This window comes from Streptomyces sp. NPDC006458 (assembly GCF_040612135.1).
Lineage (GTDB): Bacteria > Actinomycetota > Actinomycetes > Streptomycetales > Streptomycetaceae > Streptomyces.
On record NZ_JBEXPR010000011.1, the window covers coordinates 168141 to 225528 of the forward strand.

Consider the following 57388-nt stretch of genomic DNA (forward strand, 5'->3'; position numbering starts at 1 on the left):
TTGCGGTGGCCCTCGCCCTCCTCGAACAGGTCGTACATCCGTCGTCCGGCGAGGACGTGCTGGAACAGCGGGACGGGCCGGTGCTCGGAGACGATGACCTCGGTGTCGCCGCGGACGGTGTCCAGCCAGTCGCCGAACTCCTCGGCGTTGGACACGGTCGCCGACAGGGACACCAGCGTCACCGACTCGGGCAGGTGGATGATCACCTCTTCCCATACGGCGCCGCGGAAGCGGTCGGAGAGGTAGTGCACCTCGTCCATGACCACGTGGCCGAGGCCGAGCAGGGTCTGCGATCCGGCGTACAGCATGTTCCGCAGGACCTCGGTGGTCATCACGACCACCGGGGCGTCGGAGTTGACGCTGTTGTCGCCGGTGAGCAGGCCGACTCGGTCCGCGCCGTAGCGGCGGCACAGGTCGGAGTACTTCTGGTTGGACAGCGCCTTGATGGGTGTCGTGTAGAAGCACTTCTTGCCCTGCTGGAGGGCGAGGTGGACGGCGAACTCGCCCACGATCGTCTTGCCGGAGCCCGTGGGTGCGGCCACCAGGACGCCCTTGCCCGCTTCGAGCGCCTGACAGGCCTCTATCTGGAAGGGGTCGAGGCCGAAGTCGTACATCTCGCGGAACGAGGCGAGCGCGGTGGTCTGCTCGGCGGCACGCTTGCGGGCCGCCGCGTACCGCTGTGCCGGTGAGAGGTCCTCTGTCATCGTGCTTTCGAGCGTACCGGTCCGCACTGACAACAGGACGATCATTAACCGGATCCGATGACCGGCCTCCGGCGATCTTCGCAGCTCAGGGCCGTGTGACCGGCGACGGCGACCGAGGGGCGTGCCCGCTGCGGACCCGTGGCCCGGGATGTTCACCGGCCGGAAACGCGGAGCGCACCCGGAAACGCGCGACGGGCGGGAGCACGTACAGGGCCGGAAACGCGAGCGCGGCCGGCAGCGCCGCGCGGGCGCCCCGGCCGCCTGCCGCGGTGGGCCGATCCATGGGACCGCTGGGGCCGCGCTCGCGGCCCGCACGGGATCAGGTGACGTCGTCGTAGCCGTTGGCCCGTTCCGTGGTGGTCTGCTCGGGCAGTGTGCGGCTGGCGCCGACGGCCTCGATCTCGCCGATGTCCTCGGGGGTGAGGTCGAGCTCGGAGGCCTCGTCGTCGCCGGGGCCCATGGCCTCCCGCGCACGCTTGCGCCGGTCGTTGAGGAGCGAGATGACAGTGGCGGCGAAGTAGAGCACCCAGATCGGCCCGGCCAGCGCCATCATCGACAGGGGGTCGGTGCTCGGCGTGGCGATGGCCGCGAAGACCGTGATGCCGAGGATCATGCCGCGCCACCAGCCGAGCATGCGCTTGCCGGTGATGGCCCCGGTGAGGTTCAGCATCACCAGCAGCAGCGGCAGCTCGAAGGAGAGACCGAAGACGATCACCATGCGGGTGACGAGGTCCAGCAGGTCGTCCAGCGGCAGCAGGTTGTCCACGCCGAAGGGCGTGAACTCGATCAGCACGTTCGCGGTGGTGGGCAGCACCGAGTAGGCGAAGTAGGCGCCCGCGAAGAAGAGCGGGACACCGGTGCAGACGAACGCGTAGGCGTACTTCTTCTCGTGCCGGTGCAGTCCGGGGGCGACGAACGCCCACAGCTGATACAGCCACACCGGCGAGGCGAGCACGACACCGGCCATCAGGGACACCTTCAGCGCGAGGGTGAAGGGCGCCAGCAGACCGTTGATCGTGATCTGCGCGCAGGGGCTGTCCCCCTCCTTCTTCGCGAGCTCGGTGAACGAGTCGGGACACCCGACCGAGTCCAGGACCGGCTTGGTGAAGAAGTCGATGATGTCGTTGTAGAAGAAGGCGGCCACGACGGTGATGACGACGATGGCCAGCACAGCCTTCGCGAGCCGGTTGCGAAGCTCACGCAAGTGCTCCGCGAGGGGCATGCGCCCCTCGGGGTCCTTCTCCGATGTGCGGGCAGGCTTCAGCAACCCACGTTCCCATCTCGTACGGCGGGCCGGAGGTCACCGGCCCTGCGTCAGCGCTTGGTGGAGTCCGTCGGCTCGGTGACCGGGCGGGAGCTGGTCACATCGCCGGGGGCGGCCTGGATGACGCGCTGCGCGGGGGCCTGCTCGTCGGGGTGCGGCGGGTCGGCCGGGGCGCTGGCCTTGCCGTCCTCCTTCATCGCCTTCGCCTCGCTCTTGAGGATGCGGGCGGACTTGCCGAGCGAGCGAGCCATGTCCGGAAGCTTCTTGGCGCCGAACAGCAGCAGGATGATGACGAGAATCAGGGTGATCTCAAGGGGGCCGATCTTGCCGCCGAACATATCTTTACCTTCTCACCGAGGCGAATGGGTAGGCGCTTGTCCGAACGATCGGACAAGCATCCGAACGATCGGCTTGTCAGCGATCGTAACGCTCGGGGGTGAACCTCAGGCAATCCCCATGCGTACTCCCGGCACGCGGTCCGGGCCTCGTTCTTCGGGCCGCGACCAGCAGAGTACAGTCCGCGCCTCGCGGCTCGACAGGGCGATACCGCCCAAATCGTGTAGCACACGTCTCCTCACAGCCGCGCGGGGCATCTTTCACAGCGAGTCGACGGCGCGCGCGGTGCGCACCGCCACCTCCTCCAGGTCCTCCGCCGCCCTTCCGATACGCCGCGCGGACTCCGTAACCTGTCTGCCCAGACGCTGCGCCTCCAGGAACACCCGCACCGCGAGCACCCCCAGGACGGCGACACCGAGGAAACCCATCACAACCGCGAACATCGGCCAGAACATGACGTCGAGATTAGAGGGTCCGCGGGCCTGTTCGTCGGTCAGGCCTCTAGAGACTGTGCAGCCGCAGGGTTCGCACGCCCCCGCCGGTCAGCAGCTCCACGATCCGCTCGCCCGCGGGCTTGCGCACCGACGCCCCGCAGTCCGGGCAGGTGAAGGAGTAGAACGTGGTGCGGCTGGAGGCGCCGATGGCCAGGCGCAGGGCACCGGCGGCGAGCTCGAAGTGGCCCCGGCAGTCCGGACAGCCGGCCCGGAACACCACCGGCGCCACACTTCTCATCCCGGCGAACGCGGCGGCCACCGACATGCCCCTGACCCCGGAGGACATCGACTCGCTCAAAGCTCCTGCTCCTGCCTGTCGAAGGGCCCGCCGAGGCCACGCTCGTGGCCGCCGGAAGCCGGGTGCGTTCCGCCCGCCGTGTCCAGGCCGTCGCGCGCCCTCGCCTCCAGGCCGTCGTAGGCCGCGAGGGCCTCACCGGCCGCGCGGCGCGCGCTGTCGGCGAGGTCGGCCGGCGCGAGGATGCGGCCGTCGGCGCCCAGGCGCAGGGCCAGGCGCTTGAGGGAGGCCGGGTCGGGGGTGCGCAGGGTGATGCGCAGGCCGCCGTCGGGCAGTTCCTCGGCGCTGTCGTGCGGGTAGTACTCGGCGACCCAGCGCCCGCCGGGCCCGACCTCGACCACGACCTCCGGGTCCTCGGCGGCCGGCTGCACGAGCGCCTCGGACAGGTCGCGCAGCTCGATCTCCGGCGGCGCGGACGGCTCGTCGAGAATGCGGATCTCCGCGACCCGGTCCAGCCGGAAGGTGCGGCGGGCCTCCGAGCGGCGGCACCAGGCCTCCACATAGGTGTGGCCGACGCTGACAAGACGGATCGGGTCGATCTCGCGCTCGGTGACCTCGTCGCGGGCCGGGGAGTAGTACCGGATCCACAGTCGGCGCCGCTCGGAGATGGCCCGGTCGACGTCGGCGAAGACACCGCCCTCGGACTCGAAGGTCACCGACAGCCGGGAGCTGGCGCCGGCCGCCTCGCCGGCCGCGGTCTCCACCTTCGCGGTGGCCCGCAGCAGCGCCTGCCGGTCGCTCTCGCGCAGCCCCGGCAGGGTGGCCACGGCACGCGCGGCCACCAGCAGCGCGGTCGCCTCGTCGGCGGCCAGGCGCAGCGGCTCGGCCGCGTCCGCGCCGAGCGCGGCCGGGTTGTGCCACCAGATGCGCTCGCCGTCGGTGTCGATGTCGAGCAGATCGCCGCCGCGGAAACTCGTGCCGCACATCGGCAGCACGTCGAGGTCGGAGACCAGTTCGTCCTCGGTGATGCCGAAGGCGCGCGCGACGTCCTCCACGCGTGCGCCGGGGCGCTCGCGCAGATACGTCACCAGCGACAGCATCCGCCGCGTCTGGTCGATGGCGTTCGTGGGCCTGACCGGTTTGCCTGCCACGTTCTTGCCCGCTCCCCCTCAGCCCTTGGCCACGGCACGCAGCCGGTCCACGACATCGGCCCGCAGTTCGGCGGGCTCCAGCACCACCACGTCCGGACCGAACTCAACCAGCCAGGCGTCCAGCCCGTGCCCGTACGGAATCTCCAACTCGTCCCAGCCCTCGCCGAGTTCCCGCACGACGGTGGCCTTCGCCCGAAGGGGGTACCCGGCGTCCTGGCGCAGCCGGATCAACGCGCTGCGGTCGGCGGTCTCCCCCGCCCAGCTCGCGACGGTCTCACGGACGGTGACCACGTCCGGCACGGGCGCGGTGAAGCGGGCGCTGCGGCTGCGGACCTTGCCGGTGATCCGCGACAGCCTGAAGACACGCTCGGCGCCCCGGTCGCGGTCGAAGCCGGCCAGGTACCAGTGGCCGCGCCAGCACTCCAGCGCCCACGGCTCCACCTGACGGGTCTCGGGCTGGGCGGCATTGGCCTTGCGGTAGTCGAAGACGACCGGGCGGCGGTCGCGGCAGGCCAGCATCAGCGGTTCGAAGGCCGCCTCGTGCACGGGGATGCGCGGCTCCAGCGCACTGTGCGCCTCGTAGGGGTCGACGTCCTCGGGCAGGCCCGCCGCGCGCAGCTTCTGCAGGGCGCCGCTGGCCGCCCCGGCGAGGCGCGCCTGCTGCCACACCTTGGCCGCGAGGCCGAGCGCGGCGGCCTCCTCGGCGTCCAGGGTGATGGGCGGCAGCCGGTTGGAGTCGCGGCGGGCGAGATAGCCGACCTCGCCGTCGAGGTTCTCCACGGTCTCGATGACCAGGCCCAGCTCGCGCAGATCGTCCTTGTCCCGCTCGAACATGCGGTTGAAGGAGTCGTCGCTGCCCGCCGCGCCCGTCTCCGGCCTGAAGGCCTCGACATAGGCCTCGATGGAGTCCCGCAGCTCACGCTTGCTGAGCGGCCGCCGCGTCCCGAGCAGACACAGCGCCAGATTCATCAGCCGCTCGGCCTTGGCAATGGCCATCGACGCCCTTCGCCTTCTTTATGTTGCTTCCGACCGATGACCGTACCGCTCCGCGGTCCCCCGGCAAAAGCCGAGGGTCCATGCCCGGACAGGCATGGACCCCAGGTGATCGACTCCGGTCGGACCAGGCGCGCTCGCCGTACGACGAGCACACCGCGACCGGACTCATCAGAACTCCGGTACGACGATCAGACCGCGACCAGGTCGCAGACGAAGATCAGCGTCTCGCCCGGCGCGATCTTGTCACCGGCGCCGCGGTCGCCGTACGCCAGGTGCGGCGGGATGATCAGCTGACGGCGGCCGCCGACCTTCATGCCCTGCACACCGTTGTCCCAACCGGGGATGACCTGGCCGACACCGAGCTGGAAACGCAGCGGAGTGCCACGGTTCCAGGACGCGTCGAACTCCTCACCGGTGGAGAAGGCGACGCCCACGTAGTGCACGGCGACGGTGTCGCCCGCCTTCGCCTCCGGGCCTTCGCCCTCCCACAGGTCCTTGATCTCAAGGTCCTTCGGGGGCTCGCCGCCCGGGAAGTCGACCTCGGGCTTGTCGATGCTCACGTCAAAAGCTCCTGCTTGTCTACGAACACAGCAACATGCCCAGTCTTTCATCCCGCGAGGCGGGACGCCCGCGACGGGGGCGGCGACGTCACATCTTGGCGAGGATGTCGACCGAGAAGACCAGCGTCGCACCCTTCTCGATCCCACTGCCCTGCGGCGGGTTGTCGCCGTAGCCCAGGTCCGGCGGGATCACGATCAGCACCCGGCTGCCCACCTTCTTGCCCGTGAGCCCCTGCGACCAGCCCTTCACCACCTGCTGGAGCGAGAACGACGTCAGCGCCTGACGGCTGTACGTCGAGTCGAACTCCTCGCCGTTCGACCACTGCACGCCCTTGTACTGCACCAGCACCGCGTCCTCGGCACCGACCTCCGCGCCGTCGCCCTCGATGACGTAGTTCGCCACCAGCTTCTTCGGCGCGTCCGCCTTGGGCACCTCGATGGACGGCGCCTTGCCGTCCGTGTTCGTGCCGACCTTCGGCAACGCCGCGTCGTCCTGCGTCACATCCGTGCCCTTGGCGGAGCTCTTCGCGTTGAACGTGGCCTGGATGTCCACCACGAACACCAGCGTGTCCGTGCCCTTGATGCCCGCCTGGGCATTGCCCTGCGTGCCGTAACCCCAGGTCGGCGGCACCGCCATCTGCACCCGGCTGCCGGCCTTCTTGCCCGTCAGCGCATACCGCCAGCCGTCGATGATGCTGCCCTGCGCCAGCTGGATCACCAGCGGCGTCCCACGGTCGTAGGAGTTGTCGAAGACCTTGGCCGTGGCCCAGATCTGGCCGAGATAGTTCGCCTGGATGTAGTCGTTCTCCGCGACCGTCTGGCCACCGCCCGGGATCACCGTCTTCACCGCCAGCTGGGCCGACGGCTCCACGGTGCCCTTCGCCACCGTCGGCTTCTCGTCGAACTTCACACCCGCCGTGATCGCCGGCAGCGGACCGTCCACGATCTTCGGCGCCGGAGCCTGCGACGGACCCGACTCCGAGGGCGAGGGCGAGGGCGTCGCGCTGGCGCTTTCCTTGCTCGAATCGGACTTGTCGTCGCCGCATCCGGCGAGCGTGACCAGTCCGGCGGGAACGGTGGCAAGGAGGAGGGAGCGTCGGCGCACGGTGGGGGCCTCGTAATCGAATCGATCTTCCGGATGGGCGTGCGCGCAACTCTACGGCGTGAGAAGGGCGCCGTACGAGAAACGTACGGCGCCCGTGTGGCGTTCCGGCACGAACCGGAAAACGCCTGCTCACATTCCTGCGATCAGCTTCTCCACCCGATCGTCCACCGAACGGAACGGGTCCTTGCACAACACCGTGCGCTGCGCCTGGTCGTTCAGCTTCAGGTGCACCCAGTCCACCGTGAAATCACGGCGCTGCTCCTGCGCCCGGCGGATGAAGTCGCCCCGCAGCCGCGCCCGAGTCGTCTGCGGCGGAACCGACTTGCCCTCGAAGATCTTCAAGTCGTTGCAGATCCGAGCCGCTTGCCCCTTGCGCTCCAGCAGGTAGTACAGCCCACGACGACGGTGGATGTCGTGGTAGGCGAGGTCTATCTGCGCCACCCGCGGATGCGACATCGTCATGTTGTTCTTCGCCCGGTACCGCTCGATGAGCTTGTACTTCATCACCCAGTCGATCTCGGTGCCGATCCGGTCCAGATCCTCACTCTCGATCGCGTCCAGCGTGCGGCCCCACAGCTCCAGCACCTGCTCCACCGTGCCGGTGCGGATGCCACGCCGCTCGCAGAAGTCCACGGCCTTCTCGTAGTACTCGCGCTGCACCTCCAGCGCGGACGCCTCCCGGCCGCTCGCCAGGCGCACCTTGCGCCGGCCCGTGATGTCATGACTGACCTCACGGATCGCGCGGATCGGGTTCTCCAGCGTCAGATCCCGCATCACCGTGCCCGCCTCGATCATGCGCAGCACCAGATCGGTCGCACCGACCTTCAGCAGCATCGTCGTCTCGGACATGTTCGAGTCGCCCACGATGACATGCAGTCGGCGGTACCGCTCCGCGTCCGCGTGCGGCTCGTCACGGGTGTTGATGATCGGCCGGGAACGCGTCGTCGCCGACGAGACACCCTCCCAGATGTGCTCCGCCCGCTGGCTCACGCAGTACACCGCACCACGCGGCGTCTGGAGCACCTTGCCCGCGCCGCACAGCAACTGGCGCGTCACCAGGAACGGAATCAGAATGTCCGCCAGCCGGGAGAACTCCCCGTGCCGGGCCACCAGATAGTTCTCGTGGCACCCGTAGGAGTTACCCGCCGAGTCGGTGTTGTTCTTGAACAGGTAGACGTCGCCCGCGATTCCCTCCTCGTGCAGGCGTCGCTCCGCGTCCACCAGAAGTCCTTCGAGAATGCGCTCCCCGGCCTTGTCGTGAGTGACCAGTTCGGTCACATTGTCACACTCGGGTGTCGCGTATTCCGGGTGTGACCCCACGTCCAGATACAGACGAGCGCCGTTCCGCAGAAACACATTGCTGCTGCGGCCCCATGACACGACACGGCGGAAGAGGTACCGCGCCACCTCGTCAGGCGACAGACGGCGCTGTCCCCTGAACGTGCACGTGACGCCGTACTCGTTCTCCAGCCCGAAAATGCGGCGGTCCATGACTGAACATTACGCCCGATCACCTGAACTGAAACGGGGTTCGGCAGCACGATTTGGATCATTTTCCGATGAAGCCGCAACGACCCCGCCCCGCGCCGGAGCTGCGAGGACCCGTCCCGTCGCCACCAGGACCAGCAACGACACCGCCCCCGCGACCCCGGGAACGGCGAACCCCCACACCGTCCCGCCCCACTCCACGACCGGTCCCGCCAGCCCCGTACCCACCGACGCACCCACCGTGAACGTCGTCACGAGCCACGAGAACGCCTCGGTGACCGTCCCGCTCGGCGCATGCCGGTCCACGATCACGAACGCACACGCGATCGCCGGTGCCAGGAACACCCCCGACACCGCCGCCAGCCCCGTCATCGCCACCGCACCGGGCATCAGCATCAACGGCAGATAACACACCGCCAGAAGCCCCACCAGCACCCGCAGGCGCCGCTCCGGCGCACCCGCCCAGCGCCGCGCCCCGTACACCGTGCCACCCAGCAGGGCCCCCAGCCCCAGCGCCGCCATCAACCAGCCGTACACCGCGTCACCGCCGTGCCCGTCCGCGTACGACATCGCCGCAACGGTGATGGACCCCAGCGCCACCCCCACGAACAAGAACGCCCCCAGCAGCGCCAGCAGCCCCGGCGAGCGCAGCGCACCCAGCCAGTGCGCCTCCCGCGGCGCCGAACGCCACGCCCGCGAAGGCGCCGACACCACCACCGACAGCGCGCCCAGCACCCCGACGAGATTCAGCACCAGCACCGCCGCCTGCGCCGACCACACCGACACACCCAGCGTCAGCAGCAGCGGGCCGACCGTGAACATCACCTCCTGCGCCACCGCGTCCATCGCGTACGCCGTGTGCACCTGGTCCTCACGACGCAGCACCGACGGCCACAACGCCCGCAGACCGCCCTCCAGCGGCGGCGTGAACAGACCCGACAGCACCACCGCGACATAGGCGAGCGGCAGCGGATCGAGAGCCGTCAGCGCGAAGCCCGCCATGGCCAGCGCCGACAGCACCGCCGCGGGAAGCTGCACCCGCGGCTGCCCGTGCAGGTCCACCAGCCGCCCCAGCACCGGCTGCCCCACCGCGTTCGCCACGCCGTAGGCCGCCGCCAGCCCGCCCGCCAGGCTGTACGAACCGCCCTCGGCCCGCACGAACAGCACGATCGCGATCGCCGCCGTGGCGTTCGGCAGCCGCCCCACCAGCGTCCCCGTCAACAGCCGGGCGGCGTGCTTCGCCCTGAGGATCTCCAGGTATCCCGCGGCCATGATCCGCCTCTCCGACTGAGGTTTTACGTATAACGTCCTCCGTCATACGTACCATGTGCGCTGTTCACCCGTCCATACGACGAAGCGACCCACCCACCCGCCACACGGCGGACGACCCCCAGAAACGGAGCACCCGGACGGTGGCACCCGGCAGCCCACGCCCCACCAGCCGCGACGTCGCCCAGGCCGCAGGCGTCTCCCAGGCCGCCGTCTCCCTCGTCCTCGGCGACAAATGGCGCGGTCGCGTCTCCGAAGCCACCGCCGCCCGCGTGCGCCAGGCCGCCCAGGACCTCGGCTACCGGCCCAACCTCGCCGCACGCAACCTGCGCCTCGGCCGCACCCGCACCGTCCTCCTCGTCGTCCCCGCCCTCACCACCGAATTCTTCGCCGGCGTCTACACCGGCGCCGCACGCGTCGCCGCCGCACACGGCTTCGGCCTCGTCCTCTACCCCTCCCCCGAAGGCATCGGCCCCGCCCGCGACCCCTTCGCCTCCGCCCGGGCCGCCCTCGACGGCATCATCGCCTCCTCCATGGCCGCCGACGCCCTCACCGCCCTGCGCGGCGACCAGCTCCCCCTCGTCATGCTCGACAGCGACCCCCAGGGCAGCCACGGCGCCACCACCGTCAACCTCGACATCACCGACGGCATCCGCCAGATCACCGGCCACCTCCTCGGCCTCGGCCACCGCCACGTCCTGCACCTCGCCGCCGACGTCCCCTCCTGGACCTTCGAGATCCGCGCCCAGGAACTCGCCGACCGCCTCGCCGACCACCCCGGCACCACCCTGCGCACCATCCGCACCCCCCTCACCATCGACGCCGCCCGCACCGCCGCCGAAACCGCCCTCACCGCCCCCGGCACCCGCCCCACCGCCGTCGTCTGCGACGACGACCTCCTCGCCGCCGGCACCTACAAGGCCGCCCGCCGCCTCGGCCTGCGCATCCCCGACGACCTCTCCGTCACCGGCATCGACGACCTCGGCCTCGCCACCGCCATCGACCCCGAGCTCACCACCGTCCGCCTCGACGCCGAGCTCTTCGGCGAACAAGGCATGCACGCCCTCCTCGCGGTCCTGGAGGGCCGCTCGGCCGACAGCGGGGACATCCCGGTCCAACTCGTCGTCCGTGCCTCCACAGCGCCCCCACCGGGCCCCTGAGACGCCGGATGCCCCACGCCTGGCGAGGCGCGGGGCATCCCGAAACACATCCGTGGCCGACTGACGGCGAGGCCGGCGGTCTCCGCGGCCGACGACCAACGCGGCCGACGGTCAGCGCGGGCCACGGTCAGAGCGGCCGGCGGTCAGCTCTCCTCCGAGGAATCCTCCTCCTCGGCATCCACCGCCGCCGCACCCTGCTGCTCAAGCAGCCGCTCCAGCTGACCACCCTGGATCCGCCTGAACTTCCGCTTCTGCGGCCGCGTACGGTCCAGCACCGCCACCTCCAGCCGCTCCGCCGGAATCTCCCGCTGCGTACCGTTCGACTCCCGCGACAACGCCTGCACCGCCAGCTTCAGCGCCTGCGCGAGACTCATCCCGTCCTCATGGCGCTGATCCAGATAGTTGCTGATCAGCTCCGCATTGCCACCGACCGCCACCGAACCGTGCTCATCCACGATCGACCCGTCGTGCGGCAACCGGTAGATCTGGTCCGACTCCGGCGTCTCGCCGACCTCGGCCACCACCAGCTCCACCTCGTACGGCTTCTCACCCACACTCGAGAAGATCGTGCCCAGCGTCTGCGCGTACACATTCGCCAGACCACGCGCCGTCACGTCGTGACGGTCATAGGTGTAACCCCGCAGATCGGCATACCGCACACCACCGATCCGCAGATTCTCGTACTCGTTGTACTTACCGGCGGCCGCGAAACCGATCCGGTCATAGATCTCGCTGAACTTGTGCAGCGCGCGGGACGGGTTCTCACCGACGAACACGATGCCGTCGGCAAACTGCAGCACAACCAGGCTGCGGCCCCGGGCAATGCCTTTACGGGCATACTCCGCCCGATCCGCCATCGCCTGCTGAGGTGAGACATAGAACGGCGTCGACACCGGTTATCCGTCCCTTTCTGTCGAAATCACTCGATCACCTTGCACAACCGACAGCCCGCTACAGCAGTGCGGCCCGCGGACCGTCCGGCTCCTGAAGCCGTCGCTCCAGCACCGAACGCGCGACCTGCGAGACCTCGTCCTCCGTCAGCCGGCGGAAACCGTCCTCGGTGATCACGGTGATGATCGGATAGATCCGGCGAGCGACATCGGGACCACCCGTCGCCGAGTCGTCGTCGGCCGCGTCGTACAGCGCCTGCACGACCAACGTCGTCGCCTGCTCCTCACTCAGGTCGTCCCGGAACAGCTTCTTCATCGCCCCACGAGCGAAGATCGAACCCGAACCCGTGGCGGCGTAACCGTGCTCCTCGGAGCGCCCGCCCGTCACGTCGTACGAGAAGATCCGCCCCTTGCCCCGGTCGACGTCGAACCCGGCGAACAGCGGCACCACGGCGAGACCCTGCATCGCCATGCCCAGATTCGACCGGATCATGGTCGACAGCCGGTTCGCCTTGCCCTCCAGCGACAGCTGCGCGCCCTCGACCTTCTCGAAGTGCTCCAGCTCCAGCTGGAACAGCTTCACCATCTCCACGGCCAGACCGGCGGTGCCGGCGATGCCCACGGCCGAGTACTCGTCCGCCGGGAACACCTTCTCGATGTCCCGCTGGGCGATCATGTTCCCCATGGTCGCCCGCCGGTCACCGGCGAGCACGACCCCGCCAGGGAACGACACCCCGACGATCGTGGTCCCGTGCGGAGCCTCGACCACGCCCTTCGTGGGCGGCAGTTGCCTGTTCCCCGGCAGCTGCTCCGGCTGGTGCGCGGAGAGGAAGTCCATGAACGAGGAGGACCCAGGCGTCAGGAAGGCAGCTGGTAGACGCCCGGTGCTACGAGTGTTGGCTTCCACGCGATTCCTTCCACATATGCTGCAGCCCGCCTCATGACGTCGGGCCGATCCTTGAACTGCCCCAGCGCGGCATTGCAGCTGAAGCACAGTACGTATCGGACCCTACCCGTCTTGTGGCAGTGATCCACATGTTCGGGCACAGCCGCCGAACAGATGCAGCAAACGCCCCCTTGAGAGGCGAGCAGCTCATCACGTTCGGCTTCGGTCATCCCGTACTGACGCTTCAGATGGCCTTGTCGCCCCTGAACGGCACGGCACGCCTTGCATCGCGTCGACAAACCGTCGGACGCACTCGCATTGCGATGCCACTCGCTGTGCGGCTTCACCTCGCCGCACGCCCGGCAGAGCTTGTGCCCGAACGGGACGTCCGCCTTTTCCCGCACGGGCTTGCCGATGGCCTCCCGGCGGTGCCCGTAGCGCGTGGCACTGCACTCCGCCACGCACTCCCGGCACCGCACCTGAAGGCCACCGCGTCGATTCCTGTCTCGCGCGAACGCAGAGAGCGGCAGGCTCCGACCGCATCCACTGCAATGCTTCTCGGGCGCTTCCTCAGACATCCCCCGCAACCTTCACTTCGAAGGCGAGCTGATCCGAGAGCCTTTACTCGCCGCCCTTTTGCACGAAGCTTCGAACGAAGTCCTCGGCATTCTCCTCGAGTACGTCATCGATTTCGTCGAGGACGGAGTCCACGTCGTCGCTCAGCTTCTCCTGACGCTCCTTGAGGTCCTCGGAGGCCTGCGCCTCCGCCGCCTGCTCCTCGACCTCTTCAGTGGAGCGCGTCGCCTTCTGCTGGCCGCCGCCGGTGTCCTTGGTCGCCATAACCCTCACCCCGCTCTGTTGCCCGACATGGTCGACAGTTCGGCTTTCCTGCCGATCGGTGATGATCAGACCCTACAATCCGGGTCCGACATCGGCCCCGCGTTTGTTCAACGTTCGGGGGCCATCTCGATGATTCCCTCGCGCCGGGATTTCCACCCCGGGCGCCCGGTCCGGTCCAGTGGTGTTCGAGTGGGTGTTCAGCCGCCCGAGAGCACCCTGACCAGCTCTTCCGCGGTGCGGCAGCGGTCGAGGAGCTCCTTGACGTGATTTCGCGTTCCGCGTAGCGGTTCCAGGGTTGGGACGCGCTGGAGGGAGTCGCGGCCGGGAAGGTCGAAGATGACCGAGTCCCAGGAGGCGGCGGCCACGTCGTCGGCGTACTGGTCGAGACAGCGGCCGCGGAAATAGGCGCGGGTGTCCTCGGGTGGCGTGGACTTGGCCCGCTCGACGTCGGTCTCGTCCAGCAGGCGCTTCATGCGGCCGCGGGCGACGAGACGGTTGTAGAGGCCCTTCTCGGCCCGTACGTCGGCGTACTGGAGGTCGACGAGGTGGAGGCGGGCGGCGTCCCATTCGAGGCCGTCACGGCGGCGGTAGCCCTCCATGAGTTCGCGCTTGGCGACCCAGTCGAGTTCGCCGGCGAGGCTCATGGGGTCGTTCTCCAGCCGCGTGAGGGTGTCCTCCCAGCGGGCGAGGACGTCCTTGGTCTGGTCGTCGGCGTCGGCGCCGAAGCGTTCCTCGACGTACTTGCGGGAGAGTTCGAAGTACTCCATCTGGAGTTGTACGGCGGTGAGTGTCCGGCCGCTGCGGAGCGTGACCAGGCGCTTGAGCGTGGGGTCGTGGCTGACCTGGTGGAGAGTGCGGACGGGCTGGTCCACGGCCAGGTCGACGGCGATGAAGCCGTCCTCGATCATCGACAGGACGAGGGCGGTGGTGCCCAGCTTGAGGTAGGTCGAGATCTCGGACAGGTTGGCGTCGCCGATGATCACGTGCAGGCGGCGGTACTTCTCCGCGTCGGCGTGGGGTTCGTCGCGGGTGTTGATGATGGGGCGCTTGAGGGTGGTCTCCAGTCCGACCTCGACCTCGAAGTAGTCGGCGCGCTGGCTGAGCTGGAAGCCGTGCTCGTGGCCGTCCTGGCCGATGCCGACGCGGCCGGCTCCGGCGAAGACCTGGCGGCTGACGAAGAAGGGCGTGAGGTGGCGCACGATGTCGGAGAAGGCGGTTTCCCGCTTCATCAGGTAGTTCTCGTGCGTGCCGTAGGAGGCGCCCTTGTTGTCGGTGTTGTTCTTGTAGAGGTGGATGGGCTGGGCGCCGGGGAGTGCGGCGGCGCGCTCGGCGGCCTCGGCCATGATGCGTTCGCCGGCCTTGTCCCAGAGGACGGCGTCGCGGGGGTTGGTGACCTCGGGGGCGCTGTATTCGGGGTGGGCGTGGTCGACGTAGAGCCGGGCGCCATTGGTGAGGATGACGTTGGCCAGGCCGATGTCCTCGTCGGTGAGCTGGCTGGAGTCGGCGGCCTCGCGGGCGAGGTCGAAGCCCCGCGCGTCGCGGAGCGGGTTCTCCTCCTCGAAGTCCCAGCGGGCCCGGCGGGCCCGGTGCATCGCCGCCGCGTAGGCGTTGACGATCTGGGACGAGGTGAGCATGGCATTGGCGTTGGGGTGGCCGGGGACGGAGATGCCGTACTCCGTCTCGATGCCCATTACTCGCCGTACGGTCATGCGGCCCTCCTTGCCCGGCGGCGTCCTCGGTCATGGGCGCCGCTCAAGTACCGCTGGCGCTGGGTTGCGTGTGCGGTGCCCGTCCCCGCACTGCGCGACTCGGCGGTACCGAAGAGCCTAGAACGGCTCTGCGCTGGTGTGGAGATCATTTGCGATTTGGCTTGTCCGGCTGTGCCCGGAAAACAGTCGGCTGCGGGTACCCGGTGGTGGGCACCCGCAGCCGCCCTGCTTTTTACAGGTACTGCCCGGTGTTGGCCACCGTGTCGATGGAGCGTCCGGTGTCCGCGCCCTGCTTTCCGGTGATGAGGGTGCGGATGTAGACGATCCGCTCGCCCTTCTTTCCGGAGATCCTGGCCCAGTCGTCGGGGTTGGTGGTGTTGGGCAGGTCCTCGTTCTCCTTGAACTCGTCCACGCATGCCTGGAGGAGGTGGGAGACGCGGAGGCCCTTTGCGTTGTGGTCGAGGAAGTCCTTGATCGCCATCTTCTTGGCGCGGCCCACGATGTTCTCGATCATGGCGCCGGAATTGAAGTCCTTGAAGTAGAGGACTTCCTTGTCGCCATTGGCGTAGGTCACCTCAAGGAAGCGGTTCTCCTCGGATTCCGCGTACATGTGCTCGACGGCCGTCTGGATCATGCTTTCGACGGTGGTCGTCTTGCTGCCACCGTGCTCGCCGACGTCGTCGGCGTGCAGGGGGAGGCGCTCGGTGAGGTACTTGCCGAAGATGTCCTTGGCGGCCTCGGCGTCGGGACGCTCGATCTTGATCTTCACGTCGAGGCGGCCGGGGCGCAGGATGGCGGGGTCGATCATGTCCTCGCGGTTGGAGGCGCCGATCACGACCACGTTCTGCAGACCTTCGACACCGTCGATCTCGGCGAGCAGCTGGGGGACGATGGTGTTCTCCACGTCCGAGCTGACACCGGAGCCACGGGTGCGGAAGAGGGACTCCATCTCGTCGAAGAAGACGATGACGGGGGTGCCCTCGCTGGCCTTCTCACGGGCTCGCTGGAAGACGAGCCGGATCTGGCGCTCGGTCTCGCCGACGTACTTGTTGAGGAGCTCGGGGCCCTTGATGTTCAGGAAGAAGCTCTTGCCGGCGGCCTGACCGGTGACCTCGGCGACCTTTTTGGCCAGCGAGTTGGCGACGGCCTTGGCGATGAGTGTCTTTCCGCATCCGGGGGGTCCGTAGAGCAGGACGCCCTTGGGCGGGCGCAGTTCGTGCTCCTTGAAGAGGTCCGGGTAGAGGTACGGCAGCTCGACCGCGTCGCGGATGGCTTCGATCTGGCCGCCCAGGCCGCCGATCTGCTCGTAGCCGATGTCGGGGACCTCTTCGAGGACGAGTTCCTCGACCTCGCTCTTGGGGACGATCTCGTAGACGTAGCCGGAGCGGGGTTCGAGCAGGAGGGCGTCGCCGGGGCGGATGGTGACGTCCAGCAGCGGCTCGGCGAGCCGTACCACCCGTTCCTCGTCGGTGTGCCCGAGCACCAGGGCTCGTTCGCCGTCCTCAAGGATCTCCTTGAGGGTGACGATGTCCCCGGCGCGCTCGAACTCCATGGCTTCGACCACGTTGAGCGCTTCGTTGAGCATGACTTCCTGGCCGCGCCTGAGGTCGTCGAGTTCGACGCTCGGGCTGACGTTGACCCGGAGTTTGCGGCCGCCGGTGAAGATGTCGGCGGTGCCGTCTTCGTTGGCCTGCAGGAAGACTCCGAAGCCGGCCGGCGGCTGTGCGAGCCGGTCGACTTCTTCCTTGAGGGCCACGATCTGGTCGCGGGCCTCGCGGAGGGTGTTGGCGAGTCGCTCGTTCTGGGCGGACACGCCGGCCAGGTTGGTCTGCAGCTCGACGATCCGCTCTTCGAGAATCCTCGTGTGTCGCGGAGAGTCGGCGAGCTTGCGTCGCAGGACGGCGATCTCCTGCTCAAGGTAGGCAATCTGCCCGGCGGGGTCGTCGGACCCTCGTCCCGGGCGGATGCCGCGGTTCATGTCGTCGTCGTGGGCTGCCACGGTCCTCACCTCCTCCAAGGGGAGCTGGACGCTTCCAGACCCTACCTGGGTGGGTGTCGATTGAAACCCCTAGATCACAAAGACTGTAGGGGTGTGTCCGATCTTCACCCTTGCGCTCTCCCTCACGCCAGGGGAATACCCACCGAACACGGTGGGGAAGCGGGCGGAGGTAGGGTCAAGGTGTTCAACACCCGTCAGGGCCTGGAAGGTTCCCGAAAGGTCCGGCGAAGGAAAAGGGCAGGAGAGATGACCGTGCAGCAGGACGTCGCCGGCGCCGGTGAGGCGCTGGAGGTCTGGATCGATCAGGATCTGTGCACGGGCGACGGGATCTGTGTGCAGTACGCGCCCGAGGTGTTCGAGCTGGACATCGACGGTCTGGCGTATGTGAAGAGCCCCGAGGACGAGCTGTTGCAGGAGCAGGGGGCGACGACGCCGGTGCCGCTGCCGTTGCTGACGGACGTGGTGGACTCGGCCAGGGAATGTCCGGGCGAGTGCATCCATGTCCGCCGGGTCGCGGACCGGGTCGAGGTGTACGGGCCGGACGCGCAGTGATCACCCCTGTGCGGTCTGTGATGTCTGTCTGATTTTTCACACCGTCCGGTAACCGGTGTCACACGCTGCGTGCTTCGGCGGGTGTCGAGCGCTCGAACGCGCCGTTCTTCCACTGCCATTTCACGCTGTCGGTGACGTCGGGGCAGCAGGTGGGCACGTCGGGTGAGGAGTAGCCGAGGAGCTCCGCGTGGACGGCGCCCCGTCGTACGGCGAGGCCGGTGACCTTCTGGCGGTCCTTGGGGTCGACGAGGGTGGCGACCACGCGCGCGTGTGCGGCGCCGGCGCCCTGGGTGAGGACGTAGACGGCGTCGGGCGGGGTGCTCATGCCGGCGTCGCAGTGCACGACGGCGATGGTCTCGGGCCTGCCGTCCCCGTCCAGGTCTCCGGTGGCTTTCCTGGCGACCACGAGTTTCACCGGACCGCAGTCCAGGGGGAAGTCGACTCCGGTGGTGGCGGGGGGCGCGGCGGCGGCCCGGGCGGTGCGGGGGGCGCTGCCGGGGGTCTGTGCGGCGGTCGCCGAGTCGGGCTGGACGACCGAGGAGAGCGCTACGACTCCGGCGACGGCGGTCGCTGTGGCGAGCCAGTGGATGGGGTGCGTGTGCGTGTGTGCCAGTTCCGGGACGGCGGAGTGCTGCACTAGGAGTGTCTCCCGTGAGGGCTGTGCCGGTGGGGGGGTGGCCTGCATGGTGCCACACGTCACAGCGTGGGGGAACGGCGGGGGTGGGAGTTGCGGCGGGGGCCGGTGGGGCGCTCCGGCGGGGGTCAACGAGGAAGCGCCGTGGCGGAGTTCCGGCTGGGCTGCGGGAACTCCGCCACGGCGCTGCGGCGTTGGACGGGGTGGGTGGCCGTCAGCGGCCGATGCCTCCGTCGGCGTTGGGGCCGGAGTAGTCCTCGCCGTAGGCGCCCTTGGCGGGGCGGCGGCGGCGCATGGGCGGCTCGACGCCGTCGGCGAGGCGGCGGGCGGTGAGGAGGAAGCCGGTGTGGCCGATCATGCGGTGGTCGGGGCGGACGGCGAGGCCCTCGATGTGCCAGTTGCGGATCATCGTCTCCCAGGCGGTCGGCTCGTTGAAGCAGCCGATCTCGCGGATGGACTCGACAGTCCGGGCGAGCTGGGTGGTGGTGGCGACGTAGCAGCACAGGATGCCGCCGGGGACGAGGGCCTTGGAGACGGCCTCCAGGCACTCCCAGGGGGCGAGCATGTCGAGGATGACGCGGTCGACGTCGGTGTCGGTCAGGTTGTCCTGGAGGTCGCCGACGGTGAGCTGCCAGGCGGGGTGGGGGCCGCCGAAGTAGCGCTCCACGTTCTGCTGGGCGATCTCGGCGAAGTCCTGGCGGCGCTCGTAGGAGTGCAGCATGCCCTGGTCGCCGATGGCGCGCAGCAGGAAGCTGCTGAGCGAGCCGGAGCCGACGCCGGCCTCGACGACGCGGGCGCCGGTGAAGATGTCGGCGAAGGCGAGGATCTGCCCCGCGTCCTTCGGGTAGACGACGGCTGCCCCGCGGGGCATGGACAGGACGTAGTCGGGGAGCAGGGGGCGCAGCGCGAGGTAGGCGACGTTTCCGGTGGTGCGGACAACGCTGCCCTCGGGAGCGCCGATCAGTTCGTCGTGCGGGAAGCTTCCTTTGTGCGTGTGGAAGTTCTTCCCGGCTTCGAGCGTGAACGTGTAGTGGCGGCCCTTGGGGTCGGTCAGCTGTACCTGGTCCCCGACCTTGAAGGGCCCGCGCCTGCGGGCGGCACCGGTCGGTTCGGACATGTGACCAGCCTACCGGGGTTTATGGGGGTCGCCGACCACGTGTCCGGTGCCGGCGGGGGCCGTCAGGAGGGGCGGGCCATGGCTTTGACGAAGGCGCGCTCGACGTCGGCGGCGGACAGGACGCCGTAGATCTCGCCGGTGTCCTCGACGACGAGGTATTCGGTGGCGGGGGTGGCACGCAGGACGTCGAGGAGGTCTTCGCCGGCGAGTTCGGCGGAGACGCGCATGCCGTCGGTGAGGTCCTGGGCGAGGCCGCTGACAGCGACCCAGGGACGGCGGTGTTCGGGGACGCCGACGATGGCGGCCTCGCGGACGAGGGAGACGGGGTGGCCGTCGGGGTCGACGACGACGAGGGCGCGGGCGCCGGCGGCGTTGGCGCGGCGCAGTGCCTCGGACAGGGGGGTGTCGGACTCGACGGGGACGGCGCGTCGGGTGAGGGCGCGGGCGCGCAGTTCGGGGAGGTGTTCGCGCAGGCGGGCGACGCGCAGGCTGTTGCCGGCGCCGGTCCAGATGATCGCGGCGAGGATCGCGGCGAGCAGGGCGTCCATGACGGTGTCCATGCCCACGTTGTCGACGGCGTCGGTGCCGAGGACGCCGGACTGGGTGAGCAGCGGCAGGCCGATGAGGACGGCGACGGCGAGGGCGCGGCCGACCCAGGCGGCGGCGACGGTGCCGCTCATGGGTTTGCCGGTGATCTTCCAGACGACGGCGCGGAGCATGCGCCCGCCGTCGAGGGGCAGGCCGGGCAGCAGGTTGAAGGCGGCGACGATGAGGTTGGAGATCATCAGGCCGGCCAGGAGGACTCCGGGGACCGTGCCGGGTTCGACGGTCTGCACGGCGGCGTAGAACACGCCGGCGAGGACGAGGGAGAGCAGGGGGCCGACGAAGGCGAGCCAGAACTCCCGGCCGGGGGTCTCGGCTTCCTTCTCGATCTCGGAGACACCGCCGAAGAACTGGAGCTGGATGCGGCGTACGGGGAGTTTGAAGCGGAGGGCGGCCACGGTGTGGGCGAGTTCGTGGACGAGGACGGAGGCGTAGAAGGCGACCGCGAAGAAGAGGGAGACGAGGTAGCGGGCGCCGCCGAGTTCGGGCAGGACGCGGTCGAGCTGGCCGCCGAACACCCAGGTGATCAGTGCGGCTACGAGGAACCAGCTGGGTGCGACGTACACGGGGACGCCGAAGGGGCGGCCCATGAGGATGCCGCCTCCGGGTTCACGCTGCCGCTTCGGGGGCTGTCCTTTGCCGGGGTCGGTCGCGGGTCGGGTTCCGTGCCGGTGCGCGGGGGTGGGTTCGGTGCCGCGTCGGTGCTCGGGGGCGGATTCGGTGTGGGCGAGGGTGCGGTGGGCGTGGGGGACGGGGTCGGGCTCGGACTCGGACTCGGGCCCGGCGGTCGGCTTCACGGGCTCGGAGTCGGTCTCCGGACTTTTGTCGGCCGGCTTCTCGGCCGCCGGCTTCTCCGACTTGTCCGTCTCCGGCTTCTCCGGACTCTCGGCCGCCGGCTTCGCGGGCTGGGGCTCGGTCGTCGGCTTCGGCGGCTCGGGTTCGTCCGCTTCGGCCGCCGGTTCGGAGTCCTCAGGAGTCGGCGCGGGGTCTTCGGAGGGCCGGTCCTGTGCGGGCTCCCGCTCGGCGGCGGTCGCGGCGTCCCCGGAGAGCTGGTCCTGTGCGGGCTCCCGCTCCCCGTCGGAGGCGTTCGCGGCAGGCTGGGGCGCGGGCTCCGTCGGCGTGGGGGCGACGGGGTCCGTGGGGGTGGAAGGCGGGGTCCTGTGGTTCGGCTGGTGCTCGGCCGTCTCGGTGTCGTCCGGCCGCGGCCGGCCGCTCCCGCCGCTCTCGTCCACGCTGTCCCCTCGTTCGAAGCGTTTTCCGCGCCTGCCGGGCGGAAGGGTCTGGGGTCGATGGTATGCGGCTCGCCCGGCACGTTCCGCCCCGGCACCCCCAGTCGCCCTCCCCGTCACAGGCGGCCCGCGTGGCCTTCACAACCGGCGCGCTCGGCTGTCCGCTCCCGCGACGGGGTCACTGTCAGTGGCGGGCCGTAAGGTTCTACGGCATGGAGAACAGCAGCGAGAGTGCGCGGCAGCCCGGGGCGACGGTGGGCGGTGGGGAGCCGGTGGCCGGCCCTGTTCCGGTCGCCGCGGTGATAGCGCCTGCCTCGTTGTCTCCGTCGCGGGCGAGCGACTTCATGCAGTGTCCGCTGCTGTACCGGTTCCGGGTGATCGACCGGCTGCCGGAGAAGCCGAGCGAGGCGGCGACCAGGGGGACGCTGGTGCATGCCGTGCTGGAGCGGCTTTTCGACGCCCCGGCGGCGGAGCGGACGGCGCCGCGCGCCAAGTCGTTGATCCCGGGGCAGTGGGACCGGCTGCGGGAGTCGCGGCCGGAGGTGGTGGAGCTGTTCTCCGACGATCCGGAGGGCGAGCGGCTCGCGCGCTGGCTGGGCGAGGCCGAGCGGCTGGTGGAGCGGTGGTTCACGCTGGAGGATCCGACGCGGCTGGAGCCGGCGGAGCGGGAGATGTTCGTCGAGGCGGAGCTTGAGTCGGGGCTCAGGCTGCGCGGGATCATCGACCGGGTCGACGTGGCGCCGACGGGTGAGGTGCGGATCGTCGACTACAAGACGGGAAAGGCGCCGCGGCCGGAGTACGCGGAGGGCGCGCTGTTCCAGATGAAGTTCTACGCCCTGGTGGTGTGGCGGCTGAGGAACGTGGTGCCCCGGCGGTTGCAGCTGGTGTATCTCGGCAGCGGGGAGGTGCTGACGTACGACCCGGTGCTCGCGGATCTGGAGCGGGTGGAGCGCAAGCTGCTGGCGCTGTGGGAGGCGATCCGGCTGGCGACGGAGTCGGGTGACTGGCGGCCGCGGCCGACGAAGTTGTGCGGCTGGTGCGATCACCAGGCGCACTGTCCGGAGTTCGGGGGCACTCCCCCGCCCTATCCGCTGCCGGTGAGGGCGGCTGAGGCGGCCGTGGTCGAGCAGGGCAGAATGGGGCCGGACTAGCGAAGGAGACTTACGTGGCCATCCGCGTCCTACTGGTCGACGACCAGCCGCTGCTGCGTACGGGCTTCCGGATGATCCTGGAGGCGGAGCAGGACATCGCGGTCGTCGGCGAGGCCGGAGACGGGCTCCAGGCCCTCGACCAGGTGCGGGCTCTGCAGCCCGATGTGGTTCTGATGGACATCCGCATGCCGCGGATGGACGGTGTGGAGGCGACCCGGCAGATCACCGGGCCGGGGCGGGACGGCCCGGCGAAGGTGCTGGTGCTGACGACCTTCGATCTCGACGAGTACGTGGTGGAGGCGCTGCGGGCGGGTGCCAGCGGGTTCCTGCTGAAGGACGCCCCGGCCAATGAGCTGGTGCAGGCGATCCGGGTGGTGGCGGCGGGTGAGGCGATGCTGGCGCCGAGCATCACGCGTCGGCTGCTGGACAAGTACGCCACGCATCTGCCGTCAGGTGACGAGCCTGTGCCGGACACGCTGCACACGCTGACCGAGCGTGAGGTGGAGGTGCTGAAGCTGGTGGCGCGGGGGCTGTCGAACGCGGAGATCGCCGCGGATCTGTTCGTCAGCGAGACGACGGTGAAGACGCATGTCGGGCATGTGCTGACCAAGCTGGGGTTGCGTGACCGGGTGCAGGCCGCGGTGTACGCGTACGAGAGCGGTCTGGTGCGGCCGGGCGCCCAGCAGTGACGGTTGCCTCCGGCGGTTTGGCAGGGGGCTCTGAGGGGCGTTTCGTGAGGGGGTTCTGTGCGGGGCGTTCTGTGCGGGGCGGGTGCGGGCTGTGTGTGGCTTGTCGCGCAGTTCCCCGCGCCCCTTAAGGGCGTTGTCGCCCGGCGGCCCTTGGGCGTTGCCTGTGTGGTCTGGCGTGAGACACCCGTGGGCGCCCCTCTTTGGTGAGAAGAGGGGCGCCCTTCGGCGTAGTGCGGCCGGGCCTCGTCAGGCCTGGCCCTTGTTGAGCTCCCAGAAGCGGAAGACCGTGGAAGCGTCGAGGCAGTACTCCAGGCCGTAGACACCGTCGGCGACGACGGCGTACTGCTTGGCCTGCCAGACGGGCAGCAGGGGGATCTCGTCGGCGACGATCTGCTGGAGCTCGTCGAAGTCGCTCTCGGTGGCGGCGCGGTTGCTCTCGCCGGATGTGCGCGGGATGAGCGTGCCGCTGATGGTCTTGTTGGCGTAGTTGTTGTCGAGGACGTTGCCCGCGCCGAAGAAGGGTGAGGTGAAGTTGTCGGCGTCCGGGTAGTCGGGCACCCAGCCCTTGACGTAGACGCCGTACTTGCCGGCGGCTATGTCTTTCTCGTACTGCTCGAAGGCGACGGACTTGACGTCGGCGTCGAACAGGCCACTGTCGTTGAGCTGGTCGGCGATCGCCTTGAACTCCTGGTCCGTGGCGGGGCCGTAGCGCGACGGGGTGGACCACAGGGTCAGCTTGACCTTGTCGGTGATGCCGCCCTCGCGCAGGGCCGCCTCGGCGCGGTCGGGGGACGGGCGGGCGCCGTAGGTGTCGAAGAAGGCGGTGCTGTGGCCGTCGATGCCCGCCGGGATGATCGAGTAGAGCGGGGTGGCGGTGCCCTCGTAGACGTCGCTGATGAGGGCGTCGCGGTCGAGGAGGAGGGCGATGGCCTTGCGGACGGGGAGCTGTCCGGCGACCGGGTCGTCCATGTTGAAGACCAGGTGCTGGACCTCGGCGCTGCTGCCCTCGACGACCTCGACGCCGGTGCCGTCGGAGGAGGCTTCCATGTCGGCGATGTCGCCGGCGCTGAGGCCTCGGTAGGCGATGTCGACCTCGCCCTTCTGCAGGGCGGCCTTGAGGGCCTTCTGGTCGCCGTGGAAGAACTTGAGGGTGATGCCGGCGTTCTGGACGTCGGCGGTGCCCTCGTAGTTCTCGTTGACGGAGAAGACGGCTTCGCCCTCGCTGTAGGAGTCGAGCTTGTAGGGGCCGGAGCCGCTGGCCCTGCCGTCCTCACGGAGCTTGCCGTCGTCGTACTCGCGGTGGTTGACGATGGACCCGGCACCGGAAGCGATCTTGCTGGGGAAGGTGGCGTCGGGGGCCTTGAGGTGGAAGACGACGGTGTTGTCGTCCAGGGTCTCGATGGTGTCGAGGCCGGAGAACATGATCGCGGGGCCGGCGTCGTCGTTGATCTTCAGCAGGCGGTCGAAGGAGTACTTGACGTCCTCGGAGGTGAGGCTGTCGCCGTTGCTGAACCTCAGGCCGTCCTTGAGGGTGCATTTGTAGACGGTGGCCTGGTTGTCGGAGAAGTCGCACGTGTCGGCGAGCTCCGGTTCGGGCGTGGTGCCGCCCTTGGGGAAGCTGAGCAGGGACTGGAAGACGTTGTTGAACAGCAGCCACGAGCCGGGGTCGTAGCCGGAGGCCGGGTCGGTGGCGAGGACGTCGTCGGACATCCCCATGACCACGGTGGCGCCGGAACCACCCAAGTCGCCGGAGCCCGAGCCGCAGCCGGTCAGCAGGCCGGAGGCCAGCCCCGCCACGATGGGCAGGACCGGCCAGTGGTTGCGCATGTTCACGTGCTTGTGCCTTGTCGTCGTTCGCGGATTGTTCCGGTCCGGCGCCCCGGTACGGATCCCCGGGGCCACCGTCCCGGCCCCGGGATTACGCGAGTGCGTCAGCCGCTCACACCACGGCTGAGCTCCCACAGCTGAAGGGTCGAGGAGGAGTTGAGGACGTATGCGGTGCCGGAGATGTCGTCGCTGGTGGCGACGTACTGCTTGCCCTGCCACAGCGGCAGCACGGGGACGTCCTCGGCGACGATGTCCTGGATCTCCGTCAGGCTCGCCGCGGCGGCGCCCCGGTCGGCCTCGCGGCGGCTCTCCGGGATGAGGGTGTTGCGGATCTGGCTGTTGGCGTAGGGGGACTTCAGGAAGTTGTCGGCGTCGAGGAACGGCGCGATGTAGTTGTCGGCGTCGGGGAAGTCGGGGAACCAACCCATGCCGTAGACGTCGTAGGAGCCCTTGCGCTGGGCGGGGACGAAGCTGTCCCAGGCGGTTCCCTTGATGGAGACGTCGAACAGGCCGCTGTCGTTCAGTTGCCCCCGCAGAACCTCGAACTCGCGCTTGGTGGCGGCGCCGTAGTGGTCCGTGGTGTAGTGCAGGGTCAGCTTCACCGGGGTGCTGACGTCGGCGTCGGCGAGGAGGTTCTCGGCCTTGCTGACGTCGGGGTCTCCGTACTTGTTGAAGAACGAGTTGGAGTGGCCGGTGATGGTGGCCGGGACGAGCGAGTAGAGGGGCTCGGCCTGGGAGCCGTAGACCTTGGAGACCAGTTCGCCGCGGTTGATGACCTGGGCCATGGCCTGGCGTACGGCCTTGTCGCGGACGCTGGGGGCGTCGGTGTTGAAGGCGAGGTAGCGGATCTCCAGGCCGGGCATGTCGAACAGCTCGGTGTTCTCGCCCGGGTCGACGCTGAGCCGCTGGATCTGCTCCGGGGTCATGCTGCGGGTCATGAGATCGATGTCCCCCTTCTTCAGGGCGCCATCCATGGCGGAGGCGTCCTTGAAGGACCTCATCTCGATCTTGTCGTTGCTCAGGCTGAGAGCACCCTTGTAGTGGGTGTTCTTGGTGAACACGGCCTTGACCATCTCGTCGTTCACGACTTCGGCCGTGAGCGTGTACGGGCCGGAGCCGGTCACGTCGAAGCCGTCGCGGAGCTCGCCCTTGTCGTAGTCGGCGGGGTTGACGATGCCGGCGACGGGGGTGGACAGCTTGTACGGGAAGGTGGCGTCGGCGGTCTTGAGGTGGAAGACCACCTCGCGGTCGCCCTGGGTCTCGACCGTGTCGATCTCGGACAGCAGGGCGAAGACGCCGGAGTCGGCCTTGATGGACCGGGCGCGGTCGATGGAGAACTTGACGTCCTTCGCGGTGACGGGGGTGCCGTCGGCGAAGCTGAGGTCCTCGCGGAGCTTGCAGGCGTAGCGCTCGTTGCCGGTGTCGGTGAAGGTGCAGCTCTCGGCGGCCTCGGGGACGGGCTCGCCCTCGCCGCGGGGCTGGATCATCAGGGTCTGCACGGTCTGGCGCAGGATGTTCCAGCTGCCGACGTCGTAGGCGTAGGCGGGGTCCAGGGGCGCGGGGGCGTCGTCGGTGGCGATGAACCGGTCGGTGGTGCCGACGGCGATCGTGCCGCCGCTGTCGCCCTCGCCGTCGGTCCCGCCGCAGGCGGCGAGGACCGGCGCGAGTAGGCCGATGACGGCCGGCAGCACCAAAGTCTTGCGGTTCATGCTGGTGTTACTCCACTGCTGTAGGTCCGTGCTGCGCGCGAGCATAGGGGTGGTGTCGCGGGAATCACGGGGAAGGGGGGTGATGTTCTCGCGACGAGATTAATGCGCATTGCAGGGGGTTCGCGGCCGCCGGAGGGGGCTTGTCCATCACGCTGCGAAACCGGGCGTGGACACACCGAAAACCCGACAGTGGAAGGTTTCGTACAGGGTCTCCCCAATCCGGACACAAGGGCCGGTCCATGGGGCGGAAAGCGGGGCGGATGACACACGTCAACCCCCTGTCGAGCCGCTCCGGGGTGGTGAACGTCACATCGCCGACGGCGTTCACACCAGCCGGATTTCGGCCATCCGGCTGGAGTGACCCCCCAGTTGGGGGCGGCTTTGCAGTGCCGGTGAATTCGCCTTAGCGACAGGCCGCAACCGGGTGTGTCGGCGGGCCGCGACGCCGTGCGAGGGGTCAGGCCGTCGCTGTGATCAGTCCGCGCAGGAAGGCCAGGTCGACCTCTTCGAGGGAGTTGACGACCGTGCGGCGGGCGGCCGGGGCGATGGGGGCCAGGGACGGCACGGCCACGACGTGGCAGCCGGCCGCCTCGGCAGCGGCGACGCCGGTCGCGGTGTCCTCGACGACGGCGCATCTGGCAGGGTCCACACCGAGTCCGGCGGCCGCGAACAGGTAGGGCTCGGGGTGCGGCTTGGTCCGCGGGACCTCGTCGCCGGCGACGCTGAGCCGGAAGTGCTGGGGGCCGAGCGAGGTCAGCACCCGGTCGATGATGCGCCGGTGGGAGGCGGAGACCAGGGCGGTGGGGATCTCGTGCGCGGCCAGCTCGGCCAGCAGCCGGGCGGCGCCGGGCATCAGCGGCAGGGCACGGGAGATGCGGTCCTCGAAGCCCTCGTTGAGCCGCACGGTCAGCTCGGCGAGGGTGACGTCCGCGCCGGTCGCCTCGATGAGGAACCCGGCACTGCGGGTCATCGGCCCGCCGACCACGACATGGCGCCAGGAGTCGTCGAGGGTGTGGCCGAGGCCGGCGAACACCTCGACCTCGACGTCCCACCAGAACCCCTCGGTGTCCACCAGGGTGCCGTCCATGTCGAGAAGCACGGCCTGCAGGGCTGAGCCCTCCGCCGTGCGGGTGCCGAGTGCGGGGACCGTGGTGGTCATCCGGCGTACCTCCTTGAGGGACCAGCAGGCCGGTTCCCCTGCGGGAACCGGCCTGCTTGGACCGACAAGTGTACGTCTCACGTGCGGCGAGTGCCTCGTTTAAAGGGGGTGGGTGAGGGCACTCCACTGATACGCCGGGGGCCGCTGAGGCGTGCCTCCACGAGGCCTGTGGGGCGGCTGGAAGGGCACGGCCGGCGGCCTCAGCGGGCGTTGAAGTACTTCGCCTCCGGGTGGTGGATGACGATCGCGTCGGTGGACTGCTCGGGGTGCAGCTGGAACTCCTCGGACAGCTTGACGCCGATGCGCTCGGGCTGGAGCAGGTCGGCGATCTTGGCGCGGTCCTCCAGGTCGGGGCAGGCGCCGTAGCCGAGGGAGAAGCGGGCACCCCGGTACTTCAGCTCGAACATGCCTTCGATCTCGGTGGGGTCCTCCCCCGCGAAGCCGAGTTCGCCGCGCACCCGGGCGTGCCAGTACTCGGCGAGCGCCTCGGCGAGCTGGACGGACAGGCCGTGCAGTTCGAGGTAGTCGCGGTAGGAGTTGGACTCGAAGAGCCGTGCGGTCTCCTCGCCGATGCGGGAACCGACGGTGACCACCTGAAGTCCGACCACGTCCGTCTCGCCGGACTCCTCCGGGCGGAAGAAGTCGGCCAGGCACAGCCGGCGGCCGCGGCGCTGGCGGGGGAAGGTGAAGCGGGTGAGCTCGTTGCCCTGCTCGTCGAGGATGATCAGGTCGTCGTCCTTGGACACGCACGGGAAGTAGCCGTACACGACGGCCGCCTCCAGCAGGTTCTCGGTCTGCAGCCGGTCCAGCAGGCCGCGCAGCCGCGGGCGTCCCTCGGTCTCGACGAGTTCCTCGTAGGTCGGCCCGTCGCCCTTGCGTGTCTGCTTCAGGCCCCACTGGCCCTTGAACAGGGCGCCTTCGTCGAGCCAGGAGGCGTACTCCTTGAGCTGGATGCCCTTGACGACGCGGGTGCCCCAGAAGGGCGGGGTGGGGATGGGGTTGTCGACGGCGACGTCGGAGCGGACGTGGCCCTCCTCGGGGCGCTCCTCGACGGCGACGGCGGTCGTGGCGCGGACCCGGCGCTGCTTGAGCTCGGGCAGCTTGGCGCCCGGCACTCCGCGCTTGACGCCGATCAGGGCGTCCATCAGGCGCAGGCCCTCGAAGGCGTCGCGGGCGTAGCGGACCTCGCCCTCGTAGATCTCGTGCAGGTCCTGCTCGACGTAGGCACGGGTGAGGGCGGCGCCGCCGAGGATGACGGGGTAGTCGGCGGCGAGGCCGCGGGAGTTGAGCTCCTCCAGGTTCTCCTTCATGATCACGGTGGACTTGACCAGGAGGCCGCTCATGCCGATGACGTCGGCCCTGTGCTCCTCGGCGGCGTCCAGGATCGCGGAGACCGGCTGCTTGATGCCCAGGTTGACGACGTTGTAGCCGTTGTTGGACAGGATGATGTCGACGAGGTTCTTGCCGATGTCGTGGACGTCGCCGCGGACGGTGGCGAGCACGATGGTGCCCTTGCCCTCCGCGTCGGACTTCTCCATGTGCGGTTCGAGGTGGGCGACCGCGGTCTTCATGACCTCGGCGGACTGCAGGACGAACGGCAGCTGCATCTGGCCGGAGCCGAACAGTTCGCCGACGACCTTCATGCCGTCCAGGAGGGTCTCGTTGACGATGTCGAGCGCCGGGCGGGTCTCCAGGGCCGCGTCGAGGTCGGCCTCCAGGCCGTTCTTCTCGCCGTCGATGATGCGCCGCTTGAGGCGCTCGTCCAGCGGGAGGGCGGCCAGTTCCTCGGCCTTGCCGGCCTTGAGGGACTTGGCGGTGGCGCCCTCGAAGAGGGCCATCAGCTTCTGGAGCGGGTCGTAACCCTCGGCGCGCCGGTCGTGGATCAGGTCGAGGGCGGTGTTGACCTGCTCCTCGTCGAAGCGGGCGATGGGCAGGATCTTGGAGGCGTGGACGATCGCGGAGTCCAGGCCCGCCCTGACGCATTCGTCGAGGAAGACGGAGTTCAGCAGGATGCGGGCGGCCGGGTTGAGGCCGAAGGAGATGTTGGACAGACCGAGGGTGGTCTGCACGTCGGGGTGGCGGCGCTTGAGTTCGCGGATCGCCTCGATGGTGGCGATGCCGTCCTTGCGGGACTCCTCCTGACCGGTGCAGATGGTGAAGGTCAGGGTGTCGATGAGGATGTCCTCCTCACGGATGCCCCAGTTGCCGGTGAGGTCGTCGATGAGCCGCTCGGCGATCTCGACCTTCTTCTCGACGGTGCGGGCCTGGCCCTCCTCGTCGATGGTCAGGGCGATCAGTGCCGCCCCGTGCTCCTGCGCCAGGCGGGTGACCTTGGCGAAGCGGGACTCGGGGCCGTCGCCGTCCTCGTAGTTCACCGAGTTGATCACCGCACGGCCGCCGAGCTTCTGCAGGCCGGCCTCGATGACGTCGACCTCGGTGGAGTCCAGCACGATGGGCAGGGTGGAGGCGGTGGCGAAGCGGCCGGCGAGTTCCTCCATGTCGGCGACGCCGTCGCGGCCGACGTAGTCCACGCACAGGTCGAGCAGGTGCGCGCCCTCGCGGATCTGTTCGCGGGCCATCTCCACACAGTCGTCCCAGCGGGCTTCCAGCATGGCCTCGCGGAACTTCTTGGAGCCGTTGGCGTTGGTGCGCTCGCCGATGGCCAGGTACGAGGTGTCCTGGCGGAAGGGCACGGTCTGGTAGAGGGAGGCCGCGCCGGCCTCGGGGCGGGGGCTGCGCTCCGCGGGGGTGAGTTCGCGGACGCGTTCGACGACCTGGCGCAGGTGCTCGGGGGTGGTGCCGCAGCAGCCGCCGATCAGGGACAGGCCGTAGTCGCGGACGAAGTTCTCCTGCGCGTCGGCCAGCTCGGGCGCGGTCAGCGGGTAGTGGGCACCGTCGGAGGTGAGCACGGGCAGGCCGGCGTTGGGCATGCAGGACAGCGGGATGCGGGCGTTGCGGGCGAGATAGCGCAGGTGCTCGCTCATCTCGGCGGGGCCGGTGGCGCAGTTCAGGCCGATCATGTCGATGCCGAGCGGCTCCAGGGCCGTCAGGGCGGCGCCGATCTCGGAGCCGAGCAGCATGGTGCCGGTGGTCTCGACGGTGACGGAGACGATCAGCGGCACGTCGTAGCCGGCGGTGGCCATGGCACGGCGGGCGGCGATGACGGAGGCCTTGGTCTGCAGCAGGTCCTGGGTGGTCTCCACCAGCAGGGCGTCGGCGCCGCCGGCGAGGAGTCCCTCGGCGTTCTTCTGGTAGGCGTCGCGGATCGCGGTGAAGGTGGTGTGGCCGAGGGTGGGGAGCTTGGTGCCCGGACCGATGGAGCCGAGGACCCAGCGCTGCTGTCCGGTGCGCGCGGTGAACTCGTCGGCCACCTCGCGGGCGATGCGGGCGCCGGCCTCGGACAGTTCCTCGACGCGTTCGGCGATGTCGTACTCGCCGAGGGCGCTGAGGTTGGCGCCGAAGGTGTTGGTCTCGACGCAGTCGACGCCGGCCCCGAAGTACGCCTCGTGGACAGAGCGCACGATGTCGGGGCGGGTGACGTTGAGGACCTCGTTGCAGCCCTCGAGGTTCTGGAAGTCCTCCAGGGTCGGGTCCTGGGCCTGGAGCATGGTGCCCATGGCTCCGTCGGCGACCACCACACGGGTGGCGAGCGCCTGGCGGAGCGCGGACGCGCGGGTCCGGCTGTCGGCGGAAGGGGTCGGCGGCACAGACGCCATGAAGGGCTCCCTCGGGTGCGACGGCTGTCGGCTTTGCGCCCCTTGCGATGAAGCCCATGGGGAGCTTCCCGAGGAGGACGCACTCCGCCAGCGTAGCCGGGAGCATACGAACGTGGTCAGGGACGTCCACCACCCGGACGAGAGGGCGAGCGGCGGCTTCTGCTTCAGTTCGTGAGGACCCCGCAGGTGACGGGCGGGGTGGGTGTGGCTCACCATGTGGCGACCGAGCGGCCACCGAGCCGCGAACCTTGTGGCATCCGAGTGGCGCGCGAGTGGCATCCGAGCCGCGAGCGAGTTGCGGCCGAACATTAGCGGTGAGTCGGCATGGACCGGTAGTGTTCGGCATTGCCGAACGATGGACAATGTCGAGCGGCAACGACGCCGGACGACGGCGGTGGCGCCGGAGAACGACCGGGAGTGTCACGGCTCGACGGTCGAAGGGGACGGAGGCAGGACGGCGATGGCACGGAACATCCAGTCGCTGGAGCGGGCTGCGGCCATGTTGCGCCTGCTCGCGGGCGGCGAGCGGCGACTGGGCCTGTCGGACATCGCCTCCTCGCTGGGCCTCGCCAAGGGGACAGCGCACGGGATCCTGCGCACCCTCCAGCTGGAGGGCTTCGTGGAGCAGGACGAGGCGTCGGGCCGCTATCAGCTGGGCGCGGAGCTGCTGCGCCTGGGCACGACCTATCTGGATGTGCACGAGCTGCGGGCGCGGGCGCTGGTGTGGACGGACGATCTGGCCCGTTCCAGCGGCGAGAGCGTGTATCTGGGCGTCCTGCACCAGCACGGCGTGCTGATCGTGCATCACGTCTTCCGTCCGGACGACAGCCGGCAAGTGCTGGAGATCGGGGCCATGCAGCCGCTGCACTCCACGGCCCTGGGCAAGGTGCTGTCGGCGTACGACCCGGTGGCGCACAGCGAGGCGATCGAGGCCGACCGCAAGGCCTTCACCGACCGCACGGTGTGTGAGCTGGACGCCTTCGAGCAGATCCTCGACATCTCACGCGCGCGTGGCTACGCGGCGGACGTGGAGGAGACCTGGGAGGGCGTGGCCTCCGTGGCGGCGCCGATCCACGACCGGCGGCGCATGCCGGTGGGCGCGGTGGGCATCACCGGCGCGGTGGAGCGGCTGGCGCGCGACGGTGAGCTGCGCCCCGAGCTGATCGCGGCGGTACGGGACTGTGCTCGCGCGGTGTCGCGGGACCTGGGCGCGGGCCGCTTCTGAGCCGCGCCCGCGCGACACCGCGGGGACCGGGCGGCGCGGGCCGCCGTCGAGTCAGCCCCGCAGCACTGCGGCGGGCGCCGGGCGCCGGGCGCACATGAACCACGCCCGCGCGGGGGATCGACGGGTCCAGGCACGGGCCACTTCCGAGCCGCGCCCGCGCGACACCACGGGGACCGGGCGGCGCGGGCCGCCGTCAAGTCACTCCCGCAGCACTGCGACGGGAGCCGGGCGCCGACCGCCCATGAACCACGCCCCCGCGGGGGTCGACGGGCCCAGACACGGGCCTCCTCCGAGCCGCGCCCGCGCGGGCTCGCCAGGTCCAGGCGCGGGCCTCTTCCGAGCCGCGCCCGCGCAGAGTCGCGGGACCCGGCCGCCCACCCCTCCCGAGCCGCACCCGCACCCGCACCCGCACCCGCACCCGCACCCGCACAGAGTCCCAGAAGCCCGGCGCCGGCCCCTCCCGAGCCGCACCCACACCGGAAGCCCAGCGCCGGCCCCTCCCGAGCCGTGCCCGCGCGAAGTCACGCGATCCGGGCGTCAGGCGCCTCTGAGCTGCACACGCAGGGCGAGTCAGGACCTCCGGGACCGCGGCGCCAGTACGGCGTTCCGGTCTGCGGCCTACCCTGAAAACCCGATCAAAATGGGCATAGCGCTCGAATCAGCACAGACACCAACACAAGATCGATACGTCGAGTCGATCAATAACGATCGAGTTTTCGATAACGGAACTCTTGACGCACGCGTAACGCCGGAGCAAGACTCCCGTCCATCGGTCGGCATTGTCGAACACCTACCGGCAATACGCGCTAGAGTGTGACAACGCCAAGGGACCGGCCAGCTCTCACCCCCGAGGGCGCGGCAACCCCCGAAGGGACTCGGGGTGCTGCTTCCCTGGACGAAGGACAAAGGAGTCGCGGGTGTCCAGCTCCGACATCTTCATCGGCGAGACCATCGGTACCGCCATACTCATCCTGCTCGGCGGTGGCGTGTGCGCCGCCGTGACGCTGAAGGCCTCCAAGGCCCGCAACGCCGGCTGGCTCGCCATCACCTTCGGGTGGGGTTTCGCCGTGCTCACGGCGGTCTACACCTCGGCGCCGCTGTCCGGCGCTCACCTCAATCCGGCTGTCACCCTCGCACTCGCGATCAAGGACAACGTCTGGGACAACGTCGCCACCTACTGGGGCGGGCAGATGCTCGGCGCGATGATCGGCGCCACCCTGGTCTGGGTCGCCTACTACGGGCAGTTCCAGGCGCACCTGACCGACAAGGAGATCGTCGGCGGTCCGGGCGCGCAGGCCACGGCCACCAAGGCCGTCGAGGCCCAGGAGAAGGGCGCCGGCCCGGTCCTGGGTGTCTTCTCCACCGGTCCTGAGATCCGCAACGCGGTGCAGAACCTCGCCACCGAGATCCTCGGCACGACCGTGCTGGTGCTCGCCGTTCTCACCCAGGGCCTTAACGACAACGGCAACGGCCTCGGCATCCTGGGCGCACTGATCACCGCGCTCGTCGTCGTCGGCATCGGTCTGTCGCTGGGCGGCCCGACGGGCTACGCGATCAACCCGGCCCGTGACCTCGGTCCGCGCATCGTGCACGCCCTGCTTCCCCTGCCCAACAAGGGCGGCTCCGACTGGAGCTACGCCTGGGTCCCGGTCGTCGGTCCGCTGATCGGCGCGGCGATCGCCGCAGGCATCTACAAGGTCGCGTTCGCATAACCGAGCCGCCGCAAGAGCCAAGCTTCCTCGACAGGCACTTCGAGCTCGACAGCACGCGCCGTACGTAAAGCCCCGTAACCAAGGACTCCCAGGAGCACACAGTGACCGACGCCCACGCCGGCCCGTTCATCGCCGCCATCGACCAGGGCACGACCTCCAGCCGCTGCATCATCTTCGACCGGGACGGCCGTATCGTCTCCGTCGACCAGAAGGAGCACGAGCAGATCTTCCCGAAGCCGGGCTGGGTCGAGCACGACGCGACCGAGATCTGGACCAACGTCCAGGAGGTCGTCGCCGGAGCCGTCGAGAAGGCCGGCATCACCCGTGACGACATCAAGGCCATCGGTATCACCAACCAGCGCGAGACCACCGTGCTGTGGGACAAGAACACCGGTGAGCCCGTCCACAACGCCATCGTCTGGCAGGACACCCGCACCGACGCCCTGTGCAGGGAGCTGGGGCGCAACGTCGGCCAGGACCGCTTCCGCCGGGAGACCGGTCTGCCGCTGGCGTCCTACTTCGCCGGTCCGAAGGCCCGCTGGCTGCTGGACAACGTCGAGGGCCTGCGCGAGCGCGCCGAGGCCGGCGACATCCTCTTCGGCACCATGGACACCTGGGTCATCTGGAACCTGACCGGTGGTGTCGACGGCGGCAAGCACTACACCGACGTCACCAACGCCTCCCGCACCATGCTGATGAACCTCCACACGCTGGAGTGGGACGACAAGATCGCCGAGTCGATCGGCGTGCCGCTGGCGATGCTGCCGGAGATCCGCTCCTCCGCCGAGGTCTACGGCGAGATCACGGGCGGCAAGCTGGGCGACCTGCTCGGCGGCATTCCGGTCGCCTCCGCGCTGGGCGACCAGCAGGCGGCCCTGTTCGGCCAGACCTGTTTCGCCGAGGGTGAGGCCAAGTCCACGTACGGCACCGGCACGTTCATGCTGATGAACACCGGCGAGAAGATCATCAACTCCTACTCGGGCCTGCTGACCACGGTCGGCTACCGGATCGGCGACGAGCAGCCGGTCTACGCCCTGGAGGGCTCGATCGCCGTCACCGGTTCGCTGGTGCAGTGGATGCGCGACCAGATGGGCCTGATCTCCACGGCCGCCGAGATCGAGACGCTCGCGCTGTCGGTGGAGGACAACGGCGGCGCGTACTTCGTGCCGGCCTTCTCCGGTCTGTTCGCCCCCTACTGGCGCTCCGACGCCCGCGGTGTCATCGCCGGTCTGACCCGGTACGTCACCAAGGCGCACCTGGCGCGTGCCGTCCTGGAGGCCACGGCCTGGCAGACCCGTGAGATCACCGACGCCATGACGAAGGACTCCGGCGTCGAACTGTCCGCCCTCAAGGTCGACGGCGGAATGACCTCCAACAACCTGCTGATGCAGACGCTCTCGGACTTCCTGGACGCACCCGTGGTGCGCCCGATGGTCGCCGAGACCACCTGCCTCGGCGCCGCCTACGCCGCCGGTCTCGCCGTCGGCTTCTGGACCAGCACCGACGACCTGCGCGCCAACTGGCGCCGGGCCGCCGAGTGGACCCCCCGCATGGACGCGGACACCCGCGACCGTGAGTACAAGAGCTGGCTCAAGGCCGTCGAGCGGACCATGGGCTGGCTCGAGGACGAAGACTGACGAGGAGTAAGAAACCCCATGACCACGCAGTCCACCCTGCAGTCCGTGCCCGCCCTGGGAACTCGCCCGGCCTCCGGCTCCCACCCGAGCCGCGCCGAGACCCGGGAGCAGCTCTCCAAGGCGTCGTACGACCTTCTCGTCATCGGCGGCGGCATCCTGGGCATCTCCACCGCCTGGCACGCCGCGCAGTCCGGCCTCAGGGTGGCTCTGGTCGACGCCGGCGACTTCGCCGGCGCCACCTCCTCCGCCTCCTCCAAGCTGCTCCACGGCGGTCTGCGCTACCTGCAGACCGGCGCGGTGAAGCTGGTGGCGGAGAACCACTTCGAGCGCCGTGCGGTCTCCCGTCAGGTGGCCCCCCACCTGGCGAACCCGCTCACGTTCTACCTCCCCGTGTACAAGGGCGGGCCGCACGGCGCCGCGAAGCTCGGGGCGGGCGTCTTCGCCTACTCCGCGCTCTCCGCGTTCGGTGACGGCGTCGGCCACCTCCTGTCCCCCGCGAAGGCGGCGCAGGACGTGCCGGAGCTGCGTACCGAGAACCTCAAGGCCGTCGCCGTGTACGGCGACGACCAGATGAACGACGCGCGCATGGCGCTGATGACGGTCCGCGCGGCCGTCGAGGCGGGCGCGGCCGTGCTCAACCACGCCGAGGTCACCGGCCTGCGTTTCACCCAGGGCCGGGTGACCGGCGCGGACCTCAGGGACCGTCTGTCCGGTGACGAGTTCGGTGTCAGCGCCCGTCTGGTGCTGAACGCGACCGGCCCTTGGGTCGACCACCTGCGCCGCATGGAGGACCCGAATGCCGCCCCGTCCATCCGTCTGTCGAAGGGCGCGCATCTGGTCCTGAAGCGCACCGCCCCGTGGAAGGCCGCGCTCGCGACCCCGATCGACAAGTACCGCATCACCTTCGCCCTTCCGTGGGAGGACATGCTGCTGCTCGGTACGACCGACGAGGAGTACGAGGGCGACCCGGCCGAGGTCGCGGTCAACGACAAGGACATAGCGCAGATCCTGGACGAGGCCGCGTTCTCCATCCGCGACCAGCAGCTCGACCGGGATCTGATCACGTACTCGTTCGCGGGTCTGCGGGTACTGCCGGGCGGTCCAGGTGACACCGCGAAGGCCAAGCGGGAGACCGTGGTGACCGAGGGCCGGGGCGGGATGCTGTCCATCGCGGGGGGCAAGTGGACGACGTTCCGTCACATCGGCCGTACGGTGATGCAGAAGCTGGAGACGCTGCCGGGCCGTCCGCTGGGCGAGGACTTCGAGCCGATCTCCTCGCTGCCGAAGAAGCTGCCGCTGCCGGGTGTCGCCAACCCGCGCGCGGTCGCCCACCGGCTGCTGACCGACCGCCCGGCGCCGGGTCCGCGGATGGGCGCCGACACCGCCAGGCATCTGGCCACGCACTACGGTTCGCTGGCCTTCGACATCGCCCGCCTGGCGAACGAGAGCCCCGAGCTGGCCGAGCGGGTCCACCCCGACGCGCCGGAGATCTGGGCGCAGGTCGTCTGGGCCCGTGACCACGAGTGGGCCGAGACCGCGGACGACGTGCTGCGCCGCCGCACCACCCTGACGATCCGGGGCCTGGCCACGGACGAGTTGCGGGGCAAGGTCCAGGACCTGCTCGACAAGAAGTAGGGCCGGACGAAGAGGGTCCGACGGCCGGACGGTCCTACGGAATGAAGGAGGCGGCTCCCCGCACGGAGCCGCCTCCTTGCCGTGTGCGGCGGTGTGCGGCAGTGGGCGCCGAGGTGGGCGCGATGGCGATCCTTTGATCGTTCCGGGGTGTTCGGGGGTGGCGAACGGGGCAGTGATCCGTTCACTCCCCCGTGCAAGGGGGCTGCGGGCGCCCCCGCCGAACGCCGTAAGGTTGGGACGACAAGCGAGGGCACATCGGAAGGAGGCGCTGGGTGATCGAGCTGGAGGGAGTTCCCGAGCTGATCGACCCAGTCATGGTGGCAGCGTTCGAAGGCTGGAACGATGCAGGCGACGCCGCCTCCACCGCGGTCGCGCATCTGGAGCGGGAATGGAAGGGCGAGGTGTTCGCGGCGCTGGACGCCGAGGACTACTACGACTTCCAGGTGAACCGCCCCACGGTGTTCATGGACGCCGGTGTGCGCAAGATCACTTGGCCGACGACAAGGTTGTCGGTCGTGCGGGTCGGCGGCGACAAACCGCGCGATCTGGTGCTGGTGCGCGGCATCGAACCGTCCATGCGGTGGCGGTCGTTCTGCAACGAGCTGCTCGGCTTCGCGCATGAACTCGGTGTGGAGCTGGTCGTGATCCTGGGCGCCCTGCTGGGCGACACCCCGCACACCCGTCCCGTCCCGATCAGCGGCACCACGTCCGACCCGGACCTGGCCCGCCGGATGGATCTGGAGGAGACCAAGTACGAGGGCCCGACGGGCATCGTCGGTGTGCTCCAGGAGGCGTGCACGCACGCCGGCGTTCCGGCGGTGTCGCTGTGGGCGGCCGTGCCGCACTACGTGTCGCAGCCGCCGAACCCGAAGGCGACACTGGCGCTGCTGAACCGGCTGGAGGACCTGATCGACGTGCGCATCCCGCTGGGCGAGCTGCCCGAGGACGCGCGCGCCTGGCAGGTGGGTGTGGACCAGCTGGCCGCCGAGGACAGCGAGGTCGCCGAGTACGTCCAGACGCTGGAGGAGGCGCGGGACACCGCGGATCTGCCGGAGGCGTCGGGCGAGGCGATCGCCCGGGAGTTCGAGCGGTATCTGCGGCGCCGGGACGGCGGCGGCTCGCCGGGCGGGCACGCCACGGACGGCGACGGCTCGCCCTACCGCCGGGACAGCTCCGGTGAGCGGACGCGGCCGCCGAAGCCGCCGAAGCCGGGTGCGGACGACGGGGATTCGGCGGAGGACTGACGGTCGAGGACCGAGGGGCGGTGCGCGCGCACCGCCCCTTTTTCCTTCAGATCTGCGGTCCCGTCAAATCTGCACTTCCTTCCTATCTGCACTTGCGTCAGATCCGCGTCTCTGTCAGATCCGCATCTCTGTCAGACCCGCGTCTCTGTCAGACCCGCGTCTCCGTCAGACCCGCGTCTCCGTCAGATCTGCGCGACGGCCACGACGTCGTAGTCGGTGTCGGCCGTCGGTTCGGCGACGTCGAAGCGGGCGTTGGGCAGGTAGAGGCGGTCGCCCCAGGCCGCGGCCGCAGTCGGGATGCGGAAGCCCTCGTGCTGGATGACGGTCACCAGGGAGCCGCGGGTGCCCGCCGCGTTCAGCCGGAAGACGTCGACGCGGTTCTGGAACTGCTGGACGACGTAGAGGGTCCGGCCGAGCAGGAGGATGCCGTCGCCGTTGGGGATGCGCGCGTCGCCGAGGTCGACGGCGCGGGCGAGGCCGGTGCGCGGATCGACACGCATCAGCCGGCCGCCATCGGCGAAGGCGTTCACCACGAGCAGGGCGCTGCCGTCGGGAGTGCGGGCGATGCCGTTGCCGGTGAAGTCGGTGCCCTGCTCCCAGTCGCCGCCGAGGGGCACGGTCACCGCCTCGCCGGGGACGTTGCGCGGGCCCAGCTCCAGCCGGTAGAGCACGGCCTTGAAGGAGTCGGTGAACCAGGCGGCACCGGGGGTGAGGATCACGTCGTTCACGAACGCGCCGCCCACCGGGACGATCCGCTCGACCTCACCGGTGCGGGCGTCGACCGTGCGCAGTTCGCCACTGGTCGCGCCGGACACGAACAGCCTGCCGTAGCGGTCGCTCTTGAGGCCGGCGGTGGGGTGGGCGCTGCCGAGTCCGGTGGGGACGACTCTTCCGCGGCCGGTGGCGAGGCTGACGCGGTAGAGGTCGCCGTGCGCGAGCGAGCCGACGTAGGCGTGCGGGCCGTGGCCCAGGGTGATGCCCTCGGGCCGCCAGCCGCCGGGCAGTTGTAACCGGGTGGGCCAGGAGTGCCGGGTCGCGCCGGTGGCGTGGGCGGTGCCGCCGACGAGGGCGGTGGCGGACAGCGCGGCGGTCGCGGTGAAGAGGTTCCTGCGTGTCAGGGAGCGGTTGGTGAAGGTCACGGTGCGTCCTTACCCGGAGGACCGGTCGAGGACCGGCGGTGTGATCGTCGGACTCCGTCAGCCCATCACATGGGCGCTCGCGCACAGCCGTGTCGGCCTGAACGGCCATCAACATTATGAAAAGGGGCGCCTGCTGTCCACGAAAGGTCCGCGGACAGCAGGCGCCCCGACGCGTCGCGGGACCCGTTACAGGGCCACGCCCAGCAGGGCGTCCACCGCGCGTGAGACGACGCCGGGCGCACCGATGTCGGTGCCGCCCCGCTCCTCCTGGAGGGCGACCCAGCGGTCGACCGCGGCGAGCGCGGCCGGGGCGTCGAGGTCGTGTCCGAGGGCGTCGCGGATCTCCTCGACGAGGGCGTCGGCGGCGGGGCCGTCGGGCCGGGAGACGGCGGCGCGCCAGCGGTCGAGCCGGTCGACGGCGTCCTGGAGGACCTGGTCGGTCCATTCCCAGTCGGCGCGGTAGTGGTGGGCGAGGAGGCTGAGCCGGATGGCGGCCGGGTCGACGCCCTCGCGGCGCAGGGCCGAGACGAAGACGAGGTTGCCCTTGGACTTGGACATCTTCTCGCCGTGCAGGGCGACCATGCCGGCGTGGACGTAGGCCTTGGCCATGGGGAACTCGCCGGTGAGCACCTGGGCGTGGGAGGCGCCCATCTCGTGGTGCGGGAAGGCGAGGTCGGAGCCGCCGCCCTGGACGTCGAAGCCCATGCCGAGGTGGTCGAGGGCGATGGCGACGCACTCGATGTGCCAGCCGGGGCGGCCGCGGCCGAGGGAGGCGCCCTCCCAGCTGGGTTCGCCCTCGCGGGCGGCCATCCACAGCATCGGGTCGAGCGGGTTCTTCTTGCCGGGGCGGTCGGGGTCGCCTCCGCGCTCGGCGGACAGCAGCCGCATGGCGGCGGCGTCGAGGTGGGAGACCTGCCCGAAGTGGGGGTCGGTCTCGACGGAGAAGTAGATGTCGCCGTCCAGCTCGTAGGCGGCGCCCATGTCCCGCAGACGTTCGACCAGGGGGACGATGCCGGGTATGGCCTCGACGGCTCCGATGTAGTGCCGCGGCGGCAGCATCCGCAGGGCGGTCATGTCCTCGCGGAAGAGGGCCGTCTCCTTCTCGGCGAGGGCGACCCAGTCGATGTCGTCGCGCAGGGCCCGCTCCAGGAGCGGATCATCGACGTCGGTGACGTTCTGGACGTAGTGAACCTGCCGCTTGGTGTCCAGCCAGACCCGCTGGACGAGGTCGAACGCGTTGTAGGTCGCCGCGTGCCCCATGTGGGTGGCGTCGTACGGCGTGATGCCGCAGACGTAGATGCGGGCTACGGGACCGGGCTCAAGGGTGACGAGCCCACCGGTCGCGGTGTCGTGAATCCTCAGGTCGCGGCCCTGACCAGGCAGGGCGGGGACCTCGGAAGCGGGCCAGGCATGCATGTCTTGAGACTAACCGGACTGGAGTTCCGGATACGAACCGGATGACGCCAGGTTGGCCGAGAAGGCGGTCTTGTCCCGGATGGCGTTGTGTGCTCACACCGGTGGCCACGGTATGGCGGGCCACTCCCCCGTGGGTTCGGGGTGCTTTCCGGAGGTCAGGAGGGCGTCGACCCGCGCGCGTGTGGCGTCGATCTCGGCGGGGGTGATCAGGGGGGTGAGGCGCCGCGCGAGGGTGCCGTCGGGCGTCAGGGACTCCTTGAGCCCCTTCAGGACGGTCACGGCCTCCTCGGTCAGGGGTTCGCCCGCCCAGCCCCACAGCAGGGTGCGCAGCTTGTTCTCGGTGTGGAAGGAGACGCCGTGGTCGATGCCGTAGAGGCGGCCGTCGTCGGCGGGGAGGAGATGGCCGCCCTTGCGGTCGGCGTTGTTGATCACCGCGTCGAGGACGCAGAGGCGGCGCAGCCGCTCGTCGTCGGCGTGCACGAGCAGGGCGGTGCGGTCCTCGCCCACCTCGGCGAGACCGATGGCCCTCCAGCCCGGTCCGGCCTCCTCGCCGTCGACCAGGGCGAGCAGCTCGGTGGCCGTGTCTCCTTCGGGTGCCTCGATCCACAGCTGGACCATGCCCTGCCCGTAGGGGCCGTCGCGCAGCACGGTGGGCGGGATCAGGTGCCAGCCGGTGGCCTCGGAGACCTCGTAGGCGGCGATCTCGCGCTGGGCGAGGGTGCCGTCGGGGAAGTCCCACAGGGGGCGTTCCCCGGCGACGGGCTTGTAGACGCAGGCCGCTTCCCGGCCGTCGTGGGTCAGGGTGCAGTACAGGGCCGCGTTGGAGGCCTCGCGCAGGCGTCCGCGCACGGTCAGCTCGCCCTCGGCGAGCAGGTCCGCCGGTGTCATGCTCCGCGGCGGTATCCGTTCTGGCGCGGACATACGTGTCCTTCCGGGTCGAGCGGCAGGCTGCACAGCGGGCAGGGCGGCCGGCCGGCGTTGACGACGTCGAGGGCGCGCTTGGCGAAGGCGCGGGCCTGCGTTCCGGTGAGCCGCACCCGGAGCATCGGGGGGCCGTTCTCCTCGTCCTGCAGGAGTCTTTCCTCGGCCTCGGCGAGGTCCTCGTCGGTGTCGGCGTCGAGTTCGACGAGGGCCTGTGCCTCGACGATCATGCGCTGTTCCTCGCCGTCCCAGGCGAGGGCCATGGTGCCGACCCGGAACTCCTCCTCGATGGGGGTGTCCAGCGGGTCGGTGTCGGAGATCTCCGTGGGGGCCATGGCGGGGACCGAGGCGCTGCCTCCGCTGCGGCGTACGACCTCGTCGAGCAGTTCGTCCATGCGTTCGGCGAGCGCGGCGACCTGGGTCTTCTCCAGGGCCACGCTGGTCACCCGGGAGCCGGCGGTGGCCTGGAGGAAGAACGTACGGCGCCCTGGCAGTCCGACCGTGCCGGCCACGAAGCGGTCCGGGGGGTCGTAGAGGAACACCTGACGGGACACGTCCAGCTCCAAGAATCGTGGTGGCGGGCAGGGTGCTACTGCGACCGCTTCACCCTACTGCGGCCGACGATCACGGTGCGCCCGCACCGCCCCCGACGGTGGCCTGGTCGCTCGGGGGTTCCTCGCGCGGAGCCAGGGAGGCGAAGTCGCCGGTGTCCCCGAGGCGCACGAGAAACGGCCGCAGCCGGGTGTAACGGATCGCTGTGATGGAACACGGTTCGACGGAGATCCGTTGGAAGAGGTCGAGATGAAGTCCGAGTGCGTCGGCGACGAGGGACTTGATGATGTCCCCGTGCGAGCACATGAGGTAGACGGCGTCGGGGCCGTGGTCGCGCTCCACGCGCGCGTTCCACTCGCGTACGGCTTCGGCGGCGCGGTGCTGCATGGCGCGCATCGACTCGCCGCCGGGGAAGGCGGCCGCGGTGGGGTGGGCCTGGACGACCTCCATGAGGGGTTCGTCCTTGAGTTCGGCGAGTTTGCGGCCCGACCAGTCGCCGTAGTGGCATTCGCCGATGCGGTCGTCGGTGTGGGCGGTGAGTCCGCCGCGGGCGGTGAGCAGGGGCTGGATCGTCTCCTGGCAGCGTTGCAGGGGGCTGGTGACTATCTCGTGGAGGGGGAGCTCGGCGAGGCGGGCGGGCAGGGCGGCGGCCTGGGCGAGTCCGCGCTCGTCGAGGGCGACGCCGGGCGTCCATCCGGCGAGGAGTCCCGCGGTGTTGGCGGTGGAGCGTCCGTGCCGGACCAGGAGCAGCGTGGGCATGCCGCCCAGGGTAGGCGTAGCAGGGGGTGCGGCGGCGGGCGCCGGGGAGGAGAATTCGCTCCGTGATCGTGGACTGCGCGATTTACCGGGACGGGAGGCGGACGAAGGCCCCCGCGGATCTGTCCGACGCGCTGGCCGAGGCACGGTCGGCGGGCGGGTTCATCTGGATCGGGCTGCACGAGCCGACCCAGCACGAGTTCGACCTGGTCTCGGAGGAGTTCGCGCTGCATCCGCTGGCGGTCGAGGACGCCCTGTCGGCGCATCAGCGGCCGAAGCTGGAGGTGTACGACGACTCGCTGTTCCTGGTGCTGAAGCCGGTCGTGTACGAGCCGGACAGCGACACCGTCACCTCCGGCGAGGTCATGGTCTTTCTCGGCGACAGTTTCGTGGTCACGGTGCGGCACGGCGAGGGGTCTCCGCTGGCGGCGGTCCGGCATCGGCTGGAGGAGGAGCCGGAGATACTGGCGAAGGGTCCTACGGCGGTGCTGTACGCGATCACCGACGCGACCGTGGACCACTATCTGGAGGTCGCGGACGAGTTGCAGACGGACCTGGGTGAGCTGGAGGCGGAGGTGTTCTCGCCGGAGCAGGGCGGGACGCGGCACACGGCGTCGCGGATCTACACCTTCAAGCGGCAGGTACTGGAGTTCCGCCGGGCGACCGGCCCGCTGGCGCTGCCGCTGGTCAAGCTCGCGGGGACGGGTCCGTTCGGGCTGGCGGTGCCGTTCGTCAATGAGAAGGCGCAGCCGTACTTCCGGGACGTGGGGGACCATCTGACGCGGGTGAACGAGTCGGTGGAGAGCCTGGACCGGCTGGTGTCGGACATTCTGTCGGCGCATCTGGCGCAGACGAGCGTGCGGCAGAACGACGACATGCGGAAGATCTCCGCTTGGGCGGCCATGGCCGCGGTCCCCACGATGCTCGCGGGGATCTACGGCATGAACTTCGACCACATGCCGGAACTGCACTGGGTGTGGTCGTATCCGGCGCTGATCGCGCTCATGGCCGCCCTGGAGGTGCTGCTGTACCGGCTGTTCAAGAGCCGCGGCTGGCTGTAGGCGGGGCGGGTCAGGCGAACTCGGGGGCGGTGGTGGCGGGGCCGCCGAGGGCGTCGCGGCGTTCGGGCATCGTCAGGGAGACCATGCGGCGCCAGCCGGCGAGCCGTTCCCAGGCGTAGAGGGCGTGGATGCCGGCGGCGAGGACGGCCGACTTGGCTCTGGGCCAGCCGAGGATGCGGCCCATGTGGGTCATGACGGCGAGGCTGACGTCGCGGTAGACGCGGATCTCGGCGAGGGCGCTCTCGCGCAGGGTGTGCTGGATGGCGCGGCCATGGCCGGCGTGGGCGAGGCGCAGGAGTTCCTCGTGGCAGTATGCGAGGTGGTTGTCCTCGTCGTTGGAGATCATCCTGACCGCGCGGCCGATGTCGGGGTGGTCGGCGAAGTGCTTGCGCAGCAGGTCCATCTGCTCGGCGGCGCGCTGTTCGGTGACGCGGCTGTGTGCGAGGTAGGTGACGATGTCCTGGACGGTGAGCGGCTCGTCGCGCTTGAGCTTGTCGTGGGCGAGACCGATGCCGCTCGTCTCCAGCAGCATCGTGTAGTCGGTCTCGTCGGGTACGGCCACGGGCGTGAGGCCGCGCTTCTTCATCAGGGCGTTGAAGATCCGGCCGTGCTTGTCCTCGTCGGCGCCGTGCCGGGTGATCTTGGGGACCAGGGCGCGCTCGCTCGCCGGTACGAGGGCGGCGATCCGGGCGTTCTCCCAGCCTCCCTGCGACTCGCCGCTGGCGGCGATGGAGCAGAACAGCCGGAACGACTCGTCGTTGTCGAGGATCTCCTGGAAAAGACTCTTGGCCGAAAGCATCTGAGGCACCTCTCTGCTCTCCGCGGGTTCCGCAAGGCCCGCGAAGAACGAGTCAAATGCGCCGTCAGGGGGGTCGCAACAGCTGTGTCGGACAACTCCGCCAAAAGGAGGACGTGCCGAGTCGCGCCACGGGCGTAACCCGGGCGCCGTCCGGCGCGTTGTGCTGCGTGACGGCCGTGGCGGGGAAGACCCCCGAGCCCCCACCACGGCCGCTGAAATCCCCTCCCCCTGACGCGAGTCGGGTCACGCCAGTCCGGCGCGCTCCATGGCCTCGACACCGGCCCGCAGCGCGGTGAGGCGGTCGTCCAGGGTGAACCCCGCGGGCGTGACGGTGAGGGTGGTGACGCCGGCGGCGGCGTAGGCCTTCATGCGGTCGGCGATGCGGTCGACCGAGCCGAGCAGCGTGGTCCGGTCGATCAGGTCGTGCGGTACGGCGGCCGCGGCGCCCTGCTTGTCGCCGGACAGGTACTTGTCCTGGATCTCGGCGGCCGCCTGCTCGTAGCCCATGCGCCGGGCGAGCTGGTTGTAGAAGTTCTGCTTGCGGCTGCCCATGCCGCCGACGTACAGGGCGGTGTAGGGGCGGAAGAAGTCGGCGAGCAGCGGAACGTCCTTGTCCTCGCCGACGGCGAGGGGCAGGGTCGGGCAGACGTCGAAGCCGTCGAGGGTCTTGCCCGCCTTCTCGCGTCCGGCGCGCAGGTGGCGGATCGCGGTGTCCTCCAGGTGGTCGGCGGAGGGGAAGATCAGCAGGGCGCCGTCGGCGATCTCGCCGGTCTGCTCCAGGTTCTTCGGGCCGATCGCGGCGATGTACAGCGGGATGCGCTCGCGCTCCGGGTGCACGGTCAGCTTGATCGGCTTGCCGGGGCCGCCGGGCAGCGGCAGCGTCCAGTGCTCGCCCTCGAACGACAGCCGCTCGCGGGTCATGGCCTTGCGGACGATCTCGACGTACTCCCGGGTGCGGGAGAGCGGCTTGTCGAACTTGACGCCGTACCAGCCCTCGGAGACCTGCGGGCCGGAGACGCCGAGGCCGAGGCGGAAGCGGCCGCCGGAGAGGGAGTCGAGGGTGGCGGCGGTCATCGCGGTCATCGCGGGCTGCCGGGCGGGGATCTGGAAGATGGCCGAGCCGACGTCGATCCGCTCGGTCTGGGCGGCGACCCAGGTGAGCACGGTGGCGGCGTCGGAGCCGTAGGCCTCGGCGGCCCAGCAGACGGCGTAGCCGAGCTTGTCGGCCTCCTTGGCGACGGCGAGGTTGTCGGAGTCCATTCCGGCACCCCAGTAGCCGAGGTTGATCCCGAGCTGCATGCCAGATCCCCTTTTACTGATCAGTAACGTCCCTGTTCCGGAGACACTAGCCCACCCGCGCGGGCGGGGGCAGGGGTGCGTGCGGGGATGCGGCACGGCCTCGTCGGCGGGCTCCGTGACGATCATCGAAACCCGTTGTCCACAGGCCCCCACGTGACAGGTTCTGGCCAGTACTCTCGGCGTCCATGGAGCAGAGGCATCTCGGCCGCACCGGCCTGCGTGTGTCCCGTATCGGTCTCGGCACCCTGACCTGGGGCAGGGACACCGACGAGCATGACGCGGCCGACCTCTTGAAGACCTTCTGGGCGGCCGGCGGGTCCCTGGTCGACACGGCGGACGTCTACGGCGACGGAGAGGCCGAGTATCTGCTCGGGCGCCTGATAGAAGGGCTGGTGCCGCGCCGGGACCTGGTGATCTCCACCAAGGCGGGCAGTGTGCCGGACCAGTACCGCCGGTTCGACGGCTCGCGCGGTCATCTGCTCGCCGCGCTCGACGCCTCGCTGACCCGGCTGGGCACGGACTACGTCGACGTCTGGCACGTCCACGCCTTCGACTCCTTCACCCCGCTGGAGGAGACCCTCCAGGCTCTCGACCTCGCCGTCAGCAGCGGCCGCGCGCGCTACGCGGGGGTGTCCAACTTCTGCGGGTGGCAGCTCGCCAAGGCCGCGACCTGGCAGCTGGCCGCGCCCGGCACGCGGACCCGGCTGGCCAGTACGCAGATGGAGTACTCCCTCCTCCAGCGCGGCGTCGAGCGCGAGGTGCTGCCGGCCGCGCTGGACCTGGGCATCGGGTTGCTGCCCTCCTCGCCGCTCGGGCGCGGAGTGCTGACCGGGAAGTACCGGGGGGACGCGATGCCGCCGGACTCGCGGGGCGCCTCGGAGCATCTGGCCCCGTTCGTCGAGCCGTACCTCGACGACACCGCGAGCCGGATCGTGGACGCCGTGACGACCGCCGCGGACGGGCTCGCGGTGACGCCGTTGCAGGTGGCCCTCGCCTGGGTGCGCGACCGGCCCGGGGTGGCGGCCCCGATCGTCGGCGCGCGCAACGCGCGGCAGCTCACGGCGGCATTGTCAGTGGAGGCGCTTAGTCTTCCTGACGAGATCTGCCGGGCGCTCGACGATGTGTCTGCGCCCGTGCACCGCTATCCCGATCACGACTGGAGCACGCTGTGAGCACGGAGCCGGAGACCACCACCGGGGACACCACCGCGCCGGACACGCCGTCCGCCGCGGCGGCGGAGACCGACGGGGCGGTGGAGGGCTCCGCGGTGGACGCGGAAGGCACAGAGGGCGCGGAAGGCACAGAGGGCGCTGAGGGCGCAGAGGGCGCAGAGGGCGCAGAGGGCGTCGACGAGGTGGCCGGGGCGGCCGAGGGCGGTGCGGGGGCGGCCGCCGACGCGGGTGAGGATTCCACCGAGGGCGGCGCGGCTGCCGACTCCGGTGAGGGTTCCGCCGAGGACAGTGCGGCTGCCGAGTCCGGTGAGGGTGCGTCCTCCGATGCGTCCGAGGCGCGGGCCGAGCTGGCCGCGCAGCGGGTGGAGCGGGAGCGGATCGAGCGGCGCAAGGCCGAGAGGCAGGGGCCCATCGACAGTGGCGGCAAGCTGAGCGGCAAGGCCGCCGATCTGCTCGCCGCCGTGCGGGCGGTGGAGGGCGGGGCCGCGCCGACGGCCACCGTGTTCGCCGCGCCCGAGCCGCCGCGCCGCCCCGCGACACCCGAGCCGGTACGGCGGCCGCAGCCAGCGGTGGTCTCCCCCGGACCCGTGTCGGGCGGCCCCGCGCCGGAGACGGTCGAGGCCGTACGGGGCGTGCTGAGCCGCGGCGGGGCACCTCAGACCCTCGCCGACCAGGTCGCGGCCGTGCTCGGGGAGGGGGCCGAGGAACGGCTGAGCGAGGACCCCTGGCAGTTGCTGCGGGTGACCGGGGTGCGGCCCGAGCAGGCCGACGGGTTCGCACGCGCCCTGCTCGGCGCCGAGTGCGGGCCGGACGACGAGCGACGCGGCCGGGCCGTCACCGGCTGGCTGCTCGAACAGGCCGCCCTGGCCGGGCACACCGCCCTGGAGCTGCCCGCGCTCACCGCGGCCCTCGCCCAGCGGGGCGTCCCCGACCCGGACACGGCCGTGCAGAACGCCCTCGCGGAGGGCGACGCCCTGGCCTTCCAGGACGCCCTCGACGAGCCCGGAGCCGCCCCGGCCGGTGACAGCCAGGAGGACGACGAGGACGAGGACGGTGAGGACGGCCGCCCGGTCCGTGTGCTGGTCGGCCTGGAGCGGTACGCGCTCGCGGAGGAGAGCCTCACCGACGGACTGTCCCGGCTGATCAACTCGGCGCCCAAGCAGGACGGTTCCGCCGAGGACTGGGAGCGGGCCGCGGCCTTGGCCCAGGGTTCCGCCGCCGAGCTGATCCGCGCGGTCGCCGCCCACGGACTGGTCCTGCACACCGGCGGCGACGCCTCCCTCGCCGAACCGGCGGCCCTGCTCGGCGCGGCCCTCGGGCTCGGCCTGCGCGCCTGGGCGGCTGCCCACAGCCCCGTCGGGCGCGGCCGTTTCGCCGCCCTGCCGGGCGCCTCCGACGCGGCCGGCCCCGCTGTCGCCACCCTGGCCGGGCTGCTGTCCGGTGCCGAGGGCCCGGGGCGCGACGCCGATGGGGCGCTGGACCTCGACCTCCTCGTCGTGCTCGACGCGCCCCAGCTGGACGTCGAGACGGCGGCCCTGCTCAGCGAGTCGCTGCCGGACGGGGCGCGGCTGGTCCTGAGCGGTGACCCCGGCGTGCTGTGGTCCGCAGGGCCGGGACGGGTCTTCGCCGACCTGCTCGGCGCGCGCGTCTGCCCCCAGGTCGCCTCGCGCCGGCCCGACCCGGGTCCGCTGGGCGAGCTGGTCTCCGGCATCGGCATCGGCGAGCTGAACCAGGTGGAGGCGCCCGGCAAGGAGATCGTCATCGTGCCCGTGCGGGACGCGGGCGAGGCCGTGCACCGTACCGTGCAGCTCGTCGCCGACTCCGTGCCCCGCGCGATCGGCGTGCCCGTCGAGCAGACGGTAGTGATCACGCCGGGCCACGGCGGTGCGGCGGGCACACGCGCGCTCAACGCGGCCCTCAAGGAGCGGCTCAACCCCGGCCCCGGCCGGTTCGGCGGCTTCGACCCCGGCGACCGGATCGCCTACTCCCCCGCCCCCGGCCGCACCCTGTCGGGTCACGTGGTGAAGGCCGACACCGACGGGCTGCATCTGTCCTGCGCGGGCGAGGAGGTCGTCGTCCCCAGGGAGCGGGTCGAGGCGACCGTGCGGCACGGGTGGGCGCTCACCGCGCACCAGGCCGTCGGCGGCCGCTGGCCCGCGACCGTCGTGGTGCTGCCGGGCGACGCCGTCCAGGCTCTCGACCGGCCGTGGGTGTACACGGCGTTCAGCCGCGCCGACCGCCACCTGTCCGTGGTCCAGGGCGTGGAACAGGCCCTGCCGCGCGCGGTCGCGGAGCACCCCGCAAAGCCCCGCACGACCCGACTGACCACCCTGCTCACGCCTCCGGCGACCGCCCAGGACTGAGGCTCCGGTGGACCACCGGGGCTCACGGGAACAGCCGCCAGGGCTCCCGGGCGACTTCCGAGACCCCTGGTGGTCAACACGGCTCCGGGAATTCACCCGGCCTCCCGAAGACGACGACGGCGGCGGCCGCAGGGCATTCGCACCCCACGACAGCCGCCGTCACGCCGTCACGCGAGCCACCCGGAGGGCGGGACCCGGAGGCCGCCTCCGTCGTGATCCGAGGGCGTCACCGCCGCCCCGGTCGGCGCCACGGTCGACCCGGTCGGCGGCAGAGCCGCCCCAGCCTCAGCGGTCCGCGTCCAGCCGCTCCAGCTCAGCCTCGCTCCGGGCCTCGTACTCGTAGTCCTCCGCCTCGTCGACCTCGGCGTCTTCCGTATCGTCGTCGTCCGCCACGTCCTCGGCGTCCTCGGCGTCCGCGACATCCTCGGCGTCGTCCTCGGCGTCGAGTTCGTCGTCGTCCAGCTCGCCGTCCTCGCCGTCCTCGCCGTCCTCGCCGTCCTCCTCGTCGAAGACCGTACTGACGTCGAAGCGGCAGATCACGTCCTCGGGGTCGACGTGGTCGAACGGTGTCTCCAGCCACTCGCCCGGCTCGGCCGGCTCGTCGGAGGCGGTCAGCCACAGCGTGGAGTCGCCCTCCTCCAGGCCGAACTCCTTGTGGCGGCTGGCGATCTCGTCCGGTTCGTACTCACCGAAGAGGATGCTGAGCGCGCCCGGGACGGAGGCGGCGGCGTCCGCGCCGTCGTCGTAGTCCGCGGCCTCGACCCGCTCGGCCTGGGCCAGCAGCCGCTGCGGCTCCACCACGGCGTAGTCGCGGCGGATCAGCACGCTGATCGCGCTCGGCTCCTCAGGGCCCGTGTAGGGCTGCGCGGAGTCGGCACCGGGGATCTCGAAGGGCGTGACCTCGTCGTAGCGGTCGTAGAGCAGCTCGTCGTACGCCTCCGCGGCCGCGGCCAGCTGATTGAACGCCTCGTAGACGGCCGGGTCTTCGTCCCCCGACCGGCGTTCGACCGCGGCCAGGTGGCGGTCGAGCGCGGTCTTGACCGCCTCGGCGGCGGCGCGTACCTCGGCAGCGGTGGGCTGCGCAGCATCAGACATAGTGCAGACGCTATCCGTACCGGGCCCCAGCCCGCACAATAGATGCGATGCCGGAATACGAATTTGTCGACGTGTACGTACCGCGCGGGGTCTCCCGCAAGGAGGCGGCACGTCTGCTGACCGACCATGCGGAGTACGGACACTGGGAGTTGGACCGCCTGAGCCTGATGCGCGACGGCAGCCGCAGGGTGCGGCTGCGGCGGCGGATCATCCGCCAGGTGCGCGCCACCTGGTGAGAAAATCGGCGGAAACGGAGTGGGCCCCGCGGCTGCGGGGCCCACTCCGTTTGTGAGGTGTGTTACGCCGGGACGCGCTTCCTGCGGTAGAGGACGGCGCCGCCGAGCACCGCCGAGACCCCGAGGGCCGCGGCCGCGCCGATGGGCAGTTCGCTGCCGGTGGAGGCGAGCTGGCCGCCGGTGCGCGGCTGCGGAATCGAGTGGGCGGAGGGCGGTCCGGCCTCGGGAGTCCGGTGACCGGGGGTGGGCGGGTGCTCACCGGGAGTCGTCGGAGGGTGGCCGGTGGCCGGCGGGGAGGGCGGGACGTTCCGGTCGTCGGGCGGGCCGGGCGGCGTGCCGTAGCCGTCGTCCGGCGGGGTGCCGTAACCGCCGTCGGAGGCGCAGTCGTTGCCCATGGAGGGGTTGGCGATGCCGATGACGTCGACGCTGTTGCCGCAGACGTTCACCGGGGTGTCGATGGGTGCCTGGACGTGGTTGCCGGAGCCGACGCCCGGCGAGCCGCTGGTGCTGCCGTGCGCGCCCGAGCCGCCGGAGTGGCCGTGGCCGCCGTGGTGACCACCACCGCCGTGGCCGCCGTGGCTGCCCGGCGAACCGCTGTGGTTGGCGCACGAGTTGCCGGCCGCCGGGTTGAGGGCGCCGACGACGTCGACGGTGTTGCCGCAGACGTTCACCGGCGCGTGCACCGGTGCCTGCACCGAGTTGCCGGACAGCACGCCCGGCGAGTTGGCCGCCGAGCCGCTCGCGCCGGAGCCGGCGTACGCGGTCGGTGCGCCGGCGGCGGCGATCACACCGGTCGCCGCCGCCATGGTCATGAGGCCCTTACGGGTGACCTGTCGCATGTACTGATTCCCTGCCTTTCATGGAAAAGACGCGGAAAAGACCGGACGGCCCCGGAGCGCGTGGAAGGCGCTCCGGGGCCGACGGGGTGGGACGCCCCTCAGCGGGTTGGCGTCACTGGTTGACGCAGGTGTTGCCGAAGGCGGGGTTCAGCAGCCCGACCACCGAGATCGTGTTGCCGCAGACGTTCACGGGGATGTGGACCGGAACCTGAACGACGTTGCCGGACGCGACACCAGGGGAGTGCACGGCAGCACCCTGGGCACCCGAGTCGGCGACGGCGAGGCCCGCACCCGCGAGAACCAGCCCACCAGTGGCAGCCGCAGCAGCGACGACCTTCTTGATCATCATTCCTCCTTGTTGGCAAAGCGATCCAAGCCGCGGATCGCATCACCAGTAACGAGGGGGCGTGATTAGGGCTACGACCCTATGAGCGCATTCACCCTTCCCGGTCATCTCTGCACATGCGGCCGAATACCGAGGTGTCGCTTCGGTGGACGTTCTCAGGACGCGTCGAGGAACCGGTCGAGCACGCGTACGCCGAACTTCAGGCCCTCCACCGGCACCCGCTCGTCCACCCCGTGGAACATCCCGGCGAAGTCCAGCTCCGGCGGCAGTCGCAGCGGCGCGAAGCCGAAGCAGCGGATGCCGAGGTCGTCGAAGGACTTGGCGTCGGTGCCGCCGGACAGCATGTAGGGCACGGCTCGGGCGATGGGGTCCTCGGCGCTGAGCGCGGTCTGCATGGCGTCGACGAGCCTGCCGTCGAAGTCGGTCTCCAGCGCCTTGTCGCCGTGCACGTCCTCGCGCCTGACGCGCGGGCCGAGGATGCGGTCGAGGTCGGCGAGGAACTCCTCCTCGTGGCCGGGCAGGAACCGGCCGTCGACATGGGCGGTGGCCTGGCCGGGGATCACGTTGACCTTGTAGCCGGCGCCGAGCATGGTGGGGGCCGCCGAGTTGCGGAGCGTGGCGCCGATCATCTTGGCGATGCCGCCGAGCTTGGCGAGGGTCTCGTCCATGTTCTCGGGGTCGAGTTCGGTGCCGAGGGCGTCGGAGAGCTCGTCGAGGAAGGACCGCACGGTCTTGGTGACGCGGACGGGCCACTTGTGCCGGCCGAGCCGGCCGACGGCCTCGCACAGTTCGGTGATGGCGTTGTCGTCGTTGGTCATCGAGCCGTGTCCGGCGGTGCCGTCCACGGTGAGCCGCATCCAGTGCATGCCCTTCTGGGCGGTCTCGACGAGGTAGAGGCGCAGCTTCTCGTTGACGGTGAAGGAGAAGCCGCCGACCTCGCCGATCGCCTCGGTGACGCCCTCGAACAGGTCGGGGTGCTTGTCGACGAGGTAGCGGGCGCCGTAGGTGCCGCCGGCCTCCTCGTCGGCGAGGAAGGCGAGGACGATGTCGCGCGGGGGCTTGCGTCCGCTGCGCAGCCGGTCGCGTACGACAGCGAGGGTCATCGCGTCCATGTCCTTCATGTCGACGGCGCCGCGGCCCCACACACAGCCGTCGGCGATCTCGCCGGAGAAGGGGTGGTGGGTCCAGTCGGCGGCGTTGGCCGGGACGACGTCGGTGTGGCCGTGGATGAGCAGGGCCGGCCGGGAGGGGTCCTCGCCCTCGATGCGGGCGACCGTGGAGGCGCGGCCCTGGTGCGACTCGATGATGCGCGGTTCGAGGCCCACCTCCGCGAGCTTCTCGGCGACGTACTCGGCCGCCTTGCGCTCGCCGGGGCCGGAATGGTCGCCGTAGTTGCTGGTGTCGATCCGGATCAGCTCGCGGCAGAGGTCGACGACCTCGTCCTGGCCGGTGACGCCGCCGGTGGTGCCCGTCTGGCTCACGCTGAATCCTCCCGCTGTCGCTGCTGGTGGTCCCCCTCATCCTCTCTCTCCGTCGCGCGCGCCCCAAGACCGGTCTCGGCCCGACCCACTCCGTTCACGCCGTAGGGGCCGTGCACCCGCACCTGTGATCGGCCACCCCGGAAAGCCTGGTAATGTTTACGACGTCGCCGCGGGGGAAGCTCCGCGCGGCACACACCCTGTCCGGGTGGCGGAATGGCAGACGCGCTAGCTTGAGGTGCTAGTGCCCTTTATCGGGCGTGGGGGTTCAAGTCCCCCCTCGGACACTTTCGGCGTGAGGGCCGTGACCGTATGGTCACGGCCCTCACGCGTTGTGTGGGGCATCTCTCGTTGTGTCACGGATCAGCAGGTCAGGGCCCTGACAACTGCACGCCCTCCTCGCCCGTACGGTCCCACCCAGTGGTCGTCACCCGCGGTTCACCTTAGGTTCGTACTAAAATTTCCGGCTTGTTACGTTGCTGGAGCCGGACAACCCCAGGCAGACCTGCGGGCCCGCCAGCGCCCCGGGGGTTCCGGGAACGAGACGCGAGGACCGATGGCAGCCATTCACGAGAGCAGCGCTCTCGAACTGCTCGACGTAGAGATCCGCGAACGCTTCGGTGACAAGGCACGTTTCTCCGGAGGCCCGGCGGCCTCGCCCCGCACCCTCGTCGACATCCTCGACGCCTCCGTACGCTCCTACCCCGACGAGCTCGCGCTGGACGACGGCCGGACGCGGCTGACGTACCGGGCGCTGGCCGCGGAGGTGGAGCGGCTGCGGCGCGGTCTCGGCGCGGCCGGGGTCGGTCTCGGCGACCGGGTGGGCGTGCGGGTGCCGTCCGGGACGAACGATCTTTACGTGGCGATCCTCGCCGTGCTGGCCGCGGGCGCCGCCTATGTCCCGGTGGACGCCGAGGACCCGGACGAGCGGGCCGAGCTGGTGTTCGGGGAGGCGGGGGTCCGGGCCGTGATCGGAGCCGGGCACGAGCTGACCGTGCACGGCCGGTCCGAGGTGCCGGCCGCGCGGCCCACGGTCGCGCACGACGCGTGGATCATCTTCACCTCCGGCTCGACCGGCAAGCCCAAGGGCGTCGCCGTCACCCACGAGAACGCGGCCGCGTTCGTGGACGCCGAGGCCGCGCTGTTCCTGGCCGAGGAGCCGATCGGGCCCGGCGACCGGGTGATGGCCGGACTGTCCGTGGCCTTCGACGCCTCCTGCGAGGAGATGTGGCTGGCCTGGCGGTACGGGGCGTGTCTGGTGCCGGTGCCGCGCTCGCGGGTGCGCAGCGGCGCCGACCTCGGGCCCTGGCTGGCCGAGCAGGACATCACGGTCGTCTCCACGGTGCCGACGCTGGCCGCGCTGTGGGAGCCGGAGACCCTGGACGACGTACGGCTGCTGATCTTCGGCGGTGAGGCGTGCCCGCCCGAGCTGGCGCAGCGGCTGGTGACGGAGGGCCGGGAGGTCTGGAACACCTACGGGCCGACCGAGGCCACCGTCGTGGCGTGCGCGTCGCTGATGAGCGGCGAGGGTCCGGTGCGGATCGGGCTGCCGCTGAACGGCTACGAGCTGGCGGTGGTCGACGAGGCCGGGGAGCCGGTGGCGATGGGCGACAGCGGTCAGCTGGTGATCGGCGGGGTCGGGCTCGCCCGGTATCTGGACGCCGGGAAGGACGCGGAGAAGTACGCGCCGCTCGCCTCGCTGGGCTGGGAGCGGGCGTACCGCAGCGGGGACCTGGTCAGGGCCGAGCCGGAGGGCCTGGTGTTCCTCGGGCGCGCGGACGAGCAGATCAAGCTGGGCGGGCGGCGCATCGAGCTGGGCGAGGTGGACGCGGCGCTCCAGGCACTGCCGGGCGTTGCCGGTGCGGCGGCGGCGGTGCGGACCGCGCGCGGCGGCAACCAGCTGCTCGTCGGGTACGTCGTGACGCAGGACGGCTGGGATCACACCGCGGCTTTCGAACGGCTGCGGGCGGCGCTGCCGGCCGCGCTGGTGCCGCTGCTTGCGCCGGTGCAGGACCTGCCGACCCGGACGTCGGGCAAGGTGGACCGGGCCGCGCTGCCGTGGCCGCTTCAGGGGCTGGAGAACGGCGTACGGACCGAGGAGCTGTACGGCACCGAGGCGTGGCTGGCCGAGCAGTGGACGGAGGTCCTCGGTATCCCGGTGGGCGGCGCCCGCGAGGACTTCTTCGCGCTGGGCGGCAGCAGTCTGGGGGCCGCGCAGTTGGTGACGCGGCTGCGCACCCGTTTCCCGGGCGCGGCCGTGCTTGACATCTATCAGCAGCCGGTGCTGCGCAAGCTGGCGCGGCGGCTGGAGGAGTCCGCGCAGGACGACCGCGAGGGCCGTGCGGTGACGCCGCTGGCCCGGCGGGCGCAGGCCGTGCAGCTGCTGGTGCTGCTGCCGCTGTTCACGCTGCTCGGGCTGCGCTGGTGGGTGCCGCTGGCCGTGGCCGGGAACCTGCTGCCCTCCTACGGCTTCCTGCCGACGGCCCCGTGGTGGCTGCTGGGGCCGCTCGCGGTGGTGCTGTTCAGTCCGCCGGGGCGGCTGGCGATCGCCGCGGGCGGGGCACGGCTGCTGCTGCGCGGGGTGCGGCCGGGCCGCTACCGGCGCGGCGGGTCGGTGCATCTGCGGCTGTGGGCGGCCGAGCGGCTGGCCGAGTTCAGCGGGGCGACCTCGCTGACCGGGGCCTGGCTGCTGCGGTACGCGCGGGCGCTGGGCGCGCGGATCGGGCAGGACGTGGACCTGCACTCGCTGCCGCCGGTCACCGGCCTGCTCAAGCTGGGCCGGGGTGCGGCGGTGGAGTCGGAGGTCGATCTGTCCGGTCACTGGCTGGACGGCGACCGGCTGGTGATCGGCGCGGTGAAGGTGGGCGCGCACGCCACGGTCGGCACGCGCAGCCTGCTGTTCCCGGGCGCCCGGGTCGGCAAGCGGGCCGAGGTGGCGCCGGGTTCCGCGGTCGACGGGCAGATCCCGACCGGGCAGCGCTGGGCGGGCGC

49 protein-coding genes and 1 tRNA gene (2 of these 50 only partly in view) are annotated in these 57388 nt (G+C 70.5%); 15 read left to right on the forward strand and 35 right to left on the reverse strand.

Features of this window, described 5'->3' with window-relative positions:
- The 11 genes from ABZZ79_RS17370 to ABZZ79_RS17420 all read right to left on the reverse strand — a co-directional run.
- Positions 1 to 749, reverse strand: partial view of a DEAD/DEAH box helicase gene (locus ABZZ79_RS17370; RefSeq protein WP_356689772.1) — the start only. It extends 2101 nt beyond the left edge of the window; the window shows 749 of its 2850 coding nt (coding positions 1–749); the start codon lies at positions 747 to 749; the stop codon falls past the left edge of the window.
- 274 nt (positions 750 to 1023) lie between these two features.
- A complete protein-coding gene (tatC, locus tag ABZZ79_RS17375) occupies positions 1024 to 1971 on the reverse strand; it encodes a twin-arginine translocase subunit TatC (protein ID WP_356689773.1) in 948 nt (315 codons plus the stop codon).
- Between the two features lie 47 nt (positions 1972 to 2018).
- Positions 2019 to 2306, reverse strand: a complete 288-nt coding sequence (gene tatA / locus ABZZ79_RS17380; protein WP_356689774.1) for a Sec-independent protein translocase subunit TatA — start codon at positions 2304 to 2306, stop codon at positions 2019 to 2021.
- Positions 2307 to 2564: 258 nt separating this feature from the next.
- The gene (locus tag ABZZ79_RS17385; RefSeq protein WP_356689775.1) at positions 2565 to 2759 is read right to left on the reverse strand and encodes a hypothetical protein; all 195 of its coding nucleotides are present in this window, start codon (positions 2757 to 2759) and stop codon (positions 2565 to 2567) included.
- Between the two features lie 46 nt (positions 2760 to 2805).
- Positions 2806 to 3096, reverse strand: a complete 291-nt coding sequence (locus ABZZ79_RS17390) for a hypothetical protein (protein ID WP_356689776.1) — start codon at positions 3094 to 3096, stop codon at positions 2806 to 2808.
- On the reverse strand, positions 3093 to 4184 hold the full coding sequence (locus ABZZ79_RS17395) for a WYL domain-containing protein (protein ID WP_356689777.1): 1092 nt from the start codon (positions 4182 to 4184) through the stop codon (positions 3093 to 3095). Before ABZZ79_RS17395 ends, ABZZ79_RS17390 begins: the two co-directional genes overlap by 4 nt.
- A gap of 18 nt (positions 4185 to 4202) precedes the next feature.
- On the reverse strand, positions 4203 to 5180 hold the full coding sequence (locus tag ABZZ79_RS17400; RefSeq protein ID WP_356689778.1) for a WYL domain-containing protein: 978 nt from the start codon (positions 5178 to 5180) through the stop codon (positions 4203 to 4205).
- A 188-nt stretch (positions 5181 to 5368) separates the two neighbouring features.
- Positions 5369 to 5740, reverse strand: coding sequence for an FKBP-type peptidyl-prolyl cis-trans isomerase (locus ABZZ79_RS17405; RefSeq protein ID WP_356689779.1), 372 nt, complete (start codon positions 5738 to 5740; stop codon positions 5369 to 5371).
- Positions 5741 to 5828: 88 nt separating this feature from the next.
- On the reverse strand, positions 5829 to 6845 hold the full coding sequence (locus ABZZ79_RS17410; RefSeq protein WP_356689780.1) for an FKBP-type peptidyl-prolyl cis-trans isomerase: 1017 nt from the start codon (positions 6843 to 6845) through the stop codon (positions 5829 to 5831).
- Between the two features lie 129 nt (positions 6846 to 6974).
- Positions 6975 to 8336, reverse strand: a complete 1362-nt coding sequence (pafA, locus tag ABZZ79_RS17415; protein WP_356689781.1) for a Pup--protein ligase — start codon at positions 8334 to 8336, stop codon at positions 6975 to 6977.
- A gap of 9 nt (positions 8337 to 8345) precedes the next feature.
- Positions 8346 to 9605 carry an MFS transporter gene (locus ABZZ79_RS17420; RefSeq protein WP_356689782.1) on the reverse strand — a complete coding sequence of 420 codons (1260 nt, stop codon included), beginning with the start codon at positions 9603 to 9605 and terminating at the stop codon, positions 8346 to 8348.
- 140 nt (positions 9606 to 9745) lie between these two features.
- Here ABZZ79_RS17420 and ABZZ79_RS17425 point away from each other — a divergent pair, with 140 nt between their 5' ends.
- Positions 9746 to 10762 (forward strand): LacI family DNA-binding transcriptional regulator, encoded by a 1017-nt coding sequence (locus tag ABZZ79_RS17425; RefSeq protein WP_356689783.1) that lies wholly within the window; start codon positions 9746 to 9748, stop codon positions 10760 to 10762.
- 143 nt (positions 10763 to 10905) lie between these two features.
- Here ABZZ79_RS17425 and prcA read toward each other — a convergent pair whose 3' ends face one another.
- From prcA to arc, 6 genes are all read right to left on the reverse strand, one after another.
- Positions 10906 to 11655, reverse strand: coding sequence for a proteasome subunit alpha (prcA, locus tag ABZZ79_RS17430; protein ID WP_356689784.1), 750 nt, complete (start codon positions 11653 to 11655; stop codon positions 10906 to 10908).
- A 58-nt stretch (positions 11656 to 11713) separates the two neighbouring features.
- Positions 11714 to 12559, reverse strand: coding sequence for a proteasome subunit beta (gene prcB, locus ABZZ79_RS17435; RefSeq protein WP_356689785.1), 846 nt, complete (start codon positions 12557 to 12559; stop codon positions 11714 to 11716).
- Positions 12511 to 13116: an endonuclease VII domain-containing protein gene (locus ABZZ79_RS17440; RefSeq protein ID WP_356689786.1), complete on the reverse strand. Its 606-nt coding sequence runs from the start codon at positions 13114 to 13116 to the stop codon at positions 12511 to 12513. Before ABZZ79_RS17440 ends, prcB begins: the two co-directional genes overlap by 49 nt.
- 43 nt (positions 13117 to 13159) lie before the next feature.
- On the reverse strand, positions 13160 to 13378 hold the full coding sequence (locus ABZZ79_RS17445) for a ubiquitin-like protein Pup (protein ID WP_037760434.1): 219 nt from the start codon (positions 13376 to 13378) through the stop codon (positions 13160 to 13162).
- A 197-nt stretch (positions 13379 to 13575) separates the two neighbouring features.
- Positions 13576 to 15087: a depupylase/deamidase Dop gene (gene dop / locus ABZZ79_RS17450; RefSeq protein WP_356689787.1), complete on the reverse strand. Its 1512-nt coding sequence runs from the start codon at positions 15085 to 15087 to the stop codon at positions 13576 to 13578.
- 232 nt (positions 15088 to 15319) lie between these two features.
- Complete coding sequence (arc, locus tag ABZZ79_RS17455; RefSeq protein WP_356689788.1) at positions 15320 to 17086, reverse strand: proteasome ATPase; 1767 nt, start codon at positions 17084 to 17086, stop codon at positions 15320 to 15322.
- Between the two features lie 246 nt (positions 17087 to 17332).
- Here arc and ABZZ79_RS17460 point away from each other — a divergent pair, with 246 nt between their 5' ends.
- Positions 17333 to 17638, forward strand: a complete 306-nt coding sequence (locus ABZZ79_RS17460; protein ID WP_356689789.1) for a ferredoxin — start codon at positions 17333 to 17335, stop codon at positions 17636 to 17638.
- Positions 17639 to 17696: 58 nt separating this feature from the next.
- Here the strand turns inward: ABZZ79_RS17460 and ABZZ79_RS17465 are convergent, their stop codons facing one another.
- From ABZZ79_RS17465 to ABZZ79_RS17475, 3 genes are all read right to left on the reverse strand, one after another.
- Positions 17697 to 18275 carry a hypothetical protein gene (locus ABZZ79_RS17465; protein WP_356689790.1) on the reverse strand — a complete coding sequence of 193 codons (579 nt, stop codon included), beginning with the start codon at positions 18273 to 18275 and terminating at the stop codon, positions 17697 to 17699.
- Positions 18276 to 18486: 211 nt separating this feature from the next.
- A complete protein-coding gene (locus ABZZ79_RS17470) occupies positions 18487 to 19389 on the reverse strand; it encodes a tRNA (adenine-N1)-methyltransferase (protein WP_356689791.1) in 903 nt (300 codons plus the stop codon).
- 62 nt (positions 19390 to 19451) lie between these two features.
- Positions 19452 to 21224, reverse strand: a complete 1773-nt coding sequence (locus ABZZ79_RS17475; RefSeq protein ID WP_356689792.1) for a site-2 protease family protein — start codon at positions 21222 to 21224, stop codon at positions 19452 to 19454.
- A 209-nt stretch (positions 21225 to 21433) separates the two neighbouring features.
- Here ABZZ79_RS17475 and ABZZ79_RS17480 point away from each other — a divergent pair, with 209 nt between their 5' ends.
- The gene (locus tag ABZZ79_RS17480) at positions 21434 to 22372 is read left to right on the forward strand and encodes a RecB family exonuclease (protein WP_356689793.1); all 939 of its coding nucleotides are present in this window, start codon (positions 21434 to 21436) and stop codon (positions 22370 to 22372) included.
- A gap of 14 nt (positions 22373 to 22386) precedes the next feature.
- Positions 22387 to 23061 (forward strand): response regulator transcription factor, encoded by a 675-nt coding sequence (locus ABZZ79_RS17485; protein WP_356689794.1) that lies wholly within the window; start codon positions 22387 to 22389, stop codon positions 23059 to 23061.
- Positions 23062 to 23307: 246 nt separating this feature from the next.
- On the opposite strand, the gene ABZZ79_RS17490 is transcribed toward ABZZ79_RS17485, so the two are convergent.
- The 4 genes from ABZZ79_RS17490 to metH form a co-directional block, all read right to left on the reverse strand.
- Positions 23308 to 24894, reverse strand: coding sequence for an ABC transporter substrate-binding protein (locus ABZZ79_RS17490; RefSeq protein ID WP_356689795.1), 1587 nt, complete (start codon positions 24892 to 24894; stop codon positions 23308 to 23310).
- Positions 24895 to 24992: 98 nt separating this feature from the next.
- Complete coding sequence (locus ABZZ79_RS17495) at positions 24993 to 26597, reverse strand: ABC transporter substrate-binding protein (protein WP_356689796.1); 1605 nt, start codon at positions 26595 to 26597, stop codon at positions 24993 to 24995.
- 457 nt (positions 26598 to 27054) lie between these two features.
- Complete coding sequence (locus tag ABZZ79_RS17500; protein ID WP_356689797.1) at positions 27055 to 27756, reverse strand: HAD family phosphatase; 702 nt, start codon at positions 27754 to 27756, stop codon at positions 27055 to 27057.
- Between the two features lie 200 nt (positions 27757 to 27956).
- A complete protein-coding gene (gene metH, locus ABZZ79_RS17505; protein WP_356689798.1) occupies positions 27957 to 31472 on the reverse strand; it encodes a methionine synthase in 3516 nt (1171 codons plus the stop codon).
- Between the two features lie 460 nt (positions 31473 to 31932).
- On the opposite strand from metH, the gene ABZZ79_RS17510 reads away from it, so the two are divergent.
- The 5 genes from ABZZ79_RS17510 (at position 31933) to ABZZ79_RS17530 (ending at position 38925) form a co-directional block, all read left to right on the forward strand.
- Entirely contained in the window at positions 31933 to 32697 is a 765-nt protein-coding gene (locus ABZZ79_RS17510; RefSeq protein WP_356689799.1) for an IclR family transcriptional regulator, read from the forward strand.
- A 917-nt stretch (positions 32698 to 33614) separates the two neighbouring features.
- The gene (locus ABZZ79_RS17515; protein ID WP_356689800.1) at positions 33615 to 34409 is read left to right on the forward strand and encodes an MIP/aquaporin family protein; all 795 of its coding nucleotides are present in this window, start codon (positions 33615 to 33617) and stop codon (positions 34407 to 34409) included.
- 101 nt (positions 34410 to 34510) lie between these two features.
- A complete protein-coding gene (glpK, locus tag ABZZ79_RS17520) occupies positions 34511 to 36046 on the forward strand; it encodes a glycerol kinase GlpK (RefSeq protein WP_356689801.1) in 1536 nt (511 codons plus the stop codon).
- Positions 36047 to 36064: 18 nt separating this feature from the next.
- Entirely contained in the window at positions 36065 to 37681 is a 1617-nt protein-coding gene (locus ABZZ79_RS17525; protein ID WP_356689802.1) for a glycerol-3-phosphate dehydrogenase/oxidase, read from the forward strand.
- A gap of 272 nt (positions 37682 to 37953) precedes the next feature.
- Complete coding sequence (locus ABZZ79_RS17530) at positions 37954 to 38925, forward strand: PAC2 family protein (protein WP_356689803.1); 972 nt, start codon at positions 37954 to 37956, stop codon at positions 38923 to 38925.
- Positions 38926 to 39107: 182 nt separating this feature from the next.
- On the opposite strand, the gene ABZZ79_RS17535 is transcribed toward ABZZ79_RS17530, so the two are convergent.
- From ABZZ79_RS17535 to ABZZ79_RS17555, 5 genes are all read right to left on the reverse strand, one after another.
- The gene (locus ABZZ79_RS17535; protein WP_356689804.1) at positions 39108 to 40064 is read right to left on the reverse strand and encodes a superoxide dismutase; all 957 of its coding nucleotides are present in this window, start codon (positions 40062 to 40064) and stop codon (positions 39108 to 39110) included.
- Positions 40065 to 40250: 186 nt separating this feature from the next.
- Positions 40251 to 41480: a cysteine--1-D-myo-inosityl 2-amino-2-deoxy-alpha-D-glucopyranoside ligase gene (gene mshC / locus ABZZ79_RS17540; protein WP_356689805.1), complete on the reverse strand. Its 1230-nt coding sequence runs from the start codon at positions 41478 to 41480 to the stop codon at positions 40251 to 40253.
- A 93-nt stretch (positions 41481 to 41573) separates the two neighbouring features.
- Positions 41574 to 42368, reverse strand: coding sequence for an SCO1664 family protein (locus ABZZ79_RS17545; protein ID WP_356689806.1), 795 nt, complete (start codon positions 42366 to 42368; stop codon positions 41574 to 41576).
- A complete protein-coding gene (locus ABZZ79_RS17550) occupies positions 42365 to 42955 on the reverse strand; it encodes a DUF3090 domain-containing protein (RefSeq protein WP_356689807.1) in 591 nt (196 codons plus the stop codon). The genes ABZZ79_RS17545 and ABZZ79_RS17550 overlap by 4 nt, the downstream gene beginning before the upstream one ends.
- 70 nt (positions 42956 to 43025) lie before the next feature.
- On the reverse strand, positions 43026 to 43712 hold the full coding sequence (locus tag ABZZ79_RS17555; RefSeq protein ID WP_356689808.1) for a histidine phosphatase family protein: 687 nt from the start codon (positions 43710 to 43712) through the stop codon (positions 43026 to 43028).
- Positions 43713 to 43774: 62 nt separating this feature from the next.
- Between ABZZ79_RS17555 and corA the strand changes: the two genes are divergently transcribed.
- On the forward strand, positions 43775 to 44770 hold the full coding sequence (gene corA / locus ABZZ79_RS17560) for a magnesium/cobalt transporter CorA (protein WP_356689809.1): 996 nt from the start codon (positions 43775 to 43777) through the stop codon (positions 44768 to 44770).
- Positions 44771 to 44780: 10 nt separating this feature from the next.
- Here the strand turns inward: corA and ABZZ79_RS17565 are convergent, their stop codons facing one another.
- Entirely contained in the window at positions 44781 to 45569 is a 789-nt protein-coding gene (locus ABZZ79_RS17565; protein WP_356689810.1) for a ferritin-like domain-containing protein, read from the reverse strand.
- 243 nt (positions 45570 to 45812) lie between these two features.
- On the reverse strand, positions 45813 to 46868 hold the full coding sequence (locus ABZZ79_RS17570; RefSeq protein ID WP_356689811.1) for an LLM class F420-dependent oxidoreductase: 1056 nt from the start codon (positions 46866 to 46868) through the stop codon (positions 45813 to 45815).
- Positions 46869 to 47053: 185 nt separating this feature from the next.
- Here ABZZ79_RS17570 and ABZZ79_RS17575 point away from each other — a divergent pair, with 185 nt between their 5' ends.
- Both ABZZ79_RS17575 and ABZZ79_RS17580 read left to right on the forward strand, forming a co-directional pair.
- Complete coding sequence (locus ABZZ79_RS17575; RefSeq protein WP_356689812.1) at positions 47054 to 48040, forward strand: aldo/keto reductase; 987 nt, start codon at positions 47054 to 47056, stop codon at positions 48038 to 48040.
- The gene (locus ABZZ79_RS17580; RefSeq protein WP_356689813.1) at positions 48037 to 50403 is read left to right on the forward strand and encodes a helix-hairpin-helix domain-containing protein; all 2367 of its coding nucleotides are present in this window, start codon (positions 48037 to 48039) and stop codon (positions 50401 to 50403) included. Before ABZZ79_RS17575 ends, ABZZ79_RS17580 begins: the two co-directional genes overlap by 4 nt.
- A 285-nt stretch (positions 50404 to 50688) precedes the next feature.
- On the opposite strand, the gene ABZZ79_RS17585 is transcribed toward ABZZ79_RS17580, so the two are convergent.
- Complete coding sequence (locus ABZZ79_RS17585) at positions 50689 to 51498, reverse strand: hypothetical protein (protein ID WP_356689814.1); 810 nt, start codon at positions 51496 to 51498, stop codon at positions 50689 to 50691.
- Positions 51499 to 51545: 47 nt separating this feature from the next.
- Here ABZZ79_RS17585 and ABZZ79_RS17590 point away from each other — a divergent pair, with 47 nt between their 5' ends.
- Positions 51546 to 51734 (forward strand): DUF5703 family protein, encoded by a 189-nt coding sequence (locus ABZZ79_RS17590; protein WP_356689815.1) that lies wholly within the window; start codon positions 51546 to 51548, stop codon positions 51732 to 51734.
- A 62-nt stretch (positions 51735 to 51796) separates the two neighbouring features.
- Here ABZZ79_RS17590 and ABZZ79_RS17595 read toward each other — a convergent pair whose 3' ends face one another.
- The 3 genes from ABZZ79_RS17595 to ABZZ79_RS17605 form a co-directional block, all read right to left on the reverse strand.
- Positions 51797 to 52573 (reverse strand): chaplin family protein, encoded by a 777-nt coding sequence (locus ABZZ79_RS17595; protein ID WP_356689816.1) that lies wholly within the window; start codon positions 52571 to 52573, stop codon positions 51797 to 51799.
- A gap of 112 nt (positions 52574 to 52685) precedes the next feature.
- Entirely contained in the window at positions 52686 to 52919 is a 234-nt protein-coding gene (gene chpH, locus ABZZ79_RS17600; protein ID WP_356689851.1) for a chaplin ChpH, read from the reverse strand.
- 155 nt (positions 52920 to 53074) lie between these two features.
- Positions 53075 to 54400, reverse strand: coding sequence for a M20/M25/M40 family metallo-hydrolase (locus tag ABZZ79_RS17605; RefSeq protein ID WP_356689817.1), 1326 nt, complete (start codon positions 54398 to 54400; stop codon positions 53075 to 53077).
- A 199-nt stretch (positions 54401 to 54599) separates the two neighbouring features.
- Between ABZZ79_RS17605 and ABZZ79_RS17610 the strand changes: the two genes are divergently transcribed.
- Both ABZZ79_RS17610 and ABZZ79_RS17615 read left to right on the forward strand, forming a co-directional pair.
- Positions 54600 to 54684 (forward strand) — tRNA-Leu (locus ABZZ79_RS17610).
- Positions 54685 to 54953: 269 nt separating this feature from the next.
- On the forward strand, positions 54954 to 57388 hold the 5' portion of the coding sequence (locus ABZZ79_RS17615; RefSeq protein ID WP_356689818.1) for a Pls/PosA family non-ribosomal peptide synthetase. The gene runs 1420 nt beyond the window's last position; 2435 of the gene's 3855 nt are visible here — the first part of the coding sequence; the start codon lies at positions 54954 to 54956; the stop codon falls past the right edge of the window.

Excerpts from the sequence above, each read along its gene's own strand:
- ABZZ79_RS17525 (WP_356689802.1), top strand. The coding sequence starts at position 36,065 with ATGACCACGCAGTCCACCCTGCAGTCCGTGCCCGCCCTGGGAACTCGC.
- ABZZ79_RS17445 (WP_037760434.1), bottom strand. The coding sequence starts at position 13,378 with ATGGCGACCAAGGACACCGGCGGCGGCCAGCAGAAGGCGACGCGCTCC.
- mshC (WP_356689805.1), bottom strand. The coding sequence starts at position 41,480 with ATGCATGCCTGGCCCGCTTCCGAGGTCCCCGCCCTGCCTGGTCAGGGC.
- ABZZ79_RS17570 (WP_356689811.1), bottom strand. The coding sequence starts at position 46,868 with ATGCAGCTCGGGATCAACCTCGGCTACTGGGGTGCCGGAATGGACTCC.
- ABZZ79_RS17590 (WP_356689815.1), top strand. The coding sequence starts at position 51,546 with ATGCCGGAATACGAATTTGTCGACGTGTACGTACCGCGCGGGGTCTCC.
- ABZZ79_RS17595 (WP_356689816.1), bottom strand. The coding sequence starts at position 52,573 with ATGCGACAGGTCACCCGTAAGGGCCTCATGACCATGGCGGCGGCGACC.
- ABZZ79_RS17565 (WP_356689810.1), bottom strand. The coding sequence starts at position 45,569 with ATGCTTTCGGCCAAGAGTCTTTTCCAGGAGATCCTCGACAACGACGAG.
- ABZZ79_RS17500 (WP_356689797.1), bottom strand. The coding sequence starts at position 27,756 with ATGACCACCACGGTCCCCGCACTCGGCACCCGCACGGCGGAGGGCTCA.
- ABZZ79_RS17470 (WP_356689791.1), bottom strand. The coding sequence starts at position 19,389 with ATGTCCGAACCGACCGGTGCCGCCCGCAGGCGCGGGCCCTTCAAGGTC.
- dop (WP_356689787.1), bottom strand. The coding sequence starts at position 15,087 with ATGACCGTACGGCGAGTAATGGGCATCGAGACGGAGTACGGCATCTCC.
- ABZZ79_RS17510 (WP_356689799.1), top strand. The coding sequence starts at position 31,933 with ATGGCACGGAACATCCAGTCGCTGGAGCGGGCTGCGGCCATGTTGCGC.
- ABZZ79_RS17585 (WP_356689814.1), bottom strand. The coding sequence starts at position 51,498 with ATGTCTGATGCTGCGCAGCCCACCGCTGCCGAGGTACGCGCCGCCGCC.
- ABZZ79_RS17555 (WP_356689808.1), bottom strand. The coding sequence starts at position 43,712 with ATGCCCACGCTGCTCCTGGTCCGGCACGGACGCTCCACCGCCAACACC.
- ABZZ79_RS17440 (WP_356689786.1), bottom strand. The coding sequence starts at position 13,116 with ATGTCTGAGGAAGCGCCCGAGAAGCATTGCAGTGGATGCGGTCGGAGC.
- tatA (WP_356689774.1), bottom strand. The coding sequence starts at position 2,306 with ATGTTCGGCGGCAAGATCGGCCCCCTTGAGATCACCCTGATTCTCGTC.
- metH (WP_356689798.1), bottom strand. The coding sequence starts at position 31,472 with ATGGCGTCTGTGCCGCCGACCCCTTCCGCCGACAGCCGGACCCGCGCG.
- ABZZ79_RS17460 (WP_356689789.1), top strand. The coding sequence starts at position 17,333 with ATGACCGTGCAGCAGGACGTCGCCGGCGCCGGTGAGGCGCTGGAGGTC.
- ABZZ79_RS17400 (WP_356689778.1), bottom strand. The coding sequence starts at position 5,180 with ATGGCCATTGCCAAGGCCGAGCGGCTGATGAATCTGGCGCTGTGTCTG.
- ABZZ79_RS17480 (WP_356689793.1), top strand. The coding sequence starts at position 21,434 with ATGGAGAACAGCAGCGAGAGTGCGCGGCAGCCCGGGGCGACGGTGGGC.
- ABZZ79_RS17385 (WP_356689775.1), bottom strand. The coding sequence starts at position 2,759 with ATGTTCTGGCCGATGTTCGCGGTTGTGATGGGTTTCCTCGGTGTCGCC.
- pafA (WP_356689781.1), bottom strand. The coding sequence starts at position 8,336 with ATGGACCGCCGCATTTTCGGGCTGGAGAACGAGTACGGCGTCACGTGC.
- ABZZ79_RS17575 (WP_356689812.1), top strand. The coding sequence starts at position 47,054 with ATGGAGCAGAGGCATCTCGGCCGCACCGGCCTGCGTGTGTCCCGTATC.
- ABZZ79_RS17495 (WP_356689796.1), bottom strand. The coding sequence starts at position 26,597 with ATGAACCGCAAGACTTTGGTGCTGCCGGCCGTCATCGGCCTACTCGCG.
- chpH (WP_356689851.1), bottom strand. The coding sequence starts at position 52,919 with ATGATCAAGAAGGTCGTCGCTGCTGCGGCTGCCACTGGTGGGCTGGTT.
- ABZZ79_RS17545 (WP_356689806.1), bottom strand. The coding sequence starts at position 42,368 with ATGACACCGGCGGACCTGCTCGCCGAGGGCGAGCTGACCGTGCGCGGA.
- ABZZ79_RS17420 (WP_356689782.1), bottom strand. The coding sequence starts at position 9,605 with ATGGCCGCGGGATACCTGGAGATCCTCAGGGCGAAGCACGCCGCCCGG.